At 62.2% G+C, this 45495-nt stretch carries 44 protein-coding genes and 1 tRNA gene; 32 read left to right on the forward strand and 13 right to left on the reverse strand.

Annotated elements, in window-relative coordinates; translation table 11 throughout:
* Positions 1 to 207 precede the first annotated feature (207 nt).
* Positions 208 to 732 carry a hypothetical protein gene (locus G3N95_RS37920; protein WP_205975209.1) on the reverse strand — a complete coding sequence of 175 codons (525 nt, stop codon included), beginning with the start codon at positions 730 to 732 and terminating at the stop codon, positions 208 to 210.
* Positions 733 to 914: 182 nt separating this feature from the next.
* On the opposite strand from G3N95_RS37920, the gene G3N95_RS37925 reads away from it, so the two are divergent.
* The 28 genes from G3N95_RS37925 (at position 915) to G3N95_RS38060 (ending at position 27970) form a co-directional block, all read left to right on the forward strand.
* Complete coding sequence (locus G3N95_RS37925; RefSeq protein WP_205975210.1) at positions 915 to 2186, forward strand: branched-chain amino acid ABC transporter substrate-binding protein; 1272 nt, start codon at positions 915 to 917, stop codon at positions 2184 to 2186.
* 157 nt (positions 2187 to 2343) lie between these two features.
* Positions 2344 to 2613: a 30S ribosomal protein S15 gene (rpsO, locus tag G3N95_RS37930; RefSeq protein WP_012401401.1), complete on the forward strand. Its 270-nt coding sequence runs from the start codon at positions 2344 to 2346 to the stop codon at positions 2611 to 2613.
* Between the two features lie 314 nt (positions 2614 to 2927).
* Positions 2928 to 5066 carry a polyribonucleotide nucleotidyltransferase gene (gene pnp, locus G3N95_RS37935; RefSeq protein ID WP_205975211.1) on the forward strand — a complete coding sequence of 713 codons (2139 nt, stop codon included), beginning with the start codon at positions 2928 to 2930 and terminating at the stop codon, positions 5064 to 5066.
* A 127-nt stretch (positions 5067 to 5193) separates the two neighbouring features.
* The gene (locus G3N95_RS37940) at positions 5194 to 6210 is read left to right on the forward strand and encodes an NAD(P)H-quinone oxidoreductase (protein ID WP_205975212.1); all 1017 of its coding nucleotides are present in this window, start codon (positions 5194 to 5196) and stop codon (positions 6208 to 6210) included.
* A gap of 155 nt (positions 6211 to 6365) precedes the next feature.
* Positions 6366 to 7145 carry a triose-phosphate isomerase gene (tpiA, locus tag G3N95_RS37945; RefSeq protein WP_205975213.1) on the forward strand — a complete coding sequence of 260 codons (780 nt, stop codon included), beginning with the start codon at positions 6366 to 6368 and terminating at the stop codon, positions 7143 to 7145.
* Between the two features lie 87 nt (positions 7146 to 7232).
* Positions 7233 to 7625: a preprotein translocase subunit SecG gene (gene secG / locus G3N95_RS37950; RefSeq protein WP_205975214.1), complete on the forward strand. Its 393-nt coding sequence runs from the start codon at positions 7233 to 7235 to the stop codon at positions 7623 to 7625.
* Positions 7626 to 7738: 113 nt separating this feature from the next.
* Positions 7739 to 7823: transfer RNA gene (locus G3N95_RS37955), tRNA-Leu, on the forward strand.
* 172 nt (positions 7824 to 7995) lie between these two features.
* On the forward strand, positions 7996 to 8355 hold the full coding sequence (locus tag G3N95_RS37960; protein WP_205975215.1) for an NADH-quinone oxidoreductase subunit A: 360 nt from the start codon (positions 7996 to 7998) through the stop codon (positions 8353 to 8355).
* Between the two features lie 62 nt (positions 8356 to 8417).
* Positions 8418 to 8897, forward strand: coding sequence for an NADH-quinone oxidoreductase subunit B (locus G3N95_RS37965; protein ID WP_006052903.1), 480 nt, complete (start codon positions 8418 to 8420; stop codon positions 8895 to 8897).
* 20 nt (positions 8898 to 8917) lie between these two features.
* Positions 8918 to 9520 (forward strand): NADH-quinone oxidoreductase subunit C, encoded by a 603-nt coding sequence (locus G3N95_RS37970; RefSeq protein WP_205975216.1) that lies wholly within the window; start codon positions 8918 to 8920, stop codon positions 9518 to 9520.
* 9 nt (positions 9521 to 9529) lie between these two features.
* Positions 9530 to 10783, forward strand: coding sequence for an NADH-quinone oxidoreductase subunit D (locus G3N95_RS37975; protein ID WP_205975217.1), 1254 nt, complete (start codon positions 9530 to 9532; stop codon positions 10781 to 10783).
* A 170-nt stretch (positions 10784 to 10953) separates the two neighbouring features.
* A complete protein-coding gene (gene nuoE / locus G3N95_RS37980) occupies positions 10954 to 11439 on the forward strand; it encodes an NADH-quinone oxidoreductase subunit NuoE (protein WP_205975218.1) in 486 nt (161 codons plus the stop codon).
* Positions 11436 to 12764, forward strand: a complete 1329-nt coding sequence (gene nuoF, locus G3N95_RS37985; protein ID WP_205975219.1) for an NADH-quinone oxidoreductase subunit NuoF — start codon at positions 11436 to 11438, stop codon at positions 12762 to 12764. Before nuoE ends, nuoF begins: the two co-directional genes overlap by 4 nt.
* A gap of 95 nt (positions 12765 to 12859) precedes the next feature.
* Positions 12860 to 15193, forward strand: a complete 2334-nt coding sequence (gene nuoG, locus G3N95_RS37990; protein WP_205975220.1) for an NADH-quinone oxidoreductase subunit NuoG — start codon at positions 12860 to 12862, stop codon at positions 15191 to 15193.
* Entirely contained in the window at positions 15194 to 16258 is a 1065-nt protein-coding gene (nuoH, locus tag G3N95_RS37995; protein ID WP_205975221.1) for an NADH-quinone oxidoreductase subunit NuoH, read from the forward strand.
* A 14-nt stretch (positions 16259 to 16272) separates the two neighbouring features.
* Positions 16273 to 16761 (forward strand): NADH-quinone oxidoreductase subunit NuoI, encoded by a 489-nt coding sequence (nuoI, locus tag G3N95_RS38000; RefSeq protein ID WP_012401389.1) that lies wholly within the window; start codon positions 16273 to 16275, stop codon positions 16759 to 16761.
* A gap of 158 nt (positions 16762 to 16919) precedes the next feature.
* Complete coding sequence (locus G3N95_RS38005; RefSeq protein ID WP_205975222.1) at positions 16920 to 17588, forward strand: NADH-quinone oxidoreductase subunit J; 669 nt, start codon at positions 16920 to 16922, stop codon at positions 17586 to 17588.
* A gap of 20 nt (positions 17589 to 17608) precedes the next feature.
* Positions 17609 to 17914 (forward strand): NADH-quinone oxidoreductase subunit NuoK, encoded by a 306-nt coding sequence (gene nuoK, locus G3N95_RS38010; protein WP_007588140.1) that lies wholly within the window; start codon positions 17609 to 17611, stop codon positions 17912 to 17914.
* Positions 17915 to 17932: 18 nt separating this feature from the next.
* Positions 17933 to 20002, forward strand: coding sequence for an NADH-quinone oxidoreductase subunit L (gene nuoL / locus G3N95_RS38015; RefSeq protein ID WP_205975223.1), 2070 nt, complete (start codon positions 17933 to 17935; stop codon positions 20000 to 20002).
* A gap of 22 nt (positions 20003 to 20024) precedes the next feature.
* A complete protein-coding gene (locus tag G3N95_RS38020; RefSeq protein WP_205975224.1) occupies positions 20025 to 21518 on the forward strand; it encodes an NADH-quinone oxidoreductase subunit M in 1494 nt (497 codons plus the stop codon).
* A 25-nt stretch (positions 21519 to 21543) separates the two neighbouring features.
* Entirely contained in the window at positions 21544 to 23022 is a 1479-nt protein-coding gene (nuoN, locus tag G3N95_RS38025; protein WP_205975225.1) for an NADH-quinone oxidoreductase subunit NuoN, read from the forward strand.
* A complete protein-coding gene (locus G3N95_RS38030) occupies positions 23022 to 23318 on the forward strand; it encodes a DUF2818 family protein (protein ID WP_205975226.1) in 297 nt (98 codons plus the stop codon). The genes nuoN and G3N95_RS38030 overlap by 1 nt, the downstream gene beginning before the upstream one ends.
* Positions 23319 to 23359: 41 nt before the next feature.
* Positions 23360 to 23950 carry an NUDIX hydrolase gene (locus tag G3N95_RS38035; RefSeq protein ID WP_205975227.1) on the forward strand — a complete coding sequence of 197 codons (591 nt, stop codon included), beginning with the start codon at positions 23360 to 23362 and terminating at the stop codon, positions 23948 to 23950.
* 243 nt (positions 23951 to 24193) lie between these two features.
* Positions 24194 to 24628 carry a DUF1178 family protein gene (locus G3N95_RS38040; RefSeq protein ID WP_036003848.1) on the forward strand — a complete coding sequence of 145 codons (435 nt, stop codon included), beginning with the start codon at positions 24194 to 24196 and terminating at the stop codon, positions 24626 to 24628.
* Between the two features lie 55 nt (positions 24629 to 24683).
* Positions 24684 to 25880, forward strand: coding sequence for an acyl-CoA dehydrogenase family protein (locus tag G3N95_RS38045; protein WP_205975228.1), 1197 nt, complete (start codon positions 24684 to 24686; stop codon positions 25878 to 25880).
* Positions 25881 to 25890: 10 nt separating this feature from the next.
* Positions 25891 to 27018 (forward strand): acyl-CoA dehydrogenase, encoded by a 1128-nt coding sequence (locus tag G3N95_RS38050; protein WP_205975229.1) that lies wholly within the window; start codon positions 25891 to 25893, stop codon positions 27016 to 27018.
* A 32-nt stretch (positions 27019 to 27050) separates the two neighbouring features.
* A complete protein-coding gene (locus G3N95_RS38055; RefSeq protein ID WP_205975230.1) occupies positions 27051 to 27509 on the forward strand; it encodes a MaoC family dehydratase in 459 nt (152 codons plus the stop codon).
* Entirely contained in the window at positions 27506 to 27970 is a 465-nt protein-coding gene (locus G3N95_RS38060; RefSeq protein ID WP_205975231.1) for a MaoC family dehydratase, read from the forward strand. Before G3N95_RS38055 ends, G3N95_RS38060 begins: the two co-directional genes overlap by 4 nt.
* Positions 27971 to 28008: 38 nt before the next feature.
* Here the strand turns inward: G3N95_RS38060 and G3N95_RS38065 are convergent, their stop codons facing one another.
* The 6 genes from G3N95_RS38065 to G3N95_RS38090 form a co-directional block, all read right to left on the reverse strand.
* On the reverse strand, positions 28009 to 28710 hold the full coding sequence (locus G3N95_RS38065) for a glutathione binding-like protein (protein ID WP_205975232.1): 702 nt from the start codon (positions 28708 to 28710) through the stop codon (positions 28009 to 28011).
* 876 nt (positions 28711 to 29586) lie between these two features.
* Complete coding sequence (locus tag G3N95_RS38070) at positions 29587 to 30813, reverse strand: acyl-CoA dehydrogenase family protein (protein WP_205975233.1); 1227 nt, start codon at positions 30811 to 30813, stop codon at positions 29587 to 29589.
* A 66-nt stretch (positions 30814 to 30879) separates the two neighbouring features.
* Entirely contained in the window at positions 30880 to 31986 is a 1107-nt protein-coding gene (locus G3N95_RS38075) for a phosphotransferase (protein ID WP_205975234.1), read from the reverse strand.
* A 33-nt stretch (positions 31987 to 32019) separates the two neighbouring features.
* Positions 32020 to 32742, reverse strand: a complete 723-nt coding sequence (locus G3N95_RS38080; RefSeq protein ID WP_205975235.1) for a histidine phosphatase family protein — start codon at positions 32740 to 32742, stop codon at positions 32020 to 32022.
* Positions 32739 to 33527, reverse strand: coding sequence for an enoyl-CoA hydratase (locus tag G3N95_RS38085; protein WP_205975236.1), 789 nt, complete (start codon positions 33525 to 33527; stop codon positions 32739 to 32741). The genes G3N95_RS38080 and G3N95_RS38085 overlap by 4 nt, the downstream gene beginning before the upstream one ends.
* Positions 33527 to 35107: a 3-hydroxyacyl-CoA dehydrogenase gene (locus G3N95_RS38090; protein ID WP_205975237.1), complete on the reverse strand. Its 1581-nt coding sequence runs from the start codon at positions 35105 to 35107 to the stop codon at positions 33527 to 33529. Before G3N95_RS38090 ends, G3N95_RS38085 begins: the two co-directional genes overlap by 1 nt.
* 118 nt (positions 35108 to 35225) lie before the next feature.
* Between G3N95_RS38090 and G3N95_RS38095 the strand changes: the two genes are divergently transcribed.
* Positions 35226 to 35873, forward strand: coding sequence for a glutathione S-transferase (locus G3N95_RS38095; protein WP_205975238.1), 648 nt, complete (start codon positions 35226 to 35228; stop codon positions 35871 to 35873).
* Positions 35874 to 35979: 106 nt separating this feature from the next.
* Here the strand turns inward: G3N95_RS38095 and G3N95_RS38100 are convergent, their stop codons facing one another.
* Together G3N95_RS38100 and G3N95_RS38105 are read right to left on the reverse strand one after the other, a co-directional pair.
* Positions 35980 to 37167, reverse strand: a complete 1188-nt coding sequence (locus G3N95_RS38100) for a pyridoxal phosphate-dependent aminotransferase (RefSeq protein WP_205975239.1) — start codon at positions 37165 to 37167, stop codon at positions 35980 to 35982.
* 84 nt (positions 37168 to 37251) lie between these two features.
* Positions 37252 to 37767 carry a putative toxin-antitoxin system toxin component, PIN family gene (locus G3N95_RS38105; RefSeq protein WP_241019177.1) on the reverse strand — a complete coding sequence of 172 codons (516 nt, stop codon included), beginning with the start codon at positions 37765 to 37767 and terminating at the stop codon, positions 37252 to 37254.
* Positions 37768 to 37824: 57 nt separating this feature from the next.
* On the opposite strand from G3N95_RS38105, the gene yaaA reads away from it, so the two are divergent.
* Both yaaA and G3N95_RS38115 read left to right on the forward strand, forming a co-directional pair.
* Positions 37825 to 38607, forward strand: coding sequence for a peroxide stress protein YaaA (gene yaaA / locus G3N95_RS38110; protein WP_205975240.1), 783 nt, complete (start codon positions 37825 to 37827; stop codon positions 38605 to 38607).
* Between the two features lie 30 nt (positions 38608 to 38637).
* Complete coding sequence (locus tag G3N95_RS38115) at positions 38638 to 39804, forward strand: M14-type cytosolic carboxypeptidase (protein WP_205975241.1); 1167 nt, start codon at positions 38638 to 38640, stop codon at positions 39802 to 39804.
* 134 nt (positions 39805 to 39938) lie between these two features.
* Here the strand turns inward: G3N95_RS38115 and G3N95_RS38120 are convergent, their stop codons facing one another.
* From G3N95_RS38120 to G3N95_RS38135, 4 genes are all read right to left on the reverse strand, one after another.
* Positions 39939 to 40598: a hypothetical protein gene (locus G3N95_RS38120; protein ID WP_205975242.1), complete on the reverse strand. Its 660-nt coding sequence runs from the start codon at positions 40596 to 40598 to the stop codon at positions 39939 to 39941.
* A gap of 211 nt (positions 40599 to 40809) precedes the next feature.
* Complete coding sequence (locus G3N95_RS38125) at positions 40810 to 41484, reverse strand: energy-coupling factor ABC transporter permease (protein ID WP_205975243.1); 675 nt, start codon at positions 41482 to 41484, stop codon at positions 40810 to 40812.
* A gap of 92 nt (positions 41485 to 41576) precedes the next feature.
* Positions 41577 to 42458 (reverse strand): response regulator transcription factor, encoded by an 882-nt coding sequence (locus G3N95_RS38130; protein ID WP_205975244.1) that lies wholly within the window; start codon positions 42456 to 42458, stop codon positions 41577 to 41579.
* Positions 42459 to 42655: 197 nt separating this feature from the next.
* A complete protein-coding gene (locus tag G3N95_RS38135; RefSeq protein ID WP_205975245.1) occupies positions 42656 to 43870 on the reverse strand; it encodes a DUF2863 family protein in 1215 nt (404 codons plus the stop codon).
* A 206-nt stretch (positions 43871 to 44076) separates the two neighbouring features.
* On the opposite strand from G3N95_RS38135, the gene G3N95_RS38140 reads away from it, so the two are divergent.
* A complete protein-coding gene (locus G3N95_RS38140) occupies positions 44077 to 45201 on the forward strand; it encodes an AI-2E family transporter (protein WP_205975246.1) in 1125 nt (374 codons plus the stop codon).
* Positions 45202 to 45495: the final 294 nt, after the last annotated feature.

Consider the following 45495-nt stretch of genomic DNA (forward strand, 5'->3'; position numbering starts at 1 on the left):
GTGAGCGGCTCAAGCAACTTATCAACGAAAAACGGCCCGGGCGCTCTTGCGCTCGGGCCGTCAAGTCCAGACCGTTTCGTTATACCGTTCGAGTCCTCAAAAGAGACCTTAACTGAACGGCATTACGCCGCGGCGGGGTTTTTTATTGTCGTCGTGTGATGAAAGAGCCCTTTGTGAGGCGGTTTTTCCGTTCGACTGCGGCGCGCTTCAGAAGATGTTGCGCCGATCCGGATCGTGCAGCGGATCAGGCGTCTTCTGCGTCAGCCGCAGAATGCCCTGATCGTCGAAATAGAAGCTGTACATCATGTACCAGTAGTTGTCTTCCAGGTACCGATACGTCCATACCTCGCGCTTCATCAGCGGGAAATAGTTGGTTTCGACAGGGCGTCCGAAGTTGATCAGCACGTCGTCGCGCGTCCACTTGCCGATTTCCGCCCGATAGAACTCGTTCGGCTGCAGAACCTGACGCACGTTCACGATCTTGCCGGACGCGTCGATGTCGGCGGCCGTGGTGAATTCTCCCATCGGCTGAGTCGGCCACATCAACCGTTTGCCGCCGTTCGGCAGGTCGTAGACTTCGCGCGGCGGCCCGAGGCGGGCGACGATCGTCGATTGATCCGCGCCCGCCTGATAGTTCTGCCAGGGCTGCGCGCATCCGGCGAGCACGAGGGCGCAGGCGAGAGCGGCGAGCGTGGCGCGCGCCGCGCGCACGGGTGAAATGCGGATGAACATGACACCTCCAATGGTGTTCGATGACGGCTTGTTATTGTCCTGATCGTCATTTTGACATGCGTCGCGTGAAAAGATTGTCGGCCGGTTCGCGCGCCGGCACAGGCTTTCGCCTGCTCGACGCTTGCTAGCTGGTGCTGCGCCGGCCTATGATCCGCGCTTCGATCGACAGACGGGGCGAGCGGATGAAAGCGAAGTGGGCAAGAGTAGTGATGGCGGCGATGACGCTGGCAGCGACGGTGAGTGCGCATGCGCAAAGCACGCCGACAGGCGCGCCGATCCGTATCGCGATGATCGAAGGCATGTCCGGCCCGTTTGCGAACGCGGGCGCGGCCGTCGAGCGCAATCTGCGCTTCGGCGTCGAAACGGTCAACGCGCGCGGCGGCGTGAGGCTCGCGGACGGCGCGCATCCGCTGGAGCTTGTCGTCCTCGACAGCAAGGGCAGCGCCGAAGAAGCGCTCGTGCAGCTGCGAGCAGCCGCCGACGGGCACATCGGCTTCATCATGCAGGGCAACAGTTCGGCCGTGGCCGCGGCGCTGCTGGCCGCGATCGACAAGCAGAACACGCGCGAGCCGGACAATCGCGAGCTGTTCCTCAACTATTCCGCCGACGATCCCGCGCTGACCAACGCGAGCTGCAGCTTCTGGCATTTTCGTTTCGACGCGCACGCGGGGATGCGGATGGACGCACTCGCCGACGTGATCCAGCGCGACAAGTCGGTGAAGAAGGTCTATCTCCTGAACCAGGACTATAGCTTCGGGCATGACGTGAGCACGCTGGCGCGCGCCACGCTCGCGTCGAAGCGGCCAGATATCGGCGTGGTCGGCGACGAATTTCATCCGATCGGACGCGTGAAGGACTTCGCGCCGTACATCGCGAAGATTCGTGCGAGCGGCGCCGATGCCGTGATTACGGGCAACTGGGGCAACGATCTGACGCTGCTGGTGAAGGCCGCGCGCGAGCAGGGCCTCGATACGAAGTTCTACACCTTCTATGGCAACAGCCTCGGCGCGCCGGCCGCGCTGGGCGATGCCGGCGTCAAACGCGTCATCGCCGTGGCCGACTGGCATCCGAACGCAGGTGGCACGGCGTCGGACGCGTGGTATGCCTCGTTCCGGCAGCGCTTTCCGGCCGCTCAGGACGACTACCCGGTTCTGCGCATGCCGCTGATGATCGAGATGCTGGCCGCGGCGATGATCCGCGCGGGCAGCGCCCAGCCGGAGAAGGTCGCGAAGGCGCTCGAAGGGATGAAGTACGACAACGGCTTTCATGCATCGTGGATGCGAGCCGAAGATCACCAGCTGATCCAGCCCCTTTACGTGATGGAGATGGACAAGGTGGGCACGCCAGGCGTCCATTTCGACAACGAAGGCTCCGGTTATGGCTTCCGGACCGTGCTGGCGCTGGCGTCAGAGCGTACGGTGCCGGCCACGACCTGCAGGATGAAGCGGCCCTGACGACGCGCACAGTAGCGGCCCAGGACGAGGGCGAAAGCGGCCCGAAACGGCGGGGTTCGCCGGATGACCGGGCTGTGCTACAATACGCGACTCGTTTTGTTGTAACCCACGGCACGGCCCTTCTTCCGTGACCGCCAGTGATTCAAAGGAAATCAACATGTCCGTAGCTGAAATCAAGAAATCCGACGTCGTCGCGCAATTCGCACGTGGCGCAAACGACACCGGCTCCCCCGAAGTTCAGGTCGCTCTGCTGACCACGCGCATCAACGAACTGACGGTTCACTTCAAGGCCCACACGAAGGATCACCACAGCCGCCGCGGTCTGCTGCGCATGGTGAGCCGTCGTCGCAAGCTGCTCGACTACCTGAAGGGCAAGGACGCTGATCGTTACCGCGCTCTGATCGAGAAGCTGGGTCTGCGTAAGTAATCCGGCGCATCGGACTTTCTGTCAGCAAGATGCCTGTGTCAGTTCCGCTGATACAGGCATTTTGTTTTTCAACGGTGCGCTTCATGTGAAGTTTGTCGTTGAATCAATCCTTCGGCGCGCCGGTTGCGCCGCGGGTAAAACGAAATAAGCCGGGCTTCAGGGTAGGGCGCTGTGTCATTCCAGCGGTTCGCGTGCAAGTGAATGCATCCACGTGATTCTCTGGAATGGCATAACACTCCTCTACCCGAAGGGCTCCGGTCCTGACGATGCCGCGCGCGGTCAGGCGCGGCATGACCAAAGATCAAGGAGGACAAATGTCTCTGTTTAACAAGGTCGTCAAAGAGTTCAAGTGGGGCCAGCATACGGTTCGCATGGAAACGGGTGAAATCGCCCGCCAGGCGAGCGGTGCTGTGCTCGTCGACGTCGAAGATACGGTCGTGCTCGCGACCGTCGTCGGTGCGAAGACGGCCAAGCCGGGCCAGGACTTCTTTCCGCTGACTGTCGACTACCTCGAAAAGACCTACTCGGCAGGCAAGATCCCCGGTGGCTTCTTCCGTCGCGAAGGCCGTCCGTCGGAAGGCGAAACGCTGATCTCGCGCCTGATCGACCGTCCGCTGCGTCCGCTCTTCCCGGAAGGCTTCTACAACGAAGTGCAGGTCGTCATCCACGTGATGTCGATCAACCCGGAAGTCCCCGCCGACATCCCCGCGCTGATCGGCGCGTCGGCGGCGCTGGCCGTGTCGGGTCTGCCGTTCAACGGCCCCGTCGGTGCTGCGCGCGTTGCCTACATCAACAACGAGTACGTGCTGAACCCGACCCGTTCGCAAATCAAGGAATCGCGTCTGGACCTCGTCGTCGCCGGTACGGAACGCGCGGTGCTGATGGTCGAATCCGAAGCGGATCAACTGCCGGAAGACGTGATGCTGGGCGCTGTCGTGTTCGGGCACGAGCAGATGCAAACGGCCATCGACGCGATCCACGAACTGGTGCGTGAAGGCGGCAAGGCCGAGTGGGACTGGCAGGCTGCGCCGAAGAATGAAGCGCTGATCTCGCGTGTCAATGAAATTGCCCACAACGAACTGCTGTCGGCGTATCAGACGCGCGACAAGCAGGCTCGCTCGACGAAGCTGAAGGAAGTCTACGCAGCGACGCAAGCCAAGCTCGAAGAAGAAGCAGCGGCAGCAGGCACGGTGGCGGCCGACAAGGCATCGGTGGGCAACGTACTGTTCGACATCGAAGCGAAGATTGTCCGTTCGCAGATCCTGAACGGCGAGCCGCGTATCGACGGCCGCGACACGCGCACGGTCCGCCCGATCGAAATCCGCACGGGCGTCCTGCCGCGTACGCACGGCTCGGCGCTCTTCACGCGCGGCGAAACGCAGGCGCTCGTCGTCGCGACGCTCGGCACGAAGGGCGATGAGCAGATTATCGACGCGCTCGAAGGCGAGTACCGCGACCGCTTCATGCTCCACTACAACATGCCGCCGTTCGCGACGGGCGAAACGGGCCGCGTCGGCTCGCCGAAGCGCCGCGAAGTCGGTCACGGCCGTCTGGCCAAGCGCGCGCTGATCGCGTGCCTGCCGAGCGCCGAAGAATTCGGCTACTCGATCCGCGTCGTGTCGGAAATCACGGAATCGAACGGTTCGTCGTCGATGGCGTCGGTGTGCGGCGGCTGTCTCGCGCTGATGGACGCCGGCGTGCCGATGAAGGCGCACGTCGCGGGCATCGCGATGGGCCTGATTCTCGAAGGCAACAAGTTCGCGGTGCTGACGGACATCCTCGGCGACGAAGATCACCTGGGCGACATGGACTTCAAGGTGGCGGGCACGGCTGACGGCGTGACGGCACTGCAGATGGACATCAAGATCCAGGGCATCACGAAGGAAATCATGCAGGTCGCGCTGGCACAGGCGAAGGAAGGCCGCATGCACATCCTCGGCAAGATGACCTCGGCTGTGTCCGGCGTGAACACGGAAATGTCGGCGTACGCGCCGCGCATGATCACCATCAAGATCAACCCCGAAAAGATCCGCGACGTGATCGGCAAGGGCGGTTCGGTGATCCGTGCACTGACGGAAGAAACGGGCACGACGATCGACATCTCCGACGACGGCGTCGTCACGATCGCGAGCACGAGCTCCGAGGGCATGGCGGAAGCGAAGAAGCGCATCGAGAACATCACGGCGGAAGTCGAAGTCGGTCAGGTCTACGAAGGCACGGTGCTCAAGCTGCTGGACTTCGGCGCGATCGTCAACCTGCTGCCGGGCAAGGATGGTCTGCTGCACATCTCCGAAATCGCCAACGAGCGCATCAAGGACATCAACGACTACCTGAAGGAAGGCCAGCAAGTGAAGGTCAAGGTCATCCAGACGGACGAAAAGGGTCGTGTGCGCCTGTCGGCGAAGGCGCTCCTGAACGAAGCAGCACAGACGGAGCCGACGCCGCAGCAGTAACGCGGTGAAAGCGGGACGGCCGGTAGCGCAAAAGCGCGCCGGCCGTTTTTCATGTAGGGTGGATTGCAGTGCGAACGGGTTTTGTCCGACCGGTTTGCAGCGCTATCCAGACCTGGGAGAGACGACGATGAACGCAATCGAAATCACCGAATTCGGTGCGCCGGAAGTCTTGAAACTCGCCGAACGGCCGATGCCGGAGCCGAAAGCGGGTGAAGTGCTGATCAAGGTGGCCGCGTCGGGCGTGAATCGCCCGGACGTGTTCCAGCGCAAGGGCGGCTATGCGCCGCCGCCGGGCGCGTCGGATCTGCCGGGGCTGGAAGTGGCGGGTGAAATCGTCGGCGGAAACATCGACGAGAAGCGCAATCCGTTCGGTCTGAAGATCGGCGACCGCGTGTGTGCGCTGATGGCGGGCGGCGGCTATGCCGAATATGCCACGGTGCCTCTGCTGCAGTGTCTGCCCGTGCCGAAGGGTTTTTCCGACATCGAAGCGGCTGCATTGCCCGAGACGTTCTTCACGGTCTGGAGCAATGTTTTTGACCGTGCGATGCTGGGCAAAGGCGAGGGCGGCGAGAACGAAACGTTCCTGGTGCAAGGCGGCTCGAGCGGTATCGGCGTGACGGCTATCCAGATTGCGCATGCGCTGGGTTTTCGCGTGTTCGCGACGGCGGGCACGGATGAGAAGTGCCGGGCGTGCGAAGCGATCGGCGCGGAGCGCGCGATCAACTACAAGACGGAAGATTTCGTCGAAGTGATCAAGTCGCTCACGAACGATCGTGGCGTCGACGTGATTCTCGACATGGTTGCGGGCAGTTACGTGCCGCGTGAACTGAAGGCGCTGGCCGACGGCGGGCGTCTTGTCGTGATCGCGTTGCTCGGTGGTGCGAAGGCGGAAGTGAACCTGAACGAGATTCTGCGTCGCCGCCTCACGGTCACGGGCTCGACGCTGCGTCCGCGACCGGTCGAGTTCAAGGCGAAGATCGCTGCACAACTGAAAGAACATGTGTGGCCGCATCTCGAAGACGGCACGATCAAGCCGATGATCTACAAGGTGTTCCCCGCGGCTGACGCTGCACAGGCGCACGAACTGATGGAAAGCAGTACGCACGTCGGCAAGATCGTGTTGAATTGGGGCGCGGGTGCTTGACAGCGCTCGTTTAATTGAGTTTGACCCGGTCTGTCAGCACACAGTAAAATCGCATGTTTTGCGCGTTCTGCATGGTTTTTGCATGCGGACCGGGTACCGAGCGCTGACGAAGCGGACGCGTTCATCACCCGCACCACGATAAATCGAGCGAGACGATGGCGAAACAACGAGCAAAACTGGTAGTCGGTAACTGGAAGATGCACGGTCGGCTTGCCGACAATCGCGTGCTGCTGCAAGCCGTATCGCGCGGCGCGGACGATCTTCCGGATGATGTGCGGGTCGGCGTGTGTGTGCCGTGCCCCTATCTGGCGCAGGCGCAAACGCTGCTCGAAAGCGGCCGCGTCGCGTGGGGCGTGCAGGATGTCTCCGCGTACGCGCAGGGCGCCTACACCGGCGAAGTCGCGGCCGAGATGGCTGCCGAGTTCGGCTCGACATTCGCGATCGTCGGGCACTCCGAGCGGCGTGCGTATCATCGCGAAAGCGCTGAGATCGTCGCAGTGAAGACGCAGCGCGCGCTCGCAGCAGGTTTGACGCCGATCGTCTGCGTCGGCGAAACGCTCGAAGAGCGTGAAGGCGGCAAGACGGAACAGATCGTCGGCGAGCAGCTTGATGTCGTGCTCGCGAAGCTGTCAGTTGAAGACGCGGCTCGCATCGTCATCGCTTACGAGCCGGTGTGGGCAATCGGCACCGGCAAGAGCGCGACGGCGCAGCAGGCCCAAGACGTTCACGCGTTTCTGCGCGCGCGTCTCGTGGCGAAAGGTGGCGATGCCGCCGACGTGCCGTTGCTGTATGGCGGCAGCGTGAAGCCGGAGAACGCGGAAGAACTGTTCGGCCAGCCGGATATCGATGGCGGTCTGATCGGCGGAGCGTCGTTGAAGGACAAGGATTTCCTGGCAATCTGCAGTGCAGCTGTCGCGGCAACGGCCGCGCGCTGAGCATTGACGCAGAGTGCCCGGGCGAGGATGACCCATTGCGTGCAGCATGTCGTGCTGCGCGGTTAAATAAAGACTCAGGTGAGTGTGATGCTGTATTTGAAAACGTTGATCATCGTCGTGCAGTTGCTGTCGGCGCTGGGTGTCATCGGTCTCGTGCTTCTGCAACACGGCAAGGGCGCCGACATGGGTGCTGCTTTCGGTAGCGGTGCATCGGGCAGTCTCTTCGGCGCGACAGGTTCTGCTAATTTTCTGTCACGTACCACTGCGATACTGGCAGCTGTGTTCTTCGTCACCACGTTGGCACTGACGTACCTCGGCGCATATCACTCGAAACCTTCGGCAGGTGTGCTTGGTAACATGCCGGCAGCATCGGCACCTGTTGCTGCATCGGCGGCTCCTGCTGCGTCGGCATCGGCCAATGCATCGGCTGCAGTTGCTGCATCTGCAGCTTCCGCGCCAGGCCAAGACGTACCGAAATAAATTTTCGAGGAAAACACGTTTGTGCGTTGAACAAACTGTTTAACCGGGTTACAATTCAAGTCTTGAAGCGATTCGCGGGTTTTACAAAAAGTTGTTCCCGGATTGCAGACAGTGCCGACGTGGTGAAATTGGTAGACACGCTATCTTGAGGGGGTAGTGGCGAAAGCTGTGCGAGTTCGAGTCTCGCCGTCGGCACCAATGTTATCTAATGCCAGCCGCTTGCTTCAGCTTCGGCTGGCATTTTCACTTCTGGGGTGGTGTTTGCTGTGGGCTTTCAACATCAAGCATCCCGAAGTGTTTCGCGTCAGGGGTTGTTCAAGGTAGTTCGCGTCTCCTGACGTTACTCAGAACCAACCGATTGAGGATAGCTTTGAACCTCGCAGCCTATTTCCCCGTATTGATGTTCCTCCTCGTGGGCACCGGTTTAGGCGTAGCACTGGTCAGTATCGGCAAGATCCTCGGTCCGAATCGACCGGACACCGAAAAGAACGCACCGTACGAGTGCGGCTTCGAAGCATTCGAAGATGCGCGCATGAAGTTCGATGTGCGCTACTACCTGGTCGCCATTCTCTTCATCATCTTCGACCTTGAAGCGGCATTCCTGTTCCCGTGGGGCGTGGCTCTGCGCGATATCGGCTGGCCCGGCTTCATCTCGATGATGATTTTTCTGCTCGAATTCCTGTTGGGCTTCGCCTATATCTGGAAGAAAGGTGGTCTCGACTGGGAATGACGGGTTAATCGCCGGTGTGTATGGGTGGCGATGGCTCGCCGCCCGTCTGGAGTGGAAAACAAATGAGTATCGAAGGGGTCTTGAAGGAAGGGTTTGTCACCACCACGGCTGACAAACTGATCAACTGGACGCGTACCGGTTCACTGTGGCCGATGACGTTCGGTCTCGCGTGTTGCGCGGTCGAGATGATGCATGCGGGCGCCGCCCGTTATGACCTTGACCGTTTCGGCGTGGTGTTTCGTCCGAGTCCGCGTCAGTCGGACGTGATGATCGTCGCCGGCACGCTGTGCAACAAGATGGCGCCGGCGCTGCGCAAGGTCTATGACCAGATGGCCGAGCCGCGCTGGGTGATCTCGATGGGCTCGTGCGCGAACGGCGGCGGCTACTATCACTACTCATACTCGGTGGTGCGTGGCTGTGACCGGATCGTGCCCGTCGATGTGTACGTGCCGGGCTGTCCGCCGACGGCTGAAGCGCTGGTGTACGGCGTGATCCAGCTGCAGGCGAAGATCCGCCGCACCAACACCATCGCCCGTCAATAAGCCCAAAGCCTCCCCACAATATGGCAAGCAAACTCGAGACCCTCAAAGCGAACCTCGAGGCGGCCTTTGGCGGCCGCCTGACGAGCATCACCGAATCGATCGGTGAGCTGACCATCGTCGTGAAGGCAGACGATTTCCTCGAAGTGGCCACGCGTCTGCGCGATGACGCGAAGCTGCGTTTCGAGCAGCTGATCGACCTCTGCGGTATCGACTATCAAACCTACGGTGAAGGCGCTTACGAAGGTCCGCGTTTTGCCGCCGTCCTGCATCTGCTGTCCATCACGAACAACTGGCGCGTGCGCGTGCGCGTGTTCGCACCCGACGACGACGTGCCGCTGATCCCCTCGGTCGTTGAGATCTGGAATTCGGCCAACTGGTACGAGCGCGAAGCATTCGACCTGTACGGCATCGTGTTCGAAGGTCACCCCGACCTGCGCCGCATCCTGACCGATTACGGTTTCATCGGTCACCCGTTCCGCAAAGATTTCCCTGTCTCCGGCTACGTCGAGATGCGTTACGACCCGGAAGAGAAGCGCGTCGTCTATCAGCCGGTGACGATCGAGCCTCGGGAAATCACGCCGCGCGTGATCCGCGAGGATCGCTATGGCGGCCTGAAACACTAAGAGAACGTCATGGCAGAGATCAAGAACTACACGCTCAACTTCGGTCCGCAGCACCCGGCAGCGCACGGCGTGCTGCGCCTCGTGCTCGAACTCGACGGCGAAGTGATCCAGCGCGCCGATCCGCACATCGGCCTCCTGCACCGCGCCACTGAAAAACTCGCGGAAAGCAAGACCTTCATCCAGTCGGTGCCGTACATGGACCGTCTCGACTACGTGTCGATGATGGTCAATGAGCACGGCTATGTGCTGGCGATCGAAAAGCTGCTCGGCATCGACGTTCCCATTCGCGCGAAGTACATCCGCGTGCTGTTCGACGAAGTCACGCGTGTGCTGAACCACCTGATGTGGATCGGCGCGCACGCGCTCGACGTCGGCGCGATGGCCGTGTTCCTCTACGCGTTCCGCGAACGCGAAGACCTGATGGACGTGTATGAAGCGGTCTCCGGCGCGCGTATGCATGCTGCGTACTATCGTCCGGGCGGCGTCTATCGTGATCTGCCGGACGCGATGCCGCAGTACAAGGCATCGAAGATTCGCAATACGAAGGCACTGTCGAAGCTGAACGAGAACCGTCAGGGTTCGCTGCTCGACTTCATCGAAGATTTCTTCAACCGTTTCCCGAAGTGCGTCGACGAGTACGAAACGCTGCTCACTGACAACCGCATCTGGAAGCAGCGTCTGGTCGGCATCGGTGTCGTGAGTCCGGAACGCGCGCTGCAGATGGGCCTGACGGGTGCGATGCTGCGCGGCTCGGGCATCGCGTGGGATCTGCGCAAGAAGCAGCCGTACGAAGTGTATGACCAGATGGACTTCGACATTCCCGTCGGCGTGAATGGCGATTGCTACGACCGCTATCTGGTGCGTGTCGAAGAAATGCGTCAATCCACGCGCATCGCGAAACAGTGCATTGAATGGTTGCGTAAGAATCCCGGCCCTGTGATGACGGACAATCACAAGGTCGCGCCGCCGTCGCGCGTGGGCATGAAGTCGAACATGGAAGACCTGATTCACCACTTCAAGCTCTTCACGGAAGGCTTCCACGTGCCGGAAGGCGAAGCGTATGCCGCCGTCGAGCATCCGAAGGGCGAGTTCGGCATCTATCTCGTGTCGGACGGCGCGAACAAGCCGTACCGCCTCAAGATCCGTGCGCCGGGTTATGCGCATCTGTCCGCGCTCGACGAAATGGCGCGCGGCCACATGATCGCCGACGCCGTGACGATCATCGGCACGCAGGACATCGTGTTCGGTGAAGTGGACCGCTAGCCGGTCGACACCAAGCGGTTTTCATCAAGGCACGCGCTCCCGCAGCCGATAAAGCATGAGAAGCGGAGCGCGCGTCAAGCAAAGGAACGCCGGGTCTGTCGCAATATGCCGCAATACGCAGTGAGCGACAGGTTTTCGTTCGGTAGGAATTGAAAGAGTCGTGTCTGAAAATGATCTCAGCTGAAGGCCTGAAAGAAATCGATCGCGCGATCGCGAAGTACCCCGCCGATCAGAAACAGTCCGCCGTGATGTCGGCCCTGGCCGTCGGTCAGGAAGAGCATGGCTGGTTGTCGCCCGAACTGATGCAGTTCGTGGCGGACTATCTCGGCATGCCGGCCGTCGCCGTGCAGGAGGTTGCGACCTTCTACACGATGTACGAGACGAAACCCGTCGGCAAATACAAGATCACGCTCTGCACGAACCTGCCGTGCCAGCTTGGTCCCGATGGCGGTTCGGACAGCGCCGCCGAATATCTGAAGCAGAAGCTCGGTATCGACTTCGGCGAAACCACGCCCGACGGCAAGTTCACCCTCAAAGAGGGTGAGTGCATGGGCTCGTGCGGTGACGCCCCCGTGATGCTCGTGAACAACCATCGTATGTGCAGCTTCATGAGCCGCGAGAAGATCGACCAGCTCCTCGAGGAACTTTCGAAATGACGTCTCTACACGATCGTCACATCAAACCGCTGATTCTCGCCGGCCTCAACGGCGACAACTGGCATCTTCAGGACTACGTCGAGCGTGGCGGCTACAAGCAGCTGCGCCGCATTCTCGAAGAGAAGATTCCGCCTGAGCAGGTGATCGCCGACGTGAAGGCGTCGGGTCTGCGCGGCCGGGGCGGTGCTGGCTTCCCGACCGGTCTGAAGTGGAGCTTCATGCCGCGTCAGTTCCCGGGGCAGAAGTACCTCGTCTGCAACTCGGACGAAGGCGAACCGGGCACGTTCAAGGATCGCGACATCCTGCGCTGGAATCCGCATGCGCTGATCGAAGGCATGGCCATCGGCGCTTACGCGATGGGCATCACCGTCGGTTACAACTACATTCACGGCGAAATCTTCGAAGTCTATCGACGCTTCGAGGCCGCGCTGGAAGAGGCGCGCGCAGCGGGCTTCCTCGGCGACAACATCATGGGCTCGGGTTTCTCGTTCCAGCTGCATGCGCACCACGGTTATGGCGCATACATCTGCGGCGAAGAAACCGCGTTGCTCGAATCGCTGGAAGGCAAGAAAGGCCAGCCGCGCTTCAAGCCGCCTTTCCCGGCGAGCTTCGGCGTGTACGGCAAGCCGACCACGATCAATAACACGGAAACGTTCGCAGCCGTGCCGTTCCTGTTGGCCGTCGGTCCGCAGAACTACCTCGAAATGGGTAAGCCGAACAACGGCGGCACGAAGATCTTCTCGGTGTCGGGCGACGTCGAGCGTCCGGGCAACTACGAGATTCCGCTCGGCACGCCGTTCGCGACGCTGATGGAACTCGCAGGCGGCATGCGCGGCGGCAAGAAGATCAAGGCGGTGATTCCTGGCGGTTCGTCGGCCCCGGTCATTCCGGGCGACATCATGATGCAGACCGACATGGACTACGATTCGATCGCGAAGCAGGGCTCCATGTTGGGCTCGGGCGCGGTCATCGTGATGGACGAAACGCGCTGCATGGTGCGTTCGCTGTTGCGCCTGTCGTATTTCTATTACGAAGAGTCGTGCGGTCAGTGCACGCCGTGCCGCGAAGGCACGGGCTGGCTGTATCGCGTTGTGCATCGCATCGAGCACGGTCTGGGCCGCAAGGAAGACCTGGATCTGTTGAACTCGGTCGCCGAAAACATCATGGGCCGCACGATCTGCGCGCTCGGCGATGCGGCTGCGATGCCGGTGCGGGGCATGCTCAAGCACTACTGGGACGAATTCGAGTATCACGTCGCCAACAAGCGTTGTCTCACGGGCGGTCATGCCGGCGCGGCGGCAGCCCCGGAAACGGTCGCTGCATAAAGCTGAAGCACACGCGGGCGCCGCTGCTTCGTGAAGAGCGAAGCGGCGAGCGGGCGAACGATTGAGCGGTAACAGGTTAAGGAAGATTGACCATCATGGTTGAACTTGAAATAGACGGCAAGAAAGTAGAGGTGGCCGAAGGCAGCATGATCATTCAGGCTGCGCATAAGGTCGATACCTATATCCCTCACTTCTGCTATCACAAGAAGCTGTCGATTGCGGCCAACTGCCGGATGTGTCTCGTCGATGTCGAGAAGATGCCGAAGGCCGTGCCTGCATGCGCAACGCCGGTGTCGGCGGGCATGATCGTGCGCACGCAGTCGGAAAAGGCGGTGAAGGGCCAGCAGTCGGTGATGGAATTCCTGCTGATCAATCACCCGCTCGATTGCCCGATCTGCGACCAGGGCGGCGAATGCCAGTTGCAGGATCTGGCCGTCGGTTACGGCAAGTCGTCGTCGCGTTACAGCGAAGAGAAGCGTGTGGTGTTCCACAAGAACGTGGGCCCGCTGATCTCGATGGAAGAGATGTCGCGCTGCATTCACTGCACGCGCTGCGTGCGCTTCGGCGAAGAAATCGCCGGCGTGATGGAACTCGGCATGCTGGGTCGCGGCGAACATTCGGAAATCACGTCGTTCGTCGGCAAGACCGTGGATTCGGAACTGTCGGGCAACATGATCGATCTGTGCCCGGTCGGCGCGCTGACCAGCAAGCCGTTCCGCTACAGCGCCCGTACGTGGGAGCTGTCGCGCCGCAAGTCGGTGAGCCCGCACGATTCCGTCGGCGCAAACCTCGTGGTGCAGGTGAAGAACAACCGCGTGATGCGCGTTCTGCCGTTCGAAAACGAATCCATCAACGAATGCTGGATTTCGGACAAGGACCGCTTCTCGTACGAAGGTCTCAACAGCCCGGAACGTCTGACGCGCCCGATGCTCAAGCAGGGCGGCAAGTGGATCGAGACGGACTGGCAGACGGCGCTCGAATACGTCGTCAAGGGTCTGAAGGGCATCAAGGACGACCACGGCGCGAACGCGATCGCCGCTCTCGGCAGCGCGCACAGCACGGTCGAAGAACTGTTCCTGCTCAAGCAGATCGCTCAGGCTGTCGGCACGCCGAACGTCGATTTCCGTCTGCGTCAGTCGGACTTCGCGGCAACTGTGAACGGTACGCCGTGGCTCGGCACGTCGATCGCGAATCTGTCGATGCTCGACAGCGCGCTGGTGATCGGTTCGTCGCTGCGTCGCGACCATCCGCTGTTCGCCGCGCGTCTGCGTCAGGCAGCGAAGGGCGGCGCGAAGATCACGCTGCTGCAGGCCACGCGCGACGACGCGCTGATCCCGCAAGCCGCGCGCATCGCTGCAGCACCGTCGGCATGGCTCGACGAGCTGGCCGGCATCGCGGCTGCCGTGTCGGAAGCGAAGGGCGTTGCACTGCCTGAAGCGTTCGCCGGCGCAACGGCCTCGGATGCCGCAAAGCAGACGGCTGCCGCGCTCGGTGCAGGCGAAACGCGTGTCGTGCTGCTCGGCAACGGCGCGGTCCAGCATCCGGAGTTCACGCGCATTCACGCAGCGGCTCAGTGGATCGCACAAACCACGGGCGCGACGCTCGGCTTCCTGACGGAAGCAGCGAACACGGTGGGCGCGCATCTCGTCAACGCATTGCCGGGCGAGGGCGGTCTGAACGCTCGCGAAGTGTTCGAACAGCCGCGCAAGGGTTACGTGCTGCTGAACCTCGAACCTGAATTCGATACGGCCAACCCGGCGCAGGCGCTGGCCGCGCTGAACCAGGCGGAAATGGTCGTCGTACTGTCGCCGTTCCAGACGGGCGCCGAGTATGCCGACGTGCTGCTGCCGATCGCGCCGTACACCGAAACGTCCGGCACGTTCGTCAACGCGGAAGGCACGGTGCAGATGTTCAACGGCGTCGTGCGTCCGCTCGGCGATACGCGTCCCGCATGGAAGGTGCTGCGCGTGCTGGGCAACCTGCTCGGCGCGTCGGGCTTCGACTTCGACACGGCGGAACAGGTGCGCATCGCGGCACTCGGCGACGGCGACCTCACGCCGCGTCTGTCGAACAGCACGTCGGTGGCCGTTGCGCGCAGCAGCGCCGCGAAGGCCGCGCAAGGCACGTTCGAGCGCATCGCCGATGTGCCGATCTACCACGCCGATCAGCTCGTGCGCCGCGCTGAGTCGCTGCATCTGACGGCAGCGGCGCGGGCCGCCAATTCGGTCGGTCTGCCGGCCGCATTGTTCGACCAGCTGGGTTTGAAGGAAGGCGACGCGGTGCGCGTTCGTCAGGGCGATCGCTCGGTGCAGGCTCCGGCCGTGCGTGATGCGAATCTTGCGGAGACGGTCGTCCGCGTGTCGGCGGCTACGTCTGCCGGTGCAGCGCTGGGCAGCCTGTTCGGTGAACTGGTGGTGGAGAAGGCGTAAATGACCTTGTTCGAATCGATCAACGCGGGCGGCGCTCAGATTCTCGGCGTGGCATGGCCCACCGTTTGGGCCCTCGTGCGCATTCTCGTGGTGGCCGTCGCGATCCTGCTGTGCGTCGCTTATCTGATCCTGTGGGAACGTAAGCTGATCGGCTGGATGCACGTTCGTCTCGGCCCGAACCGAGTCGGCCCCGCAGGTCTGCTGCAGCCGATCGCCGACGTGCTCAAGCTGCTGCTGAAAGAAGTGATTCAGCCGACCCAGGCAAGCCGCTGGGTTTATCTGGTTGCGCCAGTGATGGTGGTGGTCCCCGCTTTCGCGGTCTGGGCGGTGATTCCGTTCCAGGCGGGCGCGGTGCTCGGCGACATCAACGCGGGTCTGCTGTACGCGATCTCGATCTCGTCGGTCGGCGTGTACGGCGTGATTCTGGCGGGCTGGGCGTCGAACTCGAAATACGCGTTCCTGGGTGCGATGCGCGCGGCGGCACAGATGGTGTCGTACGAAGTGTCGATGGGCTTCGCGCTGGTCGTCGTGATGATGACGGCGGGCACGATGAACCTGTCGGACATCGTCGGTTCGCAGATGCGCGGCATCTTCGCGAGCCATGGCGTGACGTTCCTGTCGTGGAACTGGCTGCCGTTGCTGCCGGCCTTCGTCGTCTACTTCGTGTCGGGCATCGCTGAAACGAACCGCCACCCGTTCGACGTGGTGGAAGGCGAGTCGGAAATCGTCGCGGGTCACATGATCGATTACTCGGGTATGGCGTTCGCGCTGTTCTTCCTGGCCGAGTACATCAACATGATCGTGATCTCGGCGCTGGCATCGATCCTGTTCCTGGGCGGCTGGAGCGCACCGTTCGAATTCCTGTCGTTCATCCCGGGCATTTTCTGGCTGGTCCTGAAAGTCTTCTTCCTGCTGTCGGTATTCATCTGGGTGCGTGCGACGTTCCCGCGCTACCGCTATGACCAGATCATGCGTCTGGGCTGGAAGGTGTTCCTGCCTGTCACTGTGATCTGGGTCGTGGTGGTCGGCTTCTGGATCATGTCGCCGTTGAATATCTGGAACTAAAGGGCGGACGAACCATGACCGCAATCCAAAACTTCTTTAAAACCTTCTTTCTGACCGAGCTGCTCAAGGGCCTCGCGCTGACGGGACGCTACACGTTCCAGCGCAAGATCACCGTGCAGTTCCCGGAAGAGAAGACGCCGATCTCGCCGCGTTTCCGCGGCCTGCATGCACTGCGCCGCTATGAGAACGGCGAAGAGCGCTGCATCGCGTGCAAGCTGTGCGAAGCAGTGTGCCCGGCGCTCGCGATCACGATCGAATCGGAAACGCGCGCGGACAACACGCGCCGCACGACGCGCTACGACATCGACCTGACCAAGTGCATCTTCTGCGGTTTCTGCGAAGAGAGCTGCCCGGTCGACTCGATCGTCGAAACGCACATCCTCGAATATCACGGCGAAAAGCGCGGCGACCTGTACTTCACGAAGGACATGCTGCTGGCAGTCGGCGACCGTTACGAAGCGGAAATCGCTGCGAACAAGGCAGCCGACGCGCCGTATCGCTGATTCGGTTGATACAGCAGTTCGACGCCGCGCGGTCTGACAGGCATGAGACCGCGCGGCGCAGCCAGACCGCTCCGGCGCCGCGTCAAGCAACATCATGCAGAACGCGACGCGCGCCTGGGCACCAAGCCTGACGATGGCCTAACGATGAATCGGTAATCATGGACTTCACGACCGTACTGTTCTACATCTTCGCGTTACTCCTGACGGTGTCAGGGCTGAAGGTGATCACTTCGCGCAACCCGGTGTCGTCCGCGTTGTTCCTCGTGCTCGCGTTCTTCAACGCGGCCGCGATCTGGATGCTGCTGCAGGCGGAATTCCTCGCGATCCTGCTGGTGCTGGTGTATGTCGGCGCGGTGATGGTGCTGTTCCTGTTCGTCGTGATGATGCTGGACATCAATCTCGACGTGCTGCGACGCGACTTCAAGCGTTTCGTGCCGATGGCGACCGTGGTGGGCGCGATCATCGTGATCGAAACCGCGCTGATCCTGTGGCACGGCTACGGCGCGACGGTTCAGCCCGTGCGCGACACGACGGCCGCCGTAGCAGGTGCAGCCGACTGGTCGAACACACGTCTGATCGGCAAGATCATCTACACCGACTACATCTTCGCGTTCGAAGTGGCCGGCCTCGTGCTGCTCGTCGCGATCATCGCAGCGATTGCGCTGACCACGCGTCACGGCAAGGACAGCAAGCGCCAGCGCGTGTCGGATCAGGTCAAGGTGCGCCGCGAAGACCGCGTGCGCATGGTCAAGATGGCTGCCGAAAAGGAACATCCGGCCGAACCTGAAGCCATTACCGGCGACGCTGGCGCCGGCAAGAACAGCTGACGTCAGGAGGAGAGAAAAACATGTTGTCCCTTGCCCATTACCTCGTGCTCGGCGCGATCCTGTTCGCGATCAGCATCGTTGGCATTTTCCTGAACCGTCGCAACGTCATCATCATCCTGATGGCGATCGAGCTGATGCTGCTGGCGGTCAACACGAACTTCGTCGCGTTCTCGCATTATCTCGGCGATGTGCATGGCCAGATCTTTGTCTTCTTCGTGCTGACGGTTGCAGCAGCAGAAGCGGCGATCGGTCTTGCAATTCTGGTGACCCTGTTCCGTAGCCTCGACACGATCAATGTCGAGGATCTCGATCAGCTCAAAGGTTAACTTCAGGCACAGGCTGTTATGTCAATGACACTCAATGAAAACCTGTTGCTGGCGGTTGCGCTTGCACCGCTGGCCGGCTCGCTGATCGCGGGGCTGTTCGGCAATGCGATCGGGCGCGCCGGTGCGCACTCGGTCACGATCCTCGGCGTTGCGATTTCGTTCGTTCTTTCGTGCATCGTCTTCCTCGACGTGCTGAACGGCGGCAGCTTCAACGCCACCGTCTACGAATGGATGACGGTCGGCAAGGTGAAGTTCGAAGTCGGCTTCCTCGTCGACACGCTGACGGCGATGATGATGTGCGTCGTGACCTTCGTGTCGCTGATGGTGCACGTCTACACGATCGGTTACATGGCCGACGAAGAAACGGGCTACCAGCGCTTCTTCTCGTACATCTCGCTGTTCACGTTCTCGATGCTGATGCTCGTGATGAGCAACAACTTCCTGCAGCTGTTCTTCGGCTGGGAAGCGGTGGGTCTCGTGTCGTACCTGCTGATCGGCTTCTACTTCAAGCGTGAGAGCGCGATCTACGCAAACATGAAGGCGTTCCTCGTCAACCGCGTGGGCGACTTCGGCTTCATTCTCGGCATTGGTCTGATCCTCGCGTACGGCGGTTCGATGAACTACGGCGACGTGTTCGCGAAGAGCCACGAACTGGCATCGCTGTCGTTCCCGGGCACCGACTGGGGCCTGCTGACAGTCGCGTGTATCTGCCTGTTCATCGGCGCGATGGGTAAGTCGGCGCAGTTCCCGCTGCACGTGTGGCTGCCCGACTCGATGGAAGGCCCGACGCCGATCTCCGCACTGATTCACGCGGCAACGATGGTGACGGCAGGTATCTTCATGGTGACGCGCATGTCGCCGCTGTTCGAACTGTCGGACGCGGCGCTGTCGTTCATCACGGTGATCGGCGCAATCACCGCGCTGTTCATGGGCTTCCTCGGCATCGTCCAGAACGACATCAAGCGTGTCGTCGCTTACTCCACGCTGTCGCAGCTCGGCTACATGACGGTCGCGCTCGGCGTGTCGGCCTATCCGGTCGCCGTGTTCCACCTGATGACGCACGCGTTCTTCAAGGCACTGCTGTTCCTCGGTGCGGGTTCGGTGATCATCGGCATGCACCACGATCAGGACATGCGCAACATGGGCGGCCTGCGCAAGTACATGCCCATCACGTGGATCACGTCGCTGATCGGTTCGCTGGCGTTGATCGGTACACCGTTCTTCTCGGGCTTCTACTCGAAAGATTCGATCATCGACGCGGTGAAGCTGTCGCATCTGCCGGGTTCGGGCTTCGCGTACTTCGCGGTTGTCGCGAGCGTGTTCGTGACGGCGCTGTACTCGTTCCGCATGTACTTCCTCGTGTTCCACGGTGAAGAGCGCTTCCGCGGTCCGAAGCATCCCGACTCGCCGATGGGCGCGGAAGCGGCTGCACACGGTCACGGCCATGGTCACGACGATCACGGCCACGGTCATGACGATCACCACGCTCACGAGCCGCATGAAACGCCTTGGGTCGTCTGGCTGCCGCTGGTGCTGCTGGCGATTCCGTCCATCGTGATCGGCGCGATCGCGGTCGGCCCGATGCTGTACGGCGATTTCTTCCAGCACGGCGTCGCGTTCGAGAAGGTGATCTTCATCGGCGAAAACCATCCGGCACTGCACGAGATGGCGGAAGAATTCCAGGGCTGGGCCTCGATGGGCCTGCACGCTGCGTCGGGTCTGCCCGTGTGGCTGGCGCTGGCGGGTGTGGTGGTGGCGTGGTTCCTGTACCTCAAGCGTCCGGATCTGCCCGCCGTCATCAAGCGTGGTTTCGGTCCGATCTACACGCTGCTGGATAACAAGTACTACATGGACAAGATCAACGAAGTCGTGTTCGCACGCGGCGCCGTGGCCATCGGCCGCGGCCTGTGGAAGGAAGGCGACGTCGTGGTCATCGACGGCATTGTCAACGGTAGCGCGCGCTTCATCGGCTGGTTTGCGAGCGTGATCCGTTTCCTGCAATCGGGTTACATCTACCACTACGCATTCGCCATGATCATCGGCATGCTGGGGCTCTTGACCCTGTTTGTAACGCTCGGCGGTAAATAAGAACAGGCTGGAGACATTTCTCATGCACACGACGTTTCCGATTCTGAGTATCGCGATCTGGATGCCGATTATTTTCGGCCTGGTGGTTCTGGCCATCGGTTCAGATCGCAATCCCGGTCCGGCGCGATGGATTGCGCTGATCGGGTCGGTGTTGAGTTTCATCGTGACGATTCCGCTTATCACGGATTTCGACACGAGTACGGCAGCATTGCAGTTCGAAGAAAAGGCCAACTGGATCGAGCGCTTCAACATCACGTACCACCTCGGCGTCGACGGTATCGCGATGTGGTTCGTCGTGCTGACGGCGCTGATCACGGTGATCGTCGTGATCGCCGCATGGGAAGTGATCACGAAGAACGTCGCGCAGTACCTGGCGGCGTTCCTCATCCTGTCGGGCATCATGGTCGGCGTGTTCAGCGCAGCCGACGGCATGCTGTTCTACGTGTTCTTCGAAGCGACGCTGATCCCGATGTACATCATCATCGGCGTGTGGGGCGGGGCGAACCGCGTGTACGCGGCATTCAAGTTCTTCCTGTACACGCTGATGGGCTCGCTGCTGATGCTGGTCGGGCTGCTGTATCTGTACACGCAGACGGGCACGTTCGATCTGGCCGCGTGGCATGCCGCGAAGCTGTCGATGACGCCGCAGGTGCTGCTCTTCATCGCGTTCTTCCTCGCGTTCGCCGTCAAAGTGCCGATGTGGCCCGTCCACACGTGGCTGCCGGACGCGCACGTGGAAGCGCCGACGGGCGGCTCGGTCGTGCTGGCGGCCATCATGCTGAAGCTCGGCGCGTACGGTTTCCTGCGTTTCTCGCTGCCTATCGCGCCGGACGCAAGTCACTTCCTCGCGCCCGTCGTGATTACGCTGTCGCTGATCGCCGTTGTCTACATCGGCCTCGTCGCGATGGTGCAGGCGGACATGAAGAAGCTGGTCGCGTATTCGTCAATCGCGCACATGGGCTTTGTCACGCTCGGCTTCTTCATCTTCAACCAGCTGGGCACGGAAGGCGCGATCGTGCAGATGATCTCGCACGGCTTCGTGTCGGGCGCGATGTTCCTTTGCATCGGCGTGCTGTATGACCGTATGCACTCGCGTCAGATCGCCGACTACGGCGGCGTCGTCAACACGATGCCGAAGTTCGCGGCGCTCGTGATGCTGTTCTCGATGGCGAACTGCGGCCTGCCGGGCACGTCGGGTTTCGTCGGCGAGTTCATGGTGATTCTGGCCGCTGTCCAGTACAACTTCTGGATCGCGTTCGGCGCGGCCGTGACGCTGATTCTCGGCGCGGCCTATACGTTGTGGATGTACAAGCGCGTGTACTTCGGCGCGGTTGTGAACGATCACGTGAAAAGCCTCGTCGACATCAATCGCCGCGAGTTCTTCATGCTTGCGGTGCTTGCGTTGTTGACGCTGTATATGGGCATCTATCCGAAGCCCTTTACCGAAGTAATGCACGTGTCGGTGGAAAATCTCCTGTCCCACGTTGCGCAGTCGAAGCTGCCGCTACCGCAGTAATGCGAAGCGGAGGAATTTAAAGATCATGCAAAACGCACCTATGACCGCCTTGTTACCCGACGCGCTGGTGATGGCCGCTATCGTCGTCGCGTGGCTCATCGACACGTTCGTTGGCCCGAACAGCCGCCGCACGACGTATTTCATCGCGCTGCTTTCCACGGTCGTGGCCGGCATCTGGTTCGCCATCGATGCCTTCACGCCGGGCGCCGGGCCGCAGTACTTCTTCTCGCGCATGTACGTGGTGGATCCGTTCGCCAACGTGATGAAGGCGGTCGTATCGCTGGGCTACGCAGTGACGATCGTGTACTCGCGCAAGTATCTGGAAGACCGCGGCCTCTACGAAGGCAACTTCTTCCTGCTCGGCATGTTCTCGCTGCTGGGCCAGCTGGTGATGATCTCGGGCAACAACTTCCTGACGCTGTATCTCGGTCTGGAACTGATGTCGCTGTCGCTGTACGCCGCGATCGCGCTGCGCCGCGAAAACGCGCCGTCGAACGAAGCCGCGATGAAGTACTACGTACTGGGCGCGCTGGCTTCGGGCTTCCTGCTGTACGGCATCTCGATGCTTTACGGCGCGACGGGCTCGCTCGAACTGAACGAAGTGCTGAAGGCCGTCGCGTCGGGCCACATCAACGACGTCGTGCTGCTGTTCGGCGTGATCTTCATCGTCGCGGGTATCGCGTTCAAGATGGGCGCGGTGCCGTTCCATATGTGGGTGCCCGACGTGTATCAAGGCGCACCGACTGCCATGACGTTGATCGTCGGCGGCGGTCCGAAGGTCGCTGCGTTTGCATGGGGGCTGCGCTTCCTGGTGATGGGCCTGCTGCCGCTCGCCGTCGACTGGCAGGAAATGCTGGTTATTCTGGCCGCGCTGTCGCTGATCGTCGGCAACATCACGGGTATCGTTCAGCGCAACGTCAAGCGCATGCTGGCTTACTCGGCCATCTCGAACATGGGCTTCGTGCTGCTCGGCCTGCTCGCCGGCGTGGTGGACGGTAAGACGGGCGCGGCTGCGAGCGCGTACGGTTCGGCGATGTTCTACAGCATCGTCTATCTGATCACCACGCTCGGCTCGTTCGGCGTCGTGATGCTGCTCGCGCGCCGCGAGTTCGAAGCCGAAACGCTCGACGACTTCAAGGGTCTCAACCAGCGCAGCCCGGTGTTCGCGTTCGTGATGATGGTGATGATGTTCTCGCTCGCGGGCATCCCGCCGGCAGTCGGCTTCTACGCGAAGCTGGCCGTTCTCGAAGCGACGATGAACGCCGGTCTCACGTGGCTGGCCGTGCTGGCCGTGATCACGTCGCTGTTCGGCGCGTTCTACTACCTGCGTATCGTCAAGCTGATGTACTTCGACGATCCCGTCGACACGACGCCGATCGTCGGCGATGCCTGCAAGCGCACGCTGCTCGCGCTCAACGGCGTGGCCGTGCTGGTGCTCGGTATCGTTCCGGGCCCGCTGATGTCGATCTGCCTGAACGCTATTTCGCATACTCTGCCGCTGTAATGTCGGCAGCGGGGTGGTTCATCGTGCTGTTGGCGCTCGTCGGCGCCAACCTGCCGTTCCTGAACCAGCGCGTGTTCGGTGTCGTGCCTTTGCGGGCCGTCAGGAAAAGCGCGTGGATCAGGATCGGCGAACTGATCGTGCTGTATTTCATCGTCGGCGCGCTCGGCTTCATGCTCGAAGCGCGCGCCGGCAACCGCTTCGAGCAGGGCTGGCAGTTCTACGCGATCACGTTCAGCCTGTTCATCGTTTTCGCCTTCCCGGGCTTCACGTTTCAATATCTCGTCAAACGGCGCTGATGGTTTCGGCCGTCGCGCCCTTTGCTGCAAAGGGGTCGCACATGGCAGAACTTCCCGATCACGACGCTGCACTCAAAGAGACCTGCATCACAAGCGAAGTCGCTTACCAGGGGCCGTTCATGACGGTCAAATACGACACGGTGCGCTTGCCCGACGGCAAGCAGGCGACGCGCGAGTACGTGAAGCATCCCGGCGCCGTGATGGTGATTCCGCTCTTCGACGACGGCCGCGTGCTGATGGAAAGCCAGTATCGCTACGCGATGGGCAAGGTGATGTACGAGTACCCGGCGGGCAAGCTCGATCCGAACGAAGATTCGCTGACGTGCGCGAAGCGCGAGCTGCTCGAAGAAACGGGCTACACGGCGCGCGAATACATCTACCTGACGCGCGTTCATCCCATCATTTCCTACTCGACCGAGTTCATCGATATTTACGTCGCGCGTGGCCTGACGGCGGGCGAGCGCAAACTCGACGACGGCGAATTTCTTGAGACGTTCATCGCGAAGCTGTCGGATGTTTCCGAATGGGTGCGCACGGGCCAACTGAGCGACGTGAAGACGATCATCGGTACGTTCTGGCTCGAAAAGCTGCTGTCGGGTGCATGGCCGGAGAATGCGCCGGAAGCAGGCTGACAAGCACTGACGCGGCGTTCGGCGGCGAACTGAAAACGGCGGCCTCGCGCTGCCGTTTCTCTTTGCGGGGTTCGCTGGGGCGCAGTCATTCGAGCGTCGGCGCGTCTTGCGCCAAAGCGCTAGAATGACTGGCTGCCGTTCGCCGGCGTGCTGTTCGCTTCGCCAAAAAGCACAGACATTTAGCGAACGACCGTTCACAAATTTCGTTTTTGCGATAAACTCGTACGCAAGCCCTGATTCCACATGAAGGTCCTCGATCTACAGTGTCCGCACGATCATCGGTTCGAAGGCTGGTTCGCTTCCGCCGATGACTTCGAGTCGCAGTTGTCCCGCAAACTGGTTGCATGTCCCATTTGCGGTGCAACGGAAGTGAGCCGTTTGCCGTCGGCGCCACGCCTGAATCTGTCGGGTGCCACGAGCGCGTCGAAGGAAAAGGCGGCTGCGGACGTTGGCGAACTGCAGGCGCACGTGATGCGCGCGCTGCGCGAGGTGCTGGAGAAGACGGAGAACGTGGGCGACCGCTTCGCCGAGGAAGCGCGGCGCATTCACTACAATGAAGCGCCCGCTCGCAGCATCCGGGGTGTGACCACGCCGGAAGATGCGCGAGCCCTCGTCGAAGAAGGCATCGACGTGATGCCGCTGCCTGTGCCCGCCGCACTGAAAGAGCCGCTGCAATAAGCCATCGCTTGCAGTGCTCCTGGCGGCGCAAGGCCGCGGCCAGGAGACACTGCGCATGGATCTGAATTATTCCCCCTCCGACGACGCATTCCGCGCCGACATTCGCGCCTGGCTCGAAGCGAATCTTCCTGATGCGCTGCGCGACAAAGTCCTCAATCACAAACGTCTGAATCGCGATGACTACGCGAACTGGCACGCTCTGCTCGGCAAGCGCGGCTGGTCGGCGCCTGCATGGCCAGCGGAGTACGGCGGCCCGGACTGGAACGCGACGCAGCGTCATATCTGGGACGAGGAGTGCGCCCGTCTCGGCGCGCCGGCCGTATTGCCGTTCGGCGTCTCGATGGTCGCGCCCGTGCTGATGAAATACGGCAGCGAAGCGCAGAAGCGGCACTATCTGCCGCGCATTCTCGACGGCACCGACTGGTGGTGCCAGGGCTATTCCGAGCCGGGCTCGGGTTCGGACCTCGCATCGCTGCGCACGCGTGCCGAACGTGTCGGCGACCACTATGTCGTCAACGGTCAGAAGACCTGGACGACGCTCGGCCAGCACGCCGACATGATGTTCTGTCTCGTGCGCACCGACAGCGGCGCGAAAAAGCAGGAAGGCATTTCATTCCTGCTGATCGACATGAAGACGCCCGGCATCACCGTGCGGCCCATCATCACGCTCGACGAGGATCACGAAGTCAACGAAGTGTTCTTCGAGGACGTGAAGGTGCCGGTCGAAAACCTCGTCGGCGACGAGAATCGCGGCTGGACTTACGCGAAGTATCTGCTGGGCCACGAACGGACGGGCATCGCGCGCGTTGGACAGTCGAAGCGCGAACTCGCGTTTCTCAAGCAACTCGCGCTGAATCAGAAGAAGAACGGCAAGCCGTTGTTGCACGATCCGCTCTTCGGCGCAAAAGTCGCGAGTCTCGAAATCGAATTGATGGCGCTCGAAGTGACGGTGCAGCGTGTCGTCGCGAACGAGGCGGGCGGACGCGGGCCGGGACCGGAGGCGTCGATGTTGAAGATCAAGGGCACGGAAGTGCAGCAAGGGTTGACCGAGCTGATGTTCGAAGCGGTCGGCCCGCTCGCGGCGCCATTCGACGCGCCGTTCCTGGAGAGCGAACGGGCGCACAGCATCACCGGCGACGACGATGCCGCGCCGCTTGCCGCGTACTACTTCAACTACCGCAAGACGTCGATCTACGGCGGCTCGAACGAAATTCAAAAGAACATCATCGCGCAGATGATTCTCGGACTGTGAGGAGCGGCGCATGAACTTCAATTTCACCGACGAACAGCAGCAATTCGCCGACGCGCTGCGCCGCTATCTCGACAAACATTACGCGTTCGAAGCGCGCCAGGCGATCGTGCGCTCGGAAGCAGGTGTATCGAACGAACATTGGTCGGCATTCACCGAACTCGGCCTGACCGCGTTGCCCGTGCCCGAAGCGCAGGGCGGTTTCGACGGCGGCACGGTCGACATGCTGGTCGTGATGCAGGAGCTGGGACGCGCGCTGGTCGTCGAGCCGTACTGGTCGACGGCCGTTGGGATCGAGGCGCTGAAGCTCTCAGGCACGGGCGAGGGCGACGATGCCGCGTTGCTCGAGCGTGCGGCGCAAGGCGAGATCAGGCTGGCCGTCGCGTTTCATGAACCGGACGCGCGCTACGACCTGTTTTCCATCGACACAACGGCGACGCGTCAGGGCGACGGCTATGCGTTGAGCGGAGCGAAATCGGTCGTGCTGCATGGCGCGCAGGCCGACTACTGGATCGTGCCCGCGCGCCTCGACGGAGAGATCGCGCTGTTCGTGGTCGCACGCGATGCGGCGAACGCGCAGATCGCGGATTACCGGACGATCGACGGCCAGCGTGCCGCGACGCTCGCATTCAACGCGACGCCGGCACGCAAGCTGAACGGCGCACATGCGGGCGCGGCAGCGCTGGAACATATCGCCGACTACGGCATCGTATTGCTGTGTTCGGAAGCGGTCGGCGCGCTCGATGCGCTGAATCATGCGACCGTCGAATACACGAAGACCCGCCAGCAATTCGGCGTGCCGATTGCGCGCTTCCAGGCGCTGCAGCATCGGATGGTCGAGATGCTGATTCATGCCGAGCAGGCGCGTTCGGCCACGTATCTCGCGGCCGTGCGCTACGCCAGCGAAGACACCGACGAGCGCCGGCGCGCGGTATCGGCTGCCAAGGTGCGCGTGGGGCAAGCCGCGCGCTTCGTCGGCCAGCAGGCAGTGCAACTGCACGGTGGCATGGGCGTGACGAACGAGGTCGCGGCCGCGCATCTGTTCAAGCGTCTCGCTATCATCGAAACCACGCTCGGCGATGTCGATCATCACCTTGCGCGCTTTGCCGCGCTGCCGGGATTCGCAACGGCCGACGCGTGAGCGCCCGCCAACACATGCAAACGAGGTAAAAGATGGATTTGGCTTACGAGGATATGGAAGTCGGCACGACACACGAGGTCGGCTCGCACACGTTCACGCGCGACGAGATCATTCGGTTCGCGGAGCAGTTCGATCCGCAGCCTTTCCACGTGAGCGATGCAGGCGCAGCCGCGTCGCCCTACGGCACGCTGATCGCGAGCGGGTGGCATACGTGCTCGGTGATGATGGGCATGCTCGTGCGTAACGTGCTCGCGGGGTCGACGTCGATGGGGTCGCCCGGCATCGACGATCTGCGCTGGCTGAAACCCGTACGTGTCGGCGACACGATCCGCATGACCAACAGCGTGCTCGACAGGCGCGTATCGGCGAGCAAGCCGGATCGCGGCATCGTGTCGACGGAATGGCGGGGATTCAATCAGCATGGCGAACTGGTGATCACCGTGCGATCGAAGTCGCTCTTCGGCTTGCGTCATCCGGGATCCGCTGTATGACGCCCGAACTGACGCTCGGTTCGGCTGACGACGTGCGTGCGCTCGTCGGCCAGTTGCCGCGCGTGAGCGATTGGGTCGAGGTCGATCAGGCGAGCGTCGATCGTTTTGCTGTGGCGACGGGCGATCATCAGTGGATCCATGTCGACCCCGAACGCGCGAAACGGGAATCGCCGTTCGGCGGACCGATCGCGCATGGTTTTCTGACGCTGTCGTTGATCCCTGCACTGCTCATCGACACATTCCGCTTCGAGCAGCGCATGGGCGTCAACTATGGGCTGAATCGTGTGCGCTTCACGGCGCCCGTGCCCGTCGGCTCGCAGTTGCGCGCGAGCTTCGCTGTCGCGGGCGTGACGGACGTCGAGGAGGGCGGCGTGCAGATCGCGTGGAATGTGACGCTCGAGCGGCAGGGCAGCGAGCGCGCAGTGTGTGTCGCGGAGTTCATTACGCGGCACTATTTCTAGCCGCGTCGAAGCGTCTGCGCGCCGTGCAATGCAGATGCTCAGTGCTTCGCGTACTGCGTCGCGCCGAACAACACTTCCTTCGCCTTGTCGTCCATCAGCGGCACACGCGCCGACGCCAGCACTTCGACACCGCGTTGCACGGCGGGGCGCGCGGCGATCTCTTCGTGCCAGCGCTTCACGTTCGGAAATTCGTCGATCTGCAGGCCCTGGTTTTGCCACGAGCGGGTCCACGGGAACGTTGCGATATCGGCGATCGTATAGTCGTTGCCTGCCAGATAGCGCGTCTTGCCGAGTTGCGTATCCATCACGCCGTAGAGGCGTTTGGCTTCGTTCGTATAGCGGTTGATCGCGTATTCGATCGGCTGCGGCGCGTAGATGCGGAAGTGGTGAGTCTGGCCGAGCATCGGACCGATGCCGCCCATCTGGAACATCAGCCATTGCAGCGTTTCGTAACGCGCGGCGGGGTCCGTGGGCAGGAATTTGCCCGTCTTCTCCGCGAGGTAGATCAGGATCGCGCCGGATTCGAACAGCGAGAACGGCGCACCGTCTGGGCGCTTTGGGCCGTCGCTGTCGACGATGGCGGGGATTTTGTTGTTGGGGCTAATCGCCAGGAAGTCCTTGGCGAACTGGTCGCCGGCGCCGATGTTGATGGGGTGTGCTTTGTAGTCGAGGCCTGTTTCCTCGAGCATGATGTGGATTTTGTGGCCGTTCGGGGTGGCCCAGCTGTAGACGTCGATCATTGGTGTGCTCCTTTGGTTTATGTCTGCGACGTAGTCGCCATTCTTGCCTTCTCGGCGCGGGCTTCGCCTTTGTTGAGTTTCCGCTCCGCGGTTTCGGTGGCCTCCGCGGTTTGCTTCTGGTTTGCTAGTGTTGCCCCTGTGCGGGGCGGCACTTACTTTCTTTGCCGCCGCAAAGAAAGTAAGCAAAGAAAGCGGGCTAACACCGCCAGCCCATGTTCTTGCCTGCGGGCCCCCAACGGGTCCCGCACTTCACACGGCAACACTTTGTTTTGCGCCCGTTGCCAGCGCCTTGAACAGCCGCATCACCCACTCCAATCACCCGCAGACAGCCAGCGGCAGCGACTCGCCTGCGACGCCCAGGTGGCAAACTGTGTGTAGGCCGTCGCAATCGACGTGCACCACTCCGGACTGAAAAGCGGGATCGGTGTCGTAGGAGCGCGAACGCATACGGTGCGATGGCCTACACACAGTTTGCCACCTGGGCGGCCGTGGACGTCTGGTAACGCGGGCCGTGACGCGGGAAAGTGAAATGGGTGATGCGAATCAAAGAGCGTTGGCAACGGGCGGGAAATAGCGCGATGCCGGGTGGAGTGCGGGACCGGTTGGGGGCCCGCAGGCAACAACTAGGATTGGCGGTGTGAGCCCGCTTTCTTTGCTTACTTTCTTTGCGGCGGCAAAGAAAGTAAGTGCCGCCCCGCACAGGGGCAACGCCTGAAGCACGAAGGCAAAACGCGGATGCCAGCGAAAAAAAGGCGCTCGCCAGCAAAAAAACCAGAATGGCAACTGCGTCGCAGACAACAGAAAAAAATTACACCACAGTTCACCAAACCCTGCTGACGGGCCGACGACAAACACCCCCAAACGGCAAACCAAACCTCAATCAGCCTGCTGGGCATACTTGCCCAGCTCAATCTTCGCGATGGCATTGCGATGAACCTCATCAGGCCCATCAGCAAACCGCAACCACCGCGCGGTGGTATACGCATAAGCGAGCGGAAAGTCCTCGCACAAACCCGCAGCGCCATGCGCCTGAATCGCCCAATCGATCACGGTGCAAGCCATATTAGGCGCCACAACCTTGATCATCGCGATCTCACCGCGCGCGCCCTTATTGCCGACAGTGTCCATCATGTAAGCGGTCTTCAGCGTCAACAGCCGCGCCTGCTCGATCAAACAACGCGCCTCGGCAATACGCTCCTGAGTAACGGTCTGCGCCGCGAGCGGCTTCCCGAACGCAACCCGCTGCAAAGCACGCTTCGACATCAGTTCAAGGGCGCGCTCAGCAAGCCCGATCAACCGCATGCAATGATGGATACGCCCCGGCCCCAATCGCCCCTGCGCGATTTCAAACCCGCGTCCTTCGCCCAGCAGCATGTTCGCGGCAGGCACGCGCACATCGTCGAGCGTGATCTCCATATGACCATGCGGCGCGTCGTCATAACCGAACACCGTCAGCGGACGATGCACGGTAATGCCCGTCGCGTCGGCAGGCACGAGGATCATCGATTGCTGTTGATGACGCGGCGCGTCAGGATCCGTCTTGCCCATCACGATCAGCAGCTTGCAGCGCGGATCGCCCGCGCCCGACGACCACCACTTGTGGCCGTTGATCACATACGAATCGCCGTCGCGCACGATACTCGTCCGGATGTTGGTCGCATCGGATGAAGCGACTTCCGGCTCGGTCATCAAAAACGCCGAACGGATCTGGCCTTGCAACAGCGGCTCCAGCCATTCGCGCCTGTTCTCTTCGCTGCCATAGCGCTCGATGGTTTCCATGTTGCCGGTGTCGGGCGCGCTGCAGTTGAACACCTCGGGCGCCCAAGGCACGCGGCCCATGATTTCGCACAGCGGCGCGTATTCGAGATTCGTCAAACCCGCACCGCGCTCCGAATCGGGCAGAAACAGATTCCAGAGACCGGCCTCGCGCGCCTGCTGTTTCAGGCTTTCGATCAGCTCCGTCGGCACCCACGCATTGCCAGCCTGACGGTTGCGCGCCACTTCGGCGGAAAAGGCCTGTTCGTTCGGATAGATGTGCTCGTCGAAGAAGGCGAGCAGCTTGTCGCGCAATGCCTGAACCTTCGGGGTGTAGTCGAAATTCATCTTGCCCTCGTGGATGACATCGAATCTGTTCTACAACATGAATGTGTCGCAGCGTCGCCCGGTCAATCAACGCACTTTCTGCGCGTAGCGCCACGCGAGTTCGGCCATCGGACGCGCCCGGCGTCCCGCGTCGAGCGCCTGCTCGCTCGCTGCCGTGCCGTCGACGACGCGTTTCATGATCCCTTGCAGAATCGCAGCAATGCGGAACATGTTGTACGCGAGGTAGAAGTTCCAGTCGCCGCGGATCGTCAGGCCGGTGCGCTCGCAGTAGCGTTGCACGTACTGTGCCTCGTCGGGAATGCCGAGCGCGCGCCAGTCGAGACCCGCAATGCCGCGAAACTGCGCGGGATCGACGTGCCATGCCATGCAGTGATACGCGAAGTCGGCGAGGGGATCGCCAAGCGTCGACAGTTCCCAGTCGAGCACGGCGAGCACGCGTGGTTCGTGCGGATGAAAGATCAGATTGTCGAGCCGGTAATCGCCATGCACGACGGACGCACGCTCGCCCGTGTCGGCAGGCATATGCTGCGGCAGCCAGTCGATCAGTCGATGCATCGCATCGATCGGCTCCGTTTCCGAAGCCTGACACTGCTTGCTCCATCTGCCGATCTGTCGCGCGAAGTAGTTGCCGGGCTTGCCATAGTCCGCAAGCCCGGCCTTGTCGACATCGACGGTATGCAATGCGGCGATCACGCGGTTCATCTCGTCGTAGATCGCGGCGCGCTGTGCGGACGTCATGCCGGGCAGCGACGGGTCCCACAGCACGCGGCCCTGGACGAACGCCATCACATAGAACGCGCGGCCGATCACGCTTTCGTCTTCGCACAGCGCGAGCATCGTCGCGACGGGCACATCGGTGTCGCGCAGCGCGTGCATCACGCGATACTCGCGTTCGATCGCGTGTGCGGACGGCAGCAGTCTCGCGGACGGACCGGGTTTCGCGCGCATCACATAGGCGCGCGTCGGCGTGACCAGCTTGAAGGTGGGATTCGACTGGCCGCCCGCGAACTGTTCGAGCGTCAGCGGTCCAGCGTAGCCGTCGACATGTTGCGCGAGCCATGCGGACAACGCATCGATGTCGATGCGCTGCCGTTCGCTGACGGGCCGCGTGCCTTCGAAGGCGGTGTAATCGGTTTGCGTCGTCGATCCGGCTGGTGTCGCGTCGTGCGGCATGTCTCCTCCGTTGGATGATCGAATGATCGACTGCTAGCTGCCTCTGCTTTGAATGAATTGCGCGTAAAGCATTTCCATCGACGTATTGCGGACGTCGCGATGCAGCGGCGACAGCGCGGCGTGATTGATGAGCCGCACGACCCAGTCGCGCGGCGCGGCGCCTACGTCGAGCGCATTGATACAGCCGGTCGCCTGCGCGAGATGGCCGAAGAACGTGCGGCCGCCCGCGGTGATCGCGTGCGAGAGAAGCGCGCGATTGACGCCGCCATGCAGCACGAGCAGCACGACGTCCCATGTTCGATCTTCACGCAATGCAGCGAGCGCAGGCAGCACGCGATCGAACAGTTCGCCGATTGTCTCGCCGCCGAGAAACCGCACGTCCTCCGAGACGATGCCGTCGAACGCGCTGAGAAAAGCCGCTTCAAGATCGGCGAGCGGAAGCGAACCCGGCTTGCCGCTGCGGATTTCTTCCCACGCGGGTTCGATCTCGACAGCGACATCGGCGCCCATTTGCGCGAGCACGCGTTCTGCCGTTTCGACCGTGCGCGGCAGGCCGCTCGCAACCACGCGATCGAAGCGCACGTCTTGTTCCGCGAACGCGCGACCGGCGGCGTCCGCCTGCGCGCGGCCTTTCTCGTTGAGGGGCACGCGCTCCGGGTCGATCGCGCTGCCCGACGCATCGAAGTACGTGACGTCGCCGTGCCGCATCAGATAGATGCGGCGGCGCTTCGGCAACTGATAAGCCGGCGTGCTCATCGGTAGTTCGGTGCGCGCTTTTCGAGGAACGCCGTGATGCCTTCGAGCCCGTCGCGATGATGCAGCGACGCGACGAAGCTGTCGCGCTCCGCGACGAGATGCTCAGGCAGCGACTGTTCGCCCGCGGCGGCGATCAGGCCTTTGATGCGTGCCTTCGCATTGGGCGATACCTTGCCGAGATCGTCGGCCCAGGCGATGGCCGCATCGCGCGCGGCGCCCGGTTTCGCGAGCCGGTTCACGACGCCGAGTTCATGCAGGCGAGGCGCACCGATCGGCTTGCCTTCGATCAGCACTTCCGTCGCGATCTGACGCGGCAGCGCGCGCGCGAGGAACCACGAGCCGCCGCCATCGGGCGTGAGGCCGACGCGTGCGTACGACATCACGAACTTGGCGTCGTCGGCGGCGACGATCAGGTCGCACGCGAGCGCAAGCGAAAACCCCGCGCCCGCCGCCGCGCCTTCGACGGCGGCGATCACCGGCTTCGACGACGCCTGCAGCGCGGCAATCCATTCGCCGAGCAGATCGATGCTCTGTGCCTGCACGGACGGATCTTTCGCGCGGTTCTCGAGCAGCCGGTTCAGATTGCCGCCCGCGCAGAAAAAGTTGTCGGCGCCCGTGATCACGATTGCGCCGATCGACGCATCGCGCTCGGCCGTGTTCATCGCTTCGATGCCGGCCGCGTACATGTCCGGGTGCATCGCGTTGCGCGCGCCCGGGTTCGAGAGCGTCAGCACGAGCGTCGATTCGCTTTCGGTGGGGCGTGAGGCGAGCAGTTCTGCGGCCATTATGCGTGCTCCTGAGTGTCGTGGTTGTTGTCGTTGTTGTCGGCGGCATCGCGTTGTGTGAGCGGCATGCCGAGTTGCGCGCGACGCGCGAGCCACGGTGAAGGACGATAGCGCGGGTCGCCGAGCACGCTGAACATGTTGCGCAGAATCCTCAGGATGGTTTGCGCGCCGAGCGCATCGCCGAGTGCCAGCGGTCCGCGCGGATAGCCGAGGCCGAGCGTCACCGCGAGATCGATGTCTTCTGGCGACGCGATCTGGCGCTGCGCAATATCGCAACCGATGTTGACGATCGTCGCCACCACGCGTTGCGCCACGAAGCCCGTCGAATCGCGGATCACGGTGACGGGCGCACCGTCGTGCGAGAAGAGGGCGTGGGCGGTATCGCGTGCGGCGCGCGTCGTCGCGGGCGTCGTCATCAGCGTGCGGCGCTGTGCGTCGACGAGCGGGAAGAGCGTATCGATGGCGACGACGCGGCCTGCGTCCAGGCCTTCATCGACCGCGGCCGTCGTTGCATCGAAACCGAGCGGCGTCACGACGATCAGTGAATCGGCGGCGGGCGTCGCGCCGTCGTCGACGGCGACGCCGGCCTTCGCGATCAATGCGAGCACGGCGTCGCGTGCAGCGGGCACGCGTGCGCTGACCCACACGCGCTTCGGCAGTTCAGTCGGCGCGGGCAGTTCGGCGGGCGCCTGCTGTTTGCCGTCGACATACACGTAGAAGCCTTCGCCTGCCTTGCGTCCGATCAGGCCGCCCGCGAGGCGCGTGCCCGTGATCGGCGACGGCGTGAAGCGCGGCTCTTCGTAGAACTGGTGATAGATCGATTCCATCACGGGATGCGACACGTCGAGCGCGGTCAAATCCAGCAACTCGAACGGCCCAAGACGGAAGCCCGCTTGCTCGCGCATGATGCGGTCGATGTCGACGAAGCTCGCGACGCCTTCATCGGCTACGCGCAGGCCTTCCGTGTTCATACCTCGGCCCGCGTGATTCACGATGAAGCCGGGCATGTCCTTCGCGCGTACGGGCGTGTGGCCCATGCGGCGCGCGAGATCCATCAGCGCGTTGCCGGCGGCGGGATCGCTGCGCAAGCCGTCGATCACTTCGACGACCTTCATCAGCGGCACCGGATTGAAGAAGTGGTAGCCGAGCACGCGCGACGGATCCGTGCACGCGGCCGCAATCGCGGTGATCGACAGTGACGATGTGTTCGACGCGAGGATGCAGCGCTCGCTGACGATGCCTTCCAGTTCCTTGAAGAGCGCGCGCTTCACGTCGAGCTTTTCGACGATCGCTTCGACGACCAGGTCGCAGTCCTTGAGTTCTTCGATCGCGTTGGCGCCCGTCACGCAGGCGAGCGCCGCGAGCGAACGCGAGCTGTCGAGCTTGCCTTTGGCGACGAGCTTCGAGAACGTGTCGGACAGATAGTCGCGCGCCGCACCGATCGCTGCGGCGTTTGTGTCGTAGAGCTTGACCTGGAGGCCCGCGAGCGCGGCAATCTGTGCGATACCGCGTCCCATCGCACCCGTGCCGACGATGCCGACAGTCTCGATGCTGTACTGGCGAGAGGTGTTCGATGACATGATGTGACTCACTCCATGATTATTCTAAAATAGTACGTCCGTTTCTGATTCGCCCCGCTGACGACGCGTACGGCGAACGGCAAGCGACTTCCGACAACCATCCGCAGGGAGACACCGGATGATCCAGTTGCATGGTTTTGCGCTGTCCAACTATTACAACAAAGTCAAGTTTGCGCTGCTCGAATTCGGCATTCCGTTCGAGGAAGTGGTCGTGCAGCCGAGTCAGGATGAGGCGTTTCTCGCGCACTCGCCGCTCGGCAAGGTGCCGTACATCGTGACGGAGCACGGCAGTCTGTGCGAGTCGCAGGCGATCATCGAATATCTGGCGGCCGTCTATCCCGACAAGGCGATTTTCTCGCCCGATCCGTGGGAAGCCGCGAAGGAGCGCGAACTGATTACGTTCGTCGACGTGCATCTCGAACTGACGGCGCGCAATCTGTACAAGCAGGCGTTCTTCGGCGGCACGATCACCGACGCCACCAAAGGGCGCATCGAGAAACTGCTGATCCACCACATTCACGGCTTCAGGCGGCTGGCGGCGTTCACGCCGTATCTGCGCGGCGAGCGCTTCAGCATCGCGGACGTCGCGGGCTTCGTGAGCCTGCCGCTCGTCGGCATGGCGACGCAAGCCATTTACGGACGCGATTTTCTGCTCGACGTCGGGATCGACTGGAAGCCTTACGTGAAGACGCTCAATGCGCGGCCTGCCGCGCAGCGCGTGACGGAAGACCGCAAGGCGTATATGGAAGCGCAAAAGAAGAAGTGAGCGTGCGGTCCGCTTGCGTGCCCGACATGCCGGCACGCAAGCGCTGCAACGCTTCGCACGCGATGGCGAAGAACCTGGGTTCGTTCGCAACATCGCGCGTGCCATCTCAGAGACGCGCCAGCCGTTCGAGCGCGGTGGCGAGCGTGTCTTCTTGTTTTGCGAAGCAGAAACGCACGACGCCGGATTCATGCGACTCGTGATAGAACGCCGACACAGGAATGGCAGCCACGCCGATCTCGCTCGTCAGCCATTGCGCGAATTCGGCTTCGGGCATGTCGCTGATGGCCGAATAGTCGACGCACTGGAAGTACGTGCCCGTGCACGGCAACAGCTTGAAGCGTGATTGCGCAAGACCCGCACGGAAGAAGTCGCGCTTCTTCTGATAGAACGCGGGCAGATTCAGATACGGCGCGGGATCCTGCATGTAGTGCGCGAGCCCGAGTTGCATCGGCGTGTTGACCGTGAACACGTTGAACTGATGAACCTTGCGGAATTCCGCCATCAGCGCAGCGGGCGCGGCAACATAGCCGACCTTCCAGCCCGTCACGTGATACGTCTTGCCGAAGCTCGACACCACGAAGCTGCGCTGCGCGAGTTCCGGATAGCGCGCGACGCTTTCGTGCGGCGCGCCGTCGTAGACCATGTGCTCATACACTTCGTCGGAGAGGATCAGCACATTCGTGCCGCGCACGATGTCCTCGAGCTTCTTCATGTCGTCGGCACGCCAGACGGTGCCCGTCGGGTTGTGCGGCGTGTTGATCAGGATCATGCGCGTCTTCGGCGTGATCGCTGCGGCGAGCTTGTCGAACGGGATCGCGTAGTCGGGCGCGTCGAGCGTGACGAACACGGGCTTGCCGCCCGCCAGTTCGATCGACGGCAGATAGCTGTCGTAGGTCGGTTCGACGACGATCACTTCATCGCCCGGATGGACGGCACACAGGATGGCCGTCAGCAGCGCCTGCGTCGCGCCCGCCGTCACGGTGATTTCCGTCGTGGCATCGTAGCGGCGGCCATACAGGCTCGAGATCTTCTCGGAGATCGCCTGACGCAGCGGCGCGACGCCCGCCATCGGCGGGTACTGGTTGTGGCCTTCGCGCATGGCGTTGGACACGGCATCGACGATGCGCGGATCGCAATCGAAATCCGGAAAGCCCTGACCCAGATTGACCGCGTTCTTTTCGACGGCGAGCGCGCTCATCACGGTGAAGATCGTCGTGCCGACGCTCGGCAGACGGGACGGGAACGAAGGAGTGGTGGTCATAGGCGTGGTCGTCGGATCGTGCGGTGCGTTCATGTCGATTGTAGGGAAAAACGGCGCGGCGGTTGTGCGTGCCGGGTCGGACCGGGCGTACGGATGGCGGAGCGCGCCCCGCGTGCGTCAGGCTTGCGCGGCTTCTTCGGCCGTCAACGCGCATTCGACGACGAACGGTGCGGGCTGCGCTATCCGGAAGCCGAAGTCACGCGCGATCCGCCTGGCCATCTTCAGCACCGCGCGATCCTTCGAGACCAGCCAGTCCGCCTGCATCGCGTACGCGAGTTCGAGAAACTTCTGATCGTCGCGGTCTTTGCATTTGGGAAGCGGGCGCGCGTCGTCAGCGGGCGCGGGCTGAACCAGGGTGGACAGGCGCGCGACCGTCGCCAGCGCGGCGGCCTTGTCGACCGCGCGCTTCTCGAACTGCGGATAGTCGAGCACATGCGTCAACTCGGCAAGACACCGCGCGTCGATCAGCGCGCGCAGCGCGCCGCTTTCGAGCGCGGCGAGAATGGGGCGCGTGTGCGGATCGTCGAATACGAGAATGTCGATCCATACATTCGAATCGAGCACGACGGCAGGCGCAACGGCAAGGGCTGCTGCAGGCGCGTTCTGTTCAGGCAAGGCAGGGGTTTCGGGCATTCGTTACAATCTGGCTTTCGTCTTTGACCGCCAGGCACGGTGTGCCTGAAAGCCTCTATGATAATCGTTCTGTCGCCGGCCAAATCGCTCGACTACGAGACCCCGCCGCACGTCAAGAAGCATACGATCCCCGATTTCGTCGATGACGCCGCCGAACTGATCGGCGATCTGCGCCGTTTGTCGCCGCAAGACATCGCATCGCTGATGGACATTTCCGATCAGCTCGCGCATCTGAACTTCCAGCGTTACGCCGACTGGTCGCCGACCTTCGACACGTCCAACTCGAAGCAGGCCGTGCTCGCGTTCAACGGCGACGTGTACGAAGGCTTCGACGCGAAATCGCTGTCCGCTACCGATCTCGACTACGCGCAACAGCATGTGCGTGTGCTGTCGGGGCTCTACGGGCTGTTGCGTCCGCTCGATCTGCTGCAGCCGTACCGGCTCGAAATGGGCACGCGCTTCGAGAACAGTCGCGGCAAGGATCTGTACGCGTTCTGGGGCGCGCGCATCACCCAGGCGCTCAACCAGCAACTGGACAAGAAGAAGGGCGGTTCGCGCGTGCTGATCAATTGCGCTTCGACGGAATACTTCAAGTCGGTCAAGCCGAAGCAGCTCTCGGCGCCCGTGATCACGCCCGTGTTCGAAGACTGGAAGGGCGGTCGCTACAAGATCATCAGCTTTCACGCGAAACGCGCGCGCGGTTTGATGGCGCGCTACGCGGTGGAAAACCGCTTCGACACGCCCGAGCAGTTGAAGGCCTTCGATTCTGAAGGCTATGCATTCGACGCTCAGGCCTCGAACGATTCCACCTATGTCTTTCGTCGGCGCATCGCGGACTGACGCCGCGCCGAACCAGCAGGAACACCCAACATGACGCTATCCATTACGAGCAATTTCGACGCCGGCGCGATCGAAGTCCTGTCCTGCGCGCAGCCCGACAACATCCGTTTGCGCGTGCGTCCGGACAGCCACGCTGACTTCGCGCAGTGGTTCTATTTCCGGTTGTCGGGCGCGCGCGGCGAGCGCTGCGTGATGACCTTCGAGAACGCCGCCGACTGCGCGTTCGCCGAGGGCTGGCGCGACTATCACGCATGCGCGAGCTATGACCGGGTGAACTGGTTCCGCGTGCCGACCTCGTACGACGGCCGCGTGCTGACCATCGATCACACGCCCGATTTCGATCGCGTCTACTACGCGTACTTCGAACCGTATAGCGAAGAACGCCACTCGGAATTTCTCGGCGCAGTCCAACAGATGCCGCATGCCGCACTGACGGAACTGGGCAAGACAGTCGAAGGCCGGCCGATGTCGGTGTTGACGCTCGGCACGCCGACGCTGCTCGACGACGGCACGCTGAAGCCGAAGAAGAAAATCTGGATCATCGCGCGCCAGCATCCGGGCGAGACGATGGCCGAGTGGTTCGTCGAAGGGCTGGTGAAGCGGCTCGTGGGCTGGGGCGATTCGTCGGGCGATCCCGTCGCGCGCAAGCTCTACGATTACGCGGACTTCTACATCGTGCCGAACATGAACCCGGACGGCAGCGTGCACGGCAATCTGCGCACGAATGCAGCGGGCGCGAATCTGAATCGTGAGTGGATGGAGCCGGATGCCGCGCGCAGTCCTGAAGTGCTGCTCGTGCGCGACGCGATTCATGCGACAGGCTGCGATCTGTTCTTCGACATTCACGGCGACGAAGCGCTGCCGTATGTGTTCGTCGCGGGCTCGGAGATGCTGCCGAGTTTCACCGAGCGGCAACGCGAGGAACAGACGGCGTTCATCGAGGGCTTCAAGCGTGCGAGTCCCGATTTCCAGGACAAGTACGGCTATGAGTCGAGCAAGTATCGGCAGGATGCGCTCAAACTCGCGTCGAAGTACATCGGCAATGAGTTCGGGTGCCTGTCGCTGACGCTGGAGATGCCGTTCAAGGACAACGCGAATCTGCCCGACGAACGCATCGGCTGGAATGGCGAGCGTAGCGCGGCGCTCGGTGCAGCGATGCTGCAGGCTATCCTCTGGCATATGGAGGCTTTTGCCTGAGGCGCGCATTGTGTCGACGCGTTGATCGGCCGTAAAGGTATGTAAAAAAGCGAGGCCACGTGGAATGCGTGGCCTCGCTTTTTTGTTGGTGCGCGATGTGCCCGGTCCGTGGTTCGAACCAGGCGCAAGCGGCATCAATGCGTCTTCTTCGTGGTCGACTTTTTCGTGCTGCTGCTCTTGGTCGTCACGGCCTTGCCCGACGATTTGCTCGACTTCTTGTTGCCCGACTTGTTCGGCGAGCCTTTGGTTGATTTGCCGGAACTCTTCTTCGAACCCTTGCCGCTGACGGCATGTTTGCCCTTCGCGCTGTGCGAGCCCGACGACGCGGCACTGTGCGCGCGCAGTGGCGGCACGGGATCGTTCCAGCTGAATGCGAGCATCTGCGCGCCGACGTAGCCGCAGCGGAACTTGAGCTGCGACGGATCACCGCCCGCTTGGGGGACGCCGAGGCCTTCGACGGTCACGATGCTGTCGACCTTGACCTTCTGCTTGCCTTCGTCGAACGAATCGTTCCACGGTGTGACGGCGGCATGCGCGCTGTCGAACGAACTGGGTGGGAACTCGACGTGATCGAAAGCCGTCGATGTGCTCGCGACAAAGTTGCCATGCGCTGCGCAATCCGCGACGAGCGGATCCGCGTGCATATCGTTGATGAATTTGTTGACGAGGTCGTTGTGCTGCCCGAGTTGATCGGCGAAAGCGGGCAGCGTGCAGGCGAGCGATGCGCTCGCCAACCACACCGCTAACCGGCCGACCAACCGCGGCAATCGGCGCGGTGCGTTGGTGCGATCCATCTATGTTTGGTCAATGCTGTGAAGACTTCAGGCACATAAGATGCCCGTCGGCAGGAAGGAGTTCAATCCTGGCATAAATAATTTGTCGTGTCGTGGTGTGCGGGCTCGATGAGCGATAGATCGGCGGATGATGCATGGATGCGCGAACGCACGAAGAGACCACGAAGCCGGCCGAGCCAGATCGATGCGGTGCTGCGTGCGTAAGAGGCGTTCAGGTACGCGGGCCGCCGAGACGGTAGCGGCGCACATCGTAAGTGGTGACCCACGCGGGACGATAGACGGCGATCAACGCAGTCGACATACCCGTGAACCACGATTCTCCCGACGCAAGCAGGAACACGCTAAAGGCATACCCGGCCGGGATCACGGACATCGATCCGTCGGCGAGCGCGATATGTGTTGCCAACGCAACCGCCGAAGCAACGGAGACCGCGATGGCCGGCGACACGAAGCCCTGGCCGAAGATGAACATGAAGAGATTGCGCGGCAGCCACGCGATGCTCGCGCGTTGCAGCAGCGTGGAGACACCGACGGGTACGGCGCCGAATACGAGGAAGGTGAGTGCGATGCCTTGCCACGGCGCGTCGAAGACGACAGCGGCGAGCCCCGTGACGATGGCCATCGCAATCAGCGCGAGGCCCCAGTCGAAGAGTGTGACGACGAGCGTCGCACCGAGCAGATGAATGACCGTGCCGTCTTCGAGCCATGCGTTGGTTGCCCACAGCACCGAGACGGCGACGATGATGGCGAGCCACACATGTTGAAGCACGGGTTCCTGCAATCGCCTGAACGGGTTCTTCCAAAGCGCGAGCGCGAGCACAGCCACAGCGGCGATCCAGCCACCGACAGCGACCCACAACGGAAGCGGTGTATAGAGGAAACCCATGTCTTCATATTACTCGTTGAACGGCGAAACGTGTGAGCGGATTCCATGCCAGCGATGATTTATGTCGATTGACAGCAGATTCCTTTCGTCCTTTACATCGCGCCGTCGTCGCGCTCCGGGCTCGGGCGCCGCGCACCATAGGGCGCGGTTGCTTCGGCAGCCATCGGCAGTGCGGCGGAAGTGTCGCTGCCGGGCAACGGATAGCGAAAAGTCCGCTGCTTGCGCTGACGCAGCGGTACGACGTTGGGCGCAACGCGCGCGGGACGTGGGATGCGATTCTGTCCATTGCGCAGCACTTCGAGTTGCGCGGTGAGCCAGCCGTTGTAGATCGCGACAGCGGCGGCGCGGTTCGGTGCGCCGAGTTGCTGGAAGATCGTGGCCAGATGGATTTTCACGGTGCCCTCGCTGATGCCTAGCGCGCGAGCAATCATCTTATTCGTGCTGCCCATATGTACGCAGCGCATGATCTGTTCTTGCCGCGGCGAGAGGCCGCCCGTCAGGCTCGGCCGTTTCGGCGGCGCAAGCAGTTCGAGCGAGCGTGGGTCATCGAGCTGGCGCACGCGTCTGCCTGGCGATGCGCGTCCGTCGAGCGACAGCGCGCCGGCTGGGATGTAATGGACGCCGAGCAGAACCATTTCCAGTGCGCGTACGATCACGCGCGGGTCGGTCGAGCGCGGGATCACGCCGAGCACGCCTTTCTCCACGAACGCGCGCACATGAGCAGGCGAGATATCGTCGACCAGCACGGCGACGCGCAGTCCCGGATGATTGGCGAGCAACGCGCGGGCGTCGGCGGGCGACATCCAGTCTTCCCAGTCGATCAGCAACAGATCGGGCTGCAGGCGGCGCAACGTACGCTCGGCCTGCGGCCAGTCCTGTGCTTCGCCGAAACGTGCCTGCCGGTCGACTTGCCGTAAGAGCGCCTTGAGTCCTTCCCTGCGTTCGGCGTCTGAGTTGAGAACTGAAAATCGCATGCATTGGCTCCTGATCGATCGGTCATGGCGGCGCGATGCCCGCTACGTTCTCGTCGTTGCGCAGCGATGCACCATCGTGTCGATCATGACAAATTCCCTGTCGGCCGGCGGCCTGTCCGAGTGGCATAGGACGAGTGCCATAAAAAAGCCCCGCACGCGGCGGGGCTTGATTTGATACGGAGAAAGTTCTGAAGTGATCAGTGGAAATGCGGTTGAGCAGGCTCGGCATCTTCCGGCATTTCGGCGTGAACGATCTCGCCGAGGGGATCCGCATACAGCGGGACGCCGCAGTCGTCGCAGTATTCCGGCTCGAAGCGGCCGGCATGGCGGCGGATATCGGTGATGCCTGTTTCCTTCAGCAGCGCAACGATGTCTTCGAGCGGACCTTCGGGGGACATCGCTTCCTGCGGTTCCTCGTCGATGCCCGGGTCGCCGTTCTCGCGGCCGTACAGCGGCCATACGACGCCATAGATCACGTCGTTGCTGCCGCGACGTGTGAAGCCGATGCGATATTCGTCGATGCGCCGCTCGCCGAAGCCCGCGACGACGGCGCGCAGTTCGTCGGGCGTTGCGCCGATCGTGTCGAACAGATAGCGCACTGCCGTGCGGACGGTGTGCGGGCGCACGCGCTCGTCCGCGTCGCGGCAGGCCGAATAGTAGGCGTCCGGCAGCAGGCATTCGAACTCGCAGCCAGGCAGCACGACGGCCAGATTGGCGCCGCCTTGCGTCGCCCATTGTTCGAGGCACTGGCTGCGTTCGATGCGCGAGCCGTGCTCTTCTTCCTGCCAGCGGAACACGGGCGCGCCGACAGGCGCCGCGACGACGGCCAGCAGGAAACGCGGGTCGGCCAGGATGGGCGAGGTTTCCGGCAGCTCGCCGAAGTTGATCTTCGCGGTGGCGCCGGCGACGGCCGCTTGCGCCAGTTGCTGCGCGAGTCGCCACGTTTCGACGTGGTGACGCGGCAACTGGTCGATGCTATACATAAAGGGCGCCATCGCGACGCGGGTGTCGGCGGCCAGCACGTGTGCCTGCATATGCGCGCGCAATGCGTCGGCCGCGTCGCCTTTCAGCGCGCCCGACGGAATGACGTAGCGCGTCCAGGCCAGCACGGGCGCGGCGATCAGCAGCGCTTCATACTGGACGCCGTCGTGCTCGACAATCAGCGACTCGCTATGCGTTTCGGCCATGTCGGCAAGGGCGCCGTAGGCGTCCGGGTGATTTTGCTGCAGATGGTCGAGCGCGGCGTCGAGCGTCGTCTGGTTGCCGTTGCGGACTATTTTTGCGAGCAACCCGTCGAGCTTCGCTTCCCAGAAGCGGTCCTCGGTGCGGCTGCCCGACGCGAAGAGCGCGAGCGACAGACCGACCAGCTTGTCGGCATCGGGTGGTAGACGTTTGGCGATTCGCGAGCGCATAAATCCGGAGGTTGTGTGCAGAGAACCATATATTCTAGTCGTTTCTTCGTCGACATATTAACGACACGCGCTGGTGGCAGTGAATCGCCTTTAATACGGGCTTGCCGTCCGTTGAAGGGCTCGCTCGGGGCCGGGCCTTCGTGGCTTTCGCCAGAGCTTTTCTATACTCGTTCTGCGGGGCGTTGGCAGGGTGTCGGGAGTGGTGCATGGTGAAATCGGACCAACTGATCGAACGGCTGGCTGCCGTGTTCGCGTTGCTGTTGCTGGTCGGCGGCTCGCTGCTGGTGCTGGCGCCGTTCACGACCGCGCTGCTGTGGGGCGCGATCCTCAGCTATAGCTCGTGGGGCTTGTACTGCAAGCTGGCGACGAGCCTGGGCGGACGGCGCAGATGGGCCGCGACGCTGATCGTGCTCATCATTCTGATCGTGGTGCTGGGGCCGTTCGTGTACGCGGGCTTCGCGCTCGGAGCGCATACCAAGGACATCACCGCGCTGGTTCAGCATCTGATGGACGCGGGCTTGCCGGATCTGCCCGATTGGGTCGCACGGGTTCCACTCGTCGGTTCGAGCATCGAGTCGTTCTGGGAGCGCGTGACCAGCAGCAACTCCGAGATGGTCGCTCAGCTCCGCGGGTTGGCCGCACCGGCCGGCAAATGGATTCTCGCGGCAGCGCTCGCCGTCACGCACGGTCTGGGCTTGCTCGCGCTGAGCATCATTCTGACGTTCTTCTTTTATACGGGCGGCGAGGGCGCGGCCGCATGGCTCAACGCGGGCATGCGACGGATTGCCGGGGAACGCGCGGATTATCTGCTGGCTTTGGCGGGCAGCACGGTGAAGGGGGTGGTGTACGGCATTCTCGGGACGGCGCTGGTGCAGGGCGTACTGGCCGGCTTCGGCTGCTGGATCGCGGGTGTGCCGGCGCCGGCGTTGCTCGGGCTCGCGACGTTCTTCCTGTCGGTGATTCCGGGCGGTCCCGTCGTGGTGTGGCTGCCTGCTGCGATCTGGTTGTATCACGGCGGCGAGACGGGGTGGGCGATTTTCCTCGTGGTGTGGGGCGTGGTCGTCGTGGGTATGTCCGATAACGTCGTTAAGCCGATCCTGATCGGCAAGAGCAGTGACATGCCGCTGATCCTCGTGATGCTTGGCATCCTCGGCGGTGCGTTCGCGTTTGGGTTCCTCGGCGTGTTCATCGGGCCGACGTTGCTTGCTGTGGCGTATACGGTGCTGCACGACTGGACGATCGGGTCGCCCGAGGCTCGCGAACTGAGTGCGAAGGCGGGTGGAAAGCCGGCGGACGCGGTTGCGCAGGTCGAGAAGGCACCGGGGAAATGACTCTGGAAAGTGACCCCGATAAAAAACCTGCGTCATACCCTTGTCATGAGGCCTGGGATGGCCTAAGATTCGCGTCCTCGTTCAAGAGCGCGGTGTTCTACGCGACGGAGCGGGGCCGCGACAGAAACGGCGCGGTGGTCGAGTCAGCAAGGTTTTTCAGGCGATGCTAAAAAAACCGGTTGACGAAACGAAAAAGGTTCTTCATAATCTCGTTTCTCTGCTGCTGACGCAGCAACGCGGTGAAAGCAAGGTGCTTCCTGCGAATGTTCTTTAAAAACTAACAGCCGATAAGTG

Origin of the sequence: Paraburkholderia sp. Tr-20389 (assembly GCF_017104565.1) — a bacterium.
Taxonomy (GTDB): domain Bacteria; phylum Pseudomonadota; class Gammaproteobacteria; order Burkholderiales; family Burkholderiaceae; genus Paraburkholderia.

Bases quoted from the DNA above. Each gene is read 5' to 3' on its own strand.
- G3N95_RS37920 (WP_205975209.1), bottom strand. From the start codon at position 732: ATGTTCATCCGCATTTCACCCGTGCGCGCGGCGCGCGCCACGCTCGCC.
- G3N95_RS37925 (WP_205975210.1), top strand. From the start codon at position 915: ATGAAAGCGAAGTGGGCAAGAGTAGTGATGGCGGCGATGACGCTGGCA.
- rpsO (WP_012401401.1), top strand. From the start codon at position 2,344: ATGTCCGTAGCTGAAATCAAGAAATCCGACGTCGTCGCGCAATTCGCA.
- pnp (WP_205975211.1), top strand. From the start codon at position 2,928: ATGTCTCTGTTTAACAAGGTCGTCAAAGAGTTCAAGTGGGGCCAGCAT.
- G3N95_RS37940 (WP_205975212.1), top strand. From the start codon at position 5,194: ATGAACGCAATCGAAATCACCGAATTCGGTGCGCCGGAAGTCTTGAAA.
- tpiA (WP_205975213.1), top strand. From the start codon at position 6,366: ATGGCGAAACAACGAGCAAAACTGGTAGTCGGTAACTGGAAGATGCAC.
- secG (WP_205975214.1), top strand. From the start codon at position 7,233: ATGCTGTATTTGAAAACGTTGATCATCGTCGTGCAGTTGCTGTCGGCG.
- G3N95_RS37965 (WP_006052903.1), top strand. From the start codon at position 8,418: ATGAGTATCGAAGGGGTCTTGAAGGAAGGGTTTGTCACCACCACGGCT.
- G3N95_RS37970 (WP_205975216.1), top strand. From the start codon at position 8,918: ATGGCAAGCAAACTCGAGACCCTCAAAGCGAACCTCGAGGCGGCCTTT.
- G3N95_RS37975 (WP_205975217.1), top strand. From the start codon at position 9,530: ATGGCAGAGATCAAGAACTACACGCTCAACTTCGGTCCGCAGCACCCG.
- nuoE (WP_205975218.1), top strand. From the start codon at position 10,954: ATGATCTCAGCTGAAGGCCTGAAAGAAATCGATCGCGCGATCGCGAAG.
- nuoF (WP_205975219.1), top strand. From the start codon at position 11,436: ATGACGTCTCTACACGATCGTCACATCAAACCGCTGATTCTCGCCGGC.
- nuoG (WP_205975220.1), top strand. From the start codon at position 12,860: ATGGTTGAACTTGAAATAGACGGCAAGAAAGTAGAGGTGGCCGAAGGC.
- nuoH (WP_205975221.1), top strand. From the start codon at position 15,194: ATGACCTTGTTCGAATCGATCAACGCGGGCGGCGCTCAGATTCTCGGC.
- nuoI (WP_012401389.1), top strand. From the start codon at position 16,273: ATGACCGCAATCCAAAACTTCTTTAAAACCTTCTTTCTGACCGAGCTG.
- G3N95_RS38005 (WP_205975222.1), top strand. From the start codon at position 16,920: ATGGACTTCACGACCGTACTGTTCTACATCTTCGCGTTACTCCTGACG.
- nuoK (WP_007588140.1), top strand. From the start codon at position 17,609: ATGTTGTCCCTTGCCCATTACCTCGTGCTCGGCGCGATCCTGTTCGCG.
- nuoL (WP_205975223.1), top strand. From the start codon at position 17,933: ATGTCAATGACACTCAATGAAAACCTGTTGCTGGCGGTTGCGCTTGCA.
- G3N95_RS38020 (WP_205975224.1), top strand. From the start codon at position 20,025: ATGCACACGACGTTTCCGATTCTGAGTATCGCGATCTGGATGCCGATT.
- nuoN (WP_205975225.1), top strand. From the start codon at position 21,544: ATGCAAAACGCACCTATGACCGCCTTGTTACCCGACGCGCTGGTGATG.
- G3N95_RS38030 (WP_205975226.1), top strand. From the start codon at position 23,022: ATGTCGGCAGCGGGGTGGTTCATCGTGCTGTTGGCGCTCGTCGGCGCC.
- G3N95_RS38035 (WP_205975227.1), top strand. From the start codon at position 23,360: ATGGCAGAACTTCCCGATCACGACGCTGCACTCAAAGAGACCTGCATC.
- G3N95_RS38040 (WP_036003848.1), top strand. From the start codon at position 24,194: ATGAAGGTCCTCGATCTACAGTGTCCGCACGATCATCGGTTCGAAGGC.
- G3N95_RS38045 (WP_205975228.1), top strand. From the start codon at position 24,684: ATGGATCTGAATTATTCCCCCTCCGACGACGCATTCCGCGCCGACATT.
- G3N95_RS38050 (WP_205975229.1), top strand. From the start codon at position 25,891: ATGAACTTCAATTTCACCGACGAACAGCAGCAATTCGCCGACGCGCTG.
- G3N95_RS38055 (WP_205975230.1), top strand. From the start codon at position 27,051: ATGGATTTGGCTTACGAGGATATGGAAGTCGGCACGACACACGAGGTC.
- G3N95_RS38060 (WP_205975231.1), top strand. From the start codon at position 27,506: ATGACGCCCGAACTGACGCTCGGTTCGGCTGACGACGTGCGTGCGCTC.
- G3N95_RS38065 (WP_205975232.1), bottom strand. From the start codon at position 28,710: ATGATCGACGTCTACAGCTGGGCCACCCCGAACGGCCACAAAATCCAC.
- G3N95_RS38070 (WP_205975233.1), bottom strand. From the start codon at position 30,813: ATGAATTTCGACTACACCCCGAAGGTTCAGGCATTGCGCGACAAGCTG.
- G3N95_RS38075 (WP_205975234.1), bottom strand. From the start codon at position 31,986: ATGCCGCACGACGCGACACCAGCCGGATCGACGACGCAAACCGATTAC.
- G3N95_RS38080 (WP_205975235.1), bottom strand. From the start codon at position 32,742: ATGAGCACGCCGGCTTATCAGTTGCCGAAGCGCCGCCGCATCTATCTG.
- G3N95_RS38085 (WP_205975236.1), bottom strand. From the start codon at position 33,527: ATGGCCGCAGAACTGCTCGCCTCACGCCCCACCGAAAGCGAATCGACG.
- G3N95_RS38090 (WP_205975237.1), bottom strand. From the start codon at position 35,107: ATGTCATCGAACACCTCTCGCCAGTACAGCATCGAGACTGTCGGCATC.
- G3N95_RS38095 (WP_205975238.1), top strand. From the start codon at position 35,226: ATGATCCAGTTGCATGGTTTTGCGCTGTCCAACTATTACAACAAAGTC.
- G3N95_RS38100 (WP_205975239.1), bottom strand. From the start codon at position 37,167: ATGAACGCACCGCACGATCCGACGACCACGCCTATGACCACCACTCCT.
- G3N95_RS38105 (WP_241019177.1), bottom strand. From the start codon at position 37,767: ATGCCCGAAACCCCTGCCTTGCCTGAACAGAACGCGCCTGCAGCAGCC.
- yaaA (WP_205975240.1), top strand. From the start codon at position 37,825: ATGATAATCGTTCTGTCGCCGGCCAAATCGCTCGACTACGAGACCCCG.
- G3N95_RS38115 (WP_205975241.1), top strand. From the start codon at position 38,638: ATGACGCTATCCATTACGAGCAATTTCGACGCCGGCGCGATCGAAGTC.
- G3N95_RS38120 (WP_205975242.1), bottom strand. From the start codon at position 40,598: ATGGATCGCACCAACGCACCGCGCCGATTGCCGCGGTTGGTCGGCCGG.
- G3N95_RS38125 (WP_205975243.1), bottom strand. From the start codon at position 41,484: ATGGGTTTCCTCTATACACCGCTTCCGTTGTGGGTCGCTGTCGGTGGC.
- G3N95_RS38130 (WP_205975244.1), bottom strand. From the start codon at position 42,458: ATGCGATTTTCAGTTCTCAACTCAGACGCCGAACGCAGGGAAGGACTC.
- G3N95_RS38135 (WP_205975245.1), bottom strand. From the start codon at position 43,870: ATGCGCTCGCGAATCGCCAAACGTCTACCACCCGATGCCGACAAGCTG.
- G3N95_RS38140 (WP_205975246.1), top strand. From the start codon at position 44,077: ATGGTGAAATCGGACCAACTGATCGAACGGCTGGCTGCCGTGTTCGCG.